Source organism: Kocuria nitroreducens (assembly GCF_042879195.1).
Lineage (GTDB): Bacteria > Actinomycetota > Actinomycetes > Actinomycetales > Micrococcaceae > Kocuria > Kocuria nitroreducens.
The window spans coordinates 1-53,987 of sequence record NZ_JBHZTC010000023.1; the positions used below are offsets into that span (position 1 = coordinate 1).

At 74.1% G+C, this 53,987-nt stretch carries 44 protein-coding genes and 1 tRNA gene; 23 read left to right on the forward strand and 22 right to left on the reverse strand.

The annotated features are described in order from the left end of the window. Nucleotides 1-252: 252 nt before the first annotated feature. Complete coding sequence (locus tag ACFYE1_RS14735; RefSeq protein WP_387744364.1) at nt 253-2,277, forward strand: DUF6807 family protein; 2,025 nt, start codon at nt 253-255, stop codon at nt 2,275-2,277. Then, a complete protein-coding gene (locus ACFYE1_RS14740; RefSeq protein ID WP_387744367.1) occupies nt 2,274-3,338 on the forward strand; it encodes a M24 family metallopeptidase in 1,065 nt (354 codons plus the stop codon). The genes ACFYE1_RS14735 and ACFYE1_RS14740 overlap by 4 nt, the downstream gene beginning before the upstream one ends. Before the next feature lie 96 nt (nt 3,339-3,434). Here the strand turns inward: ACFYE1_RS14740 and ACFYE1_RS14745 are convergent, their stop codons facing one another. The 10 genes from ACFYE1_RS14745 to ACFYE1_RS14790 all read right to left on the reverse strand — a co-directional run bounded on the left by ACFYE1_RS14745 (nt 3,435) and on the right by ACFYE1_RS14790 (nt 13,229). Next, a complete protein-coding gene (locus tag ACFYE1_RS14745; protein ID WP_387744370.1) occupies nt 3,435-4,526 on the reverse strand; it encodes a mandelate racemase/muconate lactonizing enzyme family protein in 1,092 nt (363 codons plus the stop codon). Continuing rightward, nucleotides 4,523-5,494 carry an NAD-dependent epimerase/dehydratase family protein gene (locus ACFYE1_RS14750; RefSeq protein ID WP_387744372.1) on the reverse strand — a complete coding sequence of 324 codons (972 nt, stop codon included), beginning with the start codon at nt 5,492-5,494 and terminating at the stop codon, nt 4,523-4,525. Before ACFYE1_RS14750 ends, ACFYE1_RS14745 begins: the two co-directional genes overlap by 4 nt. Beyond that, nucleotides 5,491-6,870, reverse strand: a complete 1,380-nt coding sequence (locus ACFYE1_RS14755; RefSeq protein ID WP_387744375.1) for a Gfo/Idh/MocA family oxidoreductase — start codon at nt 6,868-6,870, stop codon at nt 5,491-5,493. Before ACFYE1_RS14755 ends, ACFYE1_RS14750 begins: the two co-directional genes overlap by 4 nt. A 58-nt stretch (nt 6,871-6,928) precedes the next feature. After that, the gene (locus ACFYE1_RS14760) at nt 6,929-7,864 is read right to left on the reverse strand and encodes a carbohydrate ABC transporter permease (RefSeq protein ID WP_387744378.1); all 936 of its coding nucleotides are present in this window, start codon (nt 7,862-7,864) and stop codon (nt 6,929-6,931) included. Then, nucleotides 7,857-8,813, reverse strand: a complete 957-nt coding sequence (locus ACFYE1_RS14765) for a carbohydrate ABC transporter permease (RefSeq protein ID WP_387744381.1) — start codon at nt 8,811-8,813, stop codon at nt 7,857-7,859. Before ACFYE1_RS14765 ends, ACFYE1_RS14760 begins: the two co-directional genes overlap by 8 nt. A 164-nt stretch (nt 8,814-8,977) precedes the next feature. After that, nucleotides 8,978-9,640, reverse strand: coding sequence for a glycerate kinase (locus tag ACFYE1_RS14770; protein WP_387744383.1), 663 nt, complete (start codon nt 9,638-9,640; stop codon nt 8,978-8,980). Then, nucleotides 9,586-9,879, reverse strand: a complete 294-nt coding sequence (locus tag ACFYE1_RS14775; RefSeq protein WP_387744386.1) for a glycerate kinase — start codon at nt 9,877-9,879, stop codon at nt 9,586-9,588. Before ACFYE1_RS14775 ends, ACFYE1_RS14770 begins: the two co-directional genes overlap by 55 nt. 1 nt (nt 9,880) lies before the next feature. Beyond that, complete coding sequence (locus ACFYE1_RS14780) at nt 9,881-10,780, reverse strand: sugar phosphate isomerase/epimerase family protein (RefSeq protein ID WP_387744389.1); 900 nt, start codon at nt 10,778-10,780, stop codon at nt 9,881-9,883. Continuing rightward, nucleotides 10,777-12,030 carry a dihydrodipicolinate synthase family protein gene (locus ACFYE1_RS14785; RefSeq protein ID WP_387744392.1) on the reverse strand — a complete coding sequence of 418 codons (1,254 nt, stop codon included), beginning with the start codon at nt 12,028-12,030 and terminating at the stop codon, nt 10,777-10,779. Before ACFYE1_RS14785 ends, ACFYE1_RS14780 begins: the two co-directional genes overlap by 4 nt. Beyond that, a complete protein-coding gene (locus ACFYE1_RS14790; protein ID WP_387744485.1) occupies nt 12,027-13,229 on the reverse strand; it encodes a Gfo/Idh/MocA family protein in 1,203 nt (400 codons plus the stop codon). Before ACFYE1_RS14790 ends, ACFYE1_RS14785 begins: the two co-directional genes overlap by 4 nt. Before the next feature lie 153 nt (nt 13,230-13,382). Between ACFYE1_RS14790 and ACFYE1_RS14795 the strand changes: the two genes are divergently transcribed. The 5 genes from ACFYE1_RS14795 (at nt 13,383) to ACFYE1_RS14815 (ending at nt 19,575) form a co-directional block, all read left to right on the forward strand. Next, nucleotides 13,383-14,381 carry a LacI family DNA-binding transcriptional regulator gene (locus ACFYE1_RS14795; protein WP_387744394.1) on the forward strand — a complete coding sequence of 333 codons (999 nt, stop codon included), beginning with the start codon at nt 13,383-13,385 and terminating at the stop codon, nt 14,379-14,381. A gap of 69 nt (nt 14,382-14,450) precedes the next feature. Then, a complete protein-coding gene (locus ACFYE1_RS14800; RefSeq protein ID WP_387744397.1) occupies nt 14,451-15,386 on the forward strand; it encodes a LysR family transcriptional regulator in 936 nt (311 codons plus the stop codon). A gap of 94 nt (nt 15,387-15,480) precedes the next feature. Further along, the gene (gene kdgD, locus ACFYE1_RS14805; RefSeq protein ID WP_387744400.1) at nt 15,481-16,431 is read left to right on the forward strand and encodes a 5-dehydro-4-deoxyglucarate dehydratase; all 951 of its coding nucleotides are present in this window, start codon (nt 15,481-15,483) and stop codon (nt 16,429-16,431) included. 57 nt (nt 16,432-16,488) lie between these two features. Then, the gene (locus tag ACFYE1_RS14810) at nt 16,489-18,120 is read left to right on the forward strand and encodes an aldehyde dehydrogenase (NADP(+)) (RefSeq protein ID WP_387744403.1); all 1,632 of its coding nucleotides are present in this window, start codon (nt 16,489-16,491) and stop codon (nt 18,118-18,120) included. A 237-nt stretch (nt 18,121-18,357) separates the two neighbouring features. After that, a complete protein-coding gene (locus ACFYE1_RS14815; protein ID WP_387744406.1) occupies nt 18,358-19,575 on the forward strand; it encodes an MFS transporter in 1,218 nt (405 codons plus the stop codon). Nucleotides 19,576-19,585: 10 nt separating this feature from the next. Here ACFYE1_RS14815 and ACFYE1_RS14820 read toward each other — a convergent pair whose 3' ends face one another. After that, the gene (locus tag ACFYE1_RS14820) at nt 19,586-20,092 is read right to left on the reverse strand and encodes a PTS sugar transporter subunit IIA (RefSeq protein ID WP_387744409.1); all 507 of its coding nucleotides are present in this window, start codon (nt 20,090-20,092) and stop codon (nt 19,586-19,588) included. 206 nt (nt 20,093-20,298) lie between these two features. Here ACFYE1_RS14820 and ACFYE1_RS14825 point away from each other — a divergent pair, with 206 nt between their 5' ends. Genes ACFYE1_RS14825 through ACFYE1_RS14835 form a run of 3 tightly spaced genes read left to right on the forward strand, consistent with a single transcriptional unit; the run spans nt 20,299 to nt 24,438 of the window. Next, nucleotides 20,299-21,063 (forward strand): LamB/YcsF family protein, encoded by a 765-nt coding sequence (locus ACFYE1_RS14825; protein WP_387744412.1) that lies wholly within the window; start codon nt 20,299-20,301, stop codon nt 21,061-21,063. Beyond that, nucleotides 21,060-22,706 (forward strand): 5-oxoprolinase subunit B/C family protein, encoded by a 1,647-nt coding sequence (locus ACFYE1_RS14830; protein ID WP_387744414.1) that lies wholly within the window; start codon nt 21,060-21,062, stop codon nt 22,704-22,706. The genes ACFYE1_RS14825 and ACFYE1_RS14830 overlap by 4 nt, the downstream gene beginning before the upstream one ends. A gap of 4 nt (nt 22,707-22,710) precedes the next feature. Further along, nucleotides 22,711-24,438: an acetyl/propionyl/methylcrotonyl-CoA carboxylase subunit alpha gene (locus ACFYE1_RS14835; RefSeq protein ID WP_387744417.1), complete on the forward strand. Its 1,728-nt coding sequence runs from the start codon at nt 22,711-22,713 to the stop codon at nt 24,436-24,438. 33 nt (nt 24,439-24,471) lie between these two features. On the opposite strand, the gene ACFYE1_RS14840 is transcribed toward ACFYE1_RS14835, so the two are convergent. After that, complete coding sequence (locus ACFYE1_RS14840; protein WP_387744420.1) at nt 24,472-25,434, reverse strand: ABC transporter substrate-binding protein; 963 nt, start codon at nt 25,432-25,434, stop codon at nt 24,472-24,474. 114 nt (nt 25,435-25,548) lie between these two features. Here ACFYE1_RS14840 and ACFYE1_RS14845 point away from each other — a divergent pair, with 114 nt between their 5' ends. Beyond that, entirely contained in the window at nt 25,549-26,283 is a 735-nt protein-coding gene (locus tag ACFYE1_RS14845) for a GntR family transcriptional regulator (RefSeq protein WP_387744422.1), read from the forward strand. Here the strand turns inward: ACFYE1_RS14845 and ACFYE1_RS14850 are convergent. After that, on the reverse strand, nt 26,246-26,401 hold the full coding sequence (locus ACFYE1_RS14850) for a D-glutamate cyclase family protein (RefSeq protein WP_387744424.1): 156 nt from the start codon (nt 26,399-26,401) through the stop codon (nt 26,246-26,248). The two genes, ACFYE1_RS14845 and ACFYE1_RS14850, sit on opposite strands and share 38 nt — an antisense overlap. A 251-nt stretch (nt 26,402-26,652) precedes the next feature. Between ACFYE1_RS14850 and ACFYE1_RS14855 the strand changes: the two genes are divergently transcribed. After that, on the forward strand, nt 26,653-27,606 hold the full coding sequence (locus ACFYE1_RS14855; RefSeq protein ID WP_387744427.1) for a DNA-3-methyladenine glycosylase family protein: 954 nt from the start codon (nt 26,653-26,655) through the stop codon (nt 27,604-27,606). Nucleotides 27,607-27,840: 234 nt separating this feature from the next. Here ACFYE1_RS14855 and ACFYE1_RS14860 read toward each other — a convergent pair whose 3' ends face one another. Then, nucleotides 27,841-28,338, reverse strand: a complete 498-nt coding sequence (locus ACFYE1_RS14860; protein WP_387744430.1) for a hypothetical protein — start codon at nt 28,336-28,338, stop codon at nt 27,841-27,843. 418 nt (nt 28,339-28,756) lie between these two features. Between ACFYE1_RS14860 and fdh the strand changes: the two genes are divergently transcribed. From fdh to nrfD, 3 genes are read left to right on the forward strand one after another with little or no spacing between them, the layout of a single operon-like run. Next, nucleotides 28,757-32,146 carry a formate dehydrogenase gene (fdh, locus tag ACFYE1_RS14865; RefSeq protein WP_387744433.1) on the forward strand — a complete coding sequence of 1,130 codons (3,390 nt, stop codon included), beginning with the start codon at nt 28,757-28,759 and terminating at the stop codon, nt 32,144-32,146. Further along, entirely contained in the window at nt 32,146-33,141 is a 996-nt protein-coding gene (locus ACFYE1_RS14870) for a 4Fe-4S dicluster domain-containing protein (RefSeq protein ID WP_387744436.1), read from the forward strand. Before fdh ends, ACFYE1_RS14870 begins: the two co-directional genes overlap by 1 nt. Beyond that, on the forward strand, nt 33,138-34,232 hold the full coding sequence (nrfD, locus tag ACFYE1_RS14875) for an NrfD/PsrC family molybdoenzyme membrane anchor subunit (RefSeq protein WP_387744439.1): 1,095 nt from the start codon (nt 33,138-33,140) through the stop codon (nt 34,230-34,232). The genes ACFYE1_RS14870 and nrfD overlap by 4 nt, the downstream gene beginning before the upstream one ends. Before the next feature lie 27 nt (nt 34,233-34,259). On the opposite strand, the gene selD is transcribed toward nrfD, so the two are convergent. Then, nucleotides 34,260-35,279: a selenide, water dikinase SelD gene (selD, locus tag ACFYE1_RS14880; protein ID WP_387744442.1), complete on the reverse strand. Its 1,020-nt coding sequence runs from the start codon at nt 35,277-35,279 to the stop codon at nt 34,260-34,262. A 41-nt stretch (nt 35,280-35,320) separates the two neighbouring features. On the opposite strand from selD, the gene ACFYE1_RS14885 reads away from it, so the two are divergent. The 3 genes from ACFYE1_RS14885 to selB all read left to right on the forward strand — a co-directional run bounded on the left by ACFYE1_RS14885 (nt 35,321) and on the right by selB (nt 38,608). Next, nucleotides 35,321-35,415: transfer RNA gene (locus ACFYE1_RS14885), tRNA-Sec, on the forward strand. Between the two features lie 62 nt (nt 35,416-35,477). Further along, a complete protein-coding gene (selA, locus tag ACFYE1_RS14890) occupies nt 35,478-36,815 on the forward strand; it encodes an L-seryl-tRNA(Sec) selenium transferase (RefSeq protein ID WP_387744445.1) in 1,338 nt (445 codons plus the stop codon). A 2-nt stretch (nt 36,816-36,817) separates the two neighbouring features. Then, nucleotides 36,818-38,608 carry a selenocysteine-specific translation elongation factor gene (gene selB / locus ACFYE1_RS14895; protein WP_387744488.1) on the forward strand — a complete coding sequence of 597 codons (1,791 nt, stop codon included), beginning with the start codon at nt 36,818-36,820 and terminating at the stop codon, nt 38,606-38,608. 49 nt (nt 38,609-38,657) lie between these two features. On the opposite strand, the gene ACFYE1_RS14900 is transcribed toward selB, so the two are convergent. From ACFYE1_RS14900 to ACFYE1_RS14930, 7 genes are all read right to left on the reverse strand, one after another. Then, nucleotides 38,658-39,659: an electron transfer flavoprotein subunit alpha/FixB family protein gene (locus tag ACFYE1_RS14900; RefSeq protein WP_387744448.1), complete on the reverse strand. Its 1,002-nt coding sequence runs from the start codon at nt 39,657-39,659 to the stop codon at nt 38,658-38,660. A gap of 67 nt (nt 39,660-39,726) precedes the next feature. Next, nucleotides 39,727-40,551 carry an electron transfer flavoprotein subunit beta/FixA family protein gene (locus ACFYE1_RS14905; RefSeq protein WP_387744451.1) on the reverse strand — a complete coding sequence of 275 codons (825 nt, stop codon included), beginning with the start codon at nt 40,549-40,551 and terminating at the stop codon, nt 39,727-39,729. Nucleotides 40,552-40,627: 76 nt separating this feature from the next. Further along, complete coding sequence (locus tag ACFYE1_RS14910; protein WP_387744454.1) at nt 40,628-41,449, reverse strand: HpcH/HpaI aldolase/citrate lyase family protein; 822 nt, start codon at nt 41,447-41,449, stop codon at nt 40,628-40,630. Nucleotides 41,450-41,522: 73 nt separating this feature from the next. Continuing rightward, nucleotides 41,523-42,011 carry a MaoC family dehydratase gene (locus ACFYE1_RS14915; protein ID WP_387744457.1) on the reverse strand — a complete coding sequence of 163 codons (489 nt, stop codon included), beginning with the start codon at nt 42,009-42,011 and terminating at the stop codon, nt 41,523-41,525. 10 nt (nt 42,012-42,021) lie between these two features. Then, nucleotides 42,022-43,182: an acyl-CoA dehydrogenase family protein gene (locus ACFYE1_RS14920; RefSeq protein ID WP_387744460.1), complete on the reverse strand. Its 1,161-nt coding sequence runs from the start codon at nt 43,180-43,182 to the stop codon at nt 42,022-42,024. Beyond that, entirely contained in the window at nt 43,179-45,326 is a 2,148-nt protein-coding gene (locus ACFYE1_RS14925) for an ATP-binding protein (RefSeq protein WP_387744463.1), read from the reverse strand. The genes ACFYE1_RS14920 and ACFYE1_RS14925 overlap by 4 nt, the downstream gene beginning before the upstream one ends. After that, complete coding sequence (locus ACFYE1_RS14930; protein WP_387744466.1) at nt 45,323-46,930, reverse strand: carboxyl transferase domain-containing protein; 1,608 nt, start codon at nt 46,928-46,930, stop codon at nt 45,323-45,325. Before ACFYE1_RS14930 ends, ACFYE1_RS14925 begins: the two co-directional genes overlap by 4 nt. Nucleotides 46,931-47,054: 124 nt before the next feature. On the opposite strand from ACFYE1_RS14930, the gene ACFYE1_RS14935 reads away from it, so the two are divergent. From ACFYE1_RS14935 to ACFYE1_RS14955, 5 genes are all read left to right on the forward strand, one after another. After that, nucleotides 47,055-47,729 carry a TetR/AcrR family transcriptional regulator gene (locus ACFYE1_RS14935; protein ID WP_387744469.1) on the forward strand — a complete coding sequence of 225 codons (675 nt, stop codon included), beginning with the start codon at nt 47,055-47,057 and terminating at the stop codon, nt 47,727-47,729. After that, a complete protein-coding gene (locus tag ACFYE1_RS14940; protein ID WP_387744472.1) occupies nt 47,726-48,919 on the forward strand; it encodes an acyl-CoA dehydrogenase family protein in 1,194 nt (397 codons plus the stop codon). The genes ACFYE1_RS14935 and ACFYE1_RS14940 overlap by 4 nt, the downstream gene beginning before the upstream one ends. Nucleotides 48,920-49,244: 325 nt before the next feature. After that, nucleotides 49,245-51,644, forward strand: a complete 2,400-nt coding sequence (ppsA, locus tag ACFYE1_RS14945; RefSeq protein ID WP_387744476.1) for a phosphoenolpyruvate synthase — start codon at nt 49,245-49,247, stop codon at nt 51,642-51,644. A gap of 77 nt (nt 51,645-51,721) precedes the next feature. After that, nucleotides 51,722-52,567, forward strand: a complete 846-nt coding sequence (locus tag ACFYE1_RS14950) for a pyruvate, water dikinase regulatory protein (RefSeq protein WP_387744479.1) — start codon at nt 51,722-51,724, stop codon at nt 52,565-52,567. A 584-nt stretch (nt 52,568-53,151) separates the two neighbouring features. Continuing rightward, nucleotides 53,152-53,766 carry an MBL fold metallo-hydrolase gene (locus ACFYE1_RS14955; protein ID WP_387744482.1) on the forward strand — a complete coding sequence of 205 codons (615 nt, stop codon included), beginning with the start codon at nt 53,152-53,154 and terminating at the stop codon, nt 53,764-53,766. The last annotated feature ends 221 nt before the right edge of the window (nt 53,767-53,987 follow it).

Sequence of the window (53,987 nt, forward strand, 5' to 3'; positions counted from 1 at the left end):
GACCACCTCCACCTCTTCGACACCACCACCGGCACCCGCCTGCCCGACTGACCCCCCGGCGGGACCGGCAACACCACCCCCACCACCACGGCGCCCTCCCCGGGGCACCGCTGCCCCGCAGGCTCCGATCCCCGGATCGGGGCCTGCGGCGTGTCGGCGGACGAGGCGACATCCCGGTGTGACCGTTGACACACCGAGCGCCCAGTCGATACGTTGGAAAGCGCATTCCTACAGCCTTCGAGGAGACCTCCCGTGCATGCCCAGACCGCTCCCGCCCCACCCGCCGGCGTCCCTCGTGAGACCCCCGTCCGCGTCTGCCTGGTGGGGATCGGCGGCTTCGGCGAGCGGCACCTGGAGAACATCCGTCGGCTCGAGAAGGAGGGCGGCGTCCGCCTCGTGGCGGCCGTCGACCGGCGCGTCGACGACGACGGAGCGATCGGGCCCGAGGTGCCGATGTTCGGCGTTCTGGAGCAGCTGGGAGCAGCCGGCCTCGACGTCGACGTGGTGGTGGTCTCCACCCCGATCGACACCCACTTCGATCTCGCCCTGGCGGCGCTGGATCTGGGGGCCGACGTCCTGCTCGAGAAGCCGCCGGTGGCGAACCTCGAGCAGTTCGGCCGCCTGCTCACGGCCGCCGAGGACGCGGACCGCCTGGTCCAGGTGGGGTTCCAGAGTCTGGGCTCCCACGCGCTGGAGTTCATCGACCGGCTGCTCGAGAGCGGGGAGATCGGGCGGCTGCGCGCGGTGGGCGCCACGGGGCTGTGGTCCCGCGACACGGACTACTTCACCCGCTCCCCCTGGGCCGGCCGGCGCCGCATCGGCGGCGTGGACGTGGTGGACGGAGTGGTCACGAACCCGCTGGCCCACGCGGTCATGACCGCGCTGCGCATCGCCGGGGCCCGGTCCGCCGAGGACGTCGCGCAGCTGCGCACCGAGCTGTACCGCGCCAACGCGATCGAGTCCGACGACACCTCTCTCGTGCAGATCCGGACAGCGGCCGGCGTCCCCGTCACCTGCGCCCTGACGCTGTGCGCCGACCAGCAGCAGGACCCCTTCATCACGATCGACGGCACGGAAGGACAGGCCGTGCTCCACTACACCCGGGACGAGCTGACCGTCTCGGGGCCCGGGGGCACGCGGACCATCTCCGCCGGGCGCACGAACCTGCTGGAGAACCTCGTCGACGCCCGCCGCCACGGCACCGCGCTGCTGTGCCCCCTGGCCGCCACGGGGGCGTTCATGCGCGTGCTCGACGCCGTGCGCACCGCCCAGGACCCCGTGCCGATCGCCCCGGAGCACGTGCGGTGGCACGGGGAGGGCGGCGCACGGCGGGCCGTCCTCCCCGAGGTGGAGGACTGGGCGGCCCGCGCCGTCAAGGCCCAGTCGGGCTTCGGCGGGCTCGGTGCGCCGTGGGCGGATCCCGCCCCGGCCGGTGAGCGCCTCGTCGTGGCCGGCCACGAGGTCGCGCAGGTCCGCACGGGCGAGGACGTCGCCCCGACCGCGTCCCCCCGCCCGTTCCTGCACCCCGTCCGGACCCTCGGCGGCGTCACCGTCACGGACCAGCAGCCCCTGGACCACGTCTGGCACCTGGGCGTCTCCACGGCGCTCCAGGACGTGGACGGCGTCAACTTCTGGGGCGGGCGCACCTACACCCGGGAGGCGCAGCGCTACGTGTGGCGGGACGACCACGGCCACGTGGTCCGCGTCGCAGCCCACCACGCCGGCGACCGCCTGGACGAGGAGCTCGCCTGGACGGGCCCGGACGGCACCGCGGTGCTCACCGAGGAGCGCCGCTGGACGTTCCGCCCCGTGCACGAGCACGCCTGGGAGCTCGGCCTGCGCTTCCGGCTCTCCCCCGCCGGCGACCACCCGGTGCGGCTCGGCAGCCCCGGCTCCAACGGGCGGGTCGGCGGCGGCTACGGAGGGTTCTTCTGGCGGCTTCCCGCCTGCACGGACGCGGACGTCTTCACCGCAGACGCGGCGGGCGAGGAGGCCGTGCACGGCAGCACGTCCCCGTGGCTGGCCTTCTCCGCCGACTTCGCGGGGCACCCCGCGACCCTCGTCCTCCGGCGCGGCGACGACTCGGCCGACCCCTGGTTCGTCCGGCACGCCGGGTACCCGGGGGTGGGGCTCGCCCTGGCCTGGGACGCGGCCGTCACGACGACGACGGACCGGCCGGTCGAGCGGGAGGTGCGCGTGCTCGTCGCCGACGGCCGTCTCGACGCCGCCCGGGCGGAGGCCCTGCTCGGGGACGCGGCCCGGGGCCGGAACGCGTGAGCGCCCCGGAGCGGGCGGAGAAGCGCCGCCGGGTGCTGCGCGTGCTCGACGCGCACGGGGTCGACGCCGTGCTGCTGCAGAGCCACTCCGCCGTGGCCTGGTACCTCGACGGGGCGCGCGTGCACGTCTCGCTCGCCGGCCCGCCGGTGGCCGCCGTCCTGGTGCACCCGGACGGCGACGCGGTCGTGACCTCCGCCAACGAGGCCGCCCGCCTGGTGGCCGAGGAGCTGCCCGCGGGCGTCCGGCTGCACGAGGTGCCCTGGCACGGCTCCCTGGCAGCACCGGAGGACTGGTTCCCCGGGGCGCGCTCGATGGCCGTCGCCTCCGAGGACTGCGTCGCCGCACCCCTGCGGGCGGCGCGGGCCTCCCTGCTCCCCGGCGAGGCGCAGCGCTACGCGCAGCTGTGCCAGGACGCGGCGGCAGTGCTCACGACCGTCCTGAGCCGGGCGAGCCCGCGCACCACCGAGCGGGAGCTCGCCGCCGAGCTGACCGCGGACCTGGTGCGCGCGGGCGCGGAACCCCTCGTGGTGCTCTGCGGCGGCGCGGACCGTCTGCCCCACCGCCATCCCCTGCCGACCACCGGGCCCGTCGGCCGGCGCGCGATGGCGGTCGTCTGCGCCCGCCGCGGCGGGCTGATCGCCAACGTGACCCGGTGGGTGCGGTTCGGCCCGGCGGACCCCGTCGAGGCGGACGCGGAGGCGAGGATCGCGGAGGTCGAGGCGGACGTCCTCGACGCACTGCGCCCCGGCCTGCCCCTCGCGGACCTGCTGCCGGTGCTCCGGCACTCCTATCCGCGCCACGGCTTCGACGCCGAGGAGTGGACCCGGCACCACCAGGGCGGGCCCGCCGGGTACGCCGGACGGGATCCCCGGCTCGCCCCCGGGGTGCCGGACCTCGTGCACGAGCACCAGGCCTTCACCTGGAACCCGTCCGCGCCGGGCACGAAGATCGAGGACACGGTGCTGCTCGGTCCCGACGGGGTCAGGCCCCTGTCCGTGGACCCGCGCTGGCCCGTGGTCCGGGTCCGGGGCCGGGACCGTCCGGCCGTGCTGGAGCGCTGAGGGCCGCCCGCCCGGACGGCCGGAGCCCGCACAGCCGGAAGGCCCGCACCTCCGGGGGTGCGGGCCTTCCGGCTGTGCGGGCTCCGGCGGCGGCGCTCAGAGGCGCGCCCCGTCCAGGGCGGGCAGCACCTGCTGCCGCAGCGGCAGGCCGAGACCGGGCAGGTCCCGGGTCTCCAGCCGCGAGCCCGTCACCACGACCGGGGACGGTCCGGCCAGGATGCCGAGGTCCGCGAACCCGGCGTCCTCCACGACCTCCACCAGGGTGGGCTCGGCGAGGGTCAGGGCCAGCTGCCCGGAGAGGTCCGGCAGCAGGTGCGGGGCGATCCCCACGTTGTGCGCGCGCGCCAGCTCCACGATCCGCCGGAACGGCGTGATGCCGCCCACCCGGACGATGTTGGGCTGGACGACGTCCACGGCGCCGGCCGTGATGAAGTCCCGGAAGCGGTAGATGTTGTGCAGGTTCTCCCCCAGGGCGATGGGGACCCGGCTGAACCGGCGCAGCTGCCGGTAGCCCTCGAGGTCGTCCGCGCGCAGCGGCTCCTCGAGCCACGAGGGCCCGAACTCGGCCAGGGCGTCCAGGGCCCGGCGTGCCGTCGGCAGGTCCCACCGCTGGTTGGCGTCGATCATGAGCCCGCGGTCCGGTCCGAGCAGCTCCCGGACGGCGGCCACGCGCGCCACGTCCTCGCGCAGCTCGGCCCGGCCCACCTTGATCTTCACCGCGCCGAAGCCGGCGGCGACCCACCGGCGCACCTGGTCCTGCAGCTCGTCCAGTGCGTAGTGCAGGTTCACGCCCGAGCCGTAGACAGCCACGCTCGCCTGCCGCCGGCCCAGCAGGGAGGTGATCGAGACCCCGGCCCGCCGGGCCCGGAGGTCCCACAGCGCCAGGTCCACGCCCGCGAGCGCGACTCCGGTCAGCCCGGCCCCTCCCTCGTGCAGGTGCTTCCAGGCGTCGTCCCAGAGGGCTTCGGGGTTCTCGGACCGCCCGAGCACGAAGGCCGCGAGGTCGTCGTCGAGGAGGGCCTTCACGGCCGTCGCCCCGATGGTCGGGGTCCAGGAGAAGCCGGTGCCGGTGGCGCCGTCGTCGGCCACGACCGTGACGGCGACGAGGTGGTTCCGCGGTGCCTCCGGCCCCCAGCTGCGCAGCAGCCGGGCCGTGATGAGCTCCGTGTGCAGGGCGGCGATGCTCATGCGGTGTCCTTCCCGTGCCGGCCGGCGCCCGCGGGCTCCCCGGACCCGGCGGCCACGGGGTCCTCCCGGAGCTCGGTGCGCCAGCTGCGCGCCGGCTCCCAGTCCAGGACCCGGCGGGCCTTGTCGATGCTGAAGGCGGGGGCCGTCCCGGTCAGACCGGCCGCGAGCTGCTCGCTCCCCGGGACGAACTCGGGGATCAGCTCGGCGAGCGGGCGCCGGGCCAGGGCGTCGGCGGCGCCCACGAGGAAGGTGTCGCCGTTGCGGATCGCGCCCATCCGCTCGAGCAGCGCCTCCAGGAAGGACGTGACGTCGCGGGCGTCCACGTAGTTGAACAGCGCCGGCGCCGCGAGCGCGGGGTCGTCGAGCCGCTCCCGCACGGTGTGGCCCTGCTGGGTCGGGGCGCCCGCCCACTCCTCGGGCGCGATCACGTAGCAGGGGCGGAAGGACGCGTAGCGCACGGCCTCGCCCCGGGCCGCGGCGAACATCTGCGCGACCTGCTCCGCCACGTGCTTGGACAGCCCGTAGGCGTGCCAGGGCCGGGGCGGGGTCTCCTCGGTCAGCGGGAGCGCGGGCGGCAGCCAGCCCGCCGGGGAGCCGTAGCCCAGCACCGTGGGGCTGCTGGCCATGACGATCCGCCGCACCCCGGCCTCGGTCGCCGCGCCGGCCACGTTGTGCGCGATCACCGCGTTGGTCCGCAGGATGACGTGCTCGGGGGCGCTGAACGGGACGGCGATGGCCGCGAGGTTGACTACGGCGTCCGGGCGGGTGCTGCGCATCAGCGCGTGCGTGGCGTCCGGGTCGGTGAGCTCCGCGCCGCGGTGCTCCACGGCGGGGTGCTGGTCGGCGGAGCGGGGGTCCGGGGGCAGGGACCGGTCGACGCTGACGACGTCGTAGCCGGCCTCCGCGAGCCCGGCGACCACGCTGCGGCCGAGCCGGCCCGCACCGCCGGTGACGAGGACGCGGCTCATGCCGGGACCCCGCTCCGGTGCGCCCCGGCAGCCGCCCCCAGGTCCAGCTCGGCGATCCGGACGGGCAGCCCGGACTCCAGGGACCGGTTGCCGGCGATGCCGACGGCCACCGCCGCCACGCCGTCCCGGTAGCCGGAGGGCCGGCCGTACGGGTCCTCGCCGGGGCCCCGGAAGACGTCCGCCAGCAGCAGGCGGTCCCCGCCCCCGTGGCTGCCCGCCCCGTTGCTGATGGTGACCTCCTCCGCGGCGTCCCAGTGGCGCTGGACGGTCAGGCGCTCGCCGCGGCTGCGAGCCCCGCCCCGGTGGGGGCCCGCCGTGACCGAGGGATCCACCGGGGAGCCGCCGCTCGCGGGCAGCACGGCCGCCCGTTCCACGACCTCCAGCTCGGCCCGGCCCTCGGTGCCGTTGACGGCCACCCGGTACCCCTCCCACGGGGAGTGCGCGTTCAGGGAGTAGGACAGGGTGGCGCCCCGCGCGTAGTCGACCACGAGCGCCAGGTTGTCCTCGATGCTGATCCCGTCGGAGAACACGTCCTGGTCCCGGCGGTACCCGTCGTGGTGCTGGTGGTCGAGGTAGAGCCTGCTGAGGCGCTCGTCGGTGCGCAGGTCCAGGGCGAAGGGGTCGCCGCCCTCGACGTCACGTCCCGGGGCGCCCGCGCGAGCCCGGGCCTCGGCGTTGTCCCGGCCGTAGAACCGCAGCCCGCCCGAGGCGAAGACCCGTTCCGGGGTGTCGGCCAGCCACCAGTTGACCAGGTCGAAGTGGTGCGAGGACTTGTGCACCAGCAGCCCGCCGGAGTTCTCCTTCTGCCGGTGCCAGCGGCGGAAGTAGTCGGCGCCGTGCACGGTGTCGAGCATCCAGCTGAAGTCCACGGAGGTGACCGTGCCGATCCGCCCGGACCGGACCACGTCCTTGAGCGCGGTGTTGCGCGGGGAGTACCGGTAGTTGAAGGTCACCACCACGTGGCGGCCGGTCTCCTCGACGGCCGCCCCGATGCGCCGGCAGCCCTCCGCGTCCACGGTCAGGGGCTTCTCGACGACGGCGTCGGCCCCGGCGCGCAGCGTCTCGCAGATGTAGTCGGCGTGGGTGAGGTCGGGGGTGGTGATGATGACCCGGTCGATCCCCTGCTCCCGGACCGTCCGGGAGAGCTCCGCGGGGTCCAGGACGCCGATCCGGGCGCCCGACGTCTCCTCGGCCAGCCGGCGGTAGTGCTCGGCCCGCCCGGGGTTGGTGTCGCCCACCGCCACCAGCTCGGCGACGTCGGCGTGGTCGTCCAGCAAGGAACGGATGTACATCTCGCACCGGTTGCCGGTGCCGACCAGGACGTACCGGGTCCGCCTCCCCGGCCGTGCCGTGCCGGTGTGCTCTGCGCTGTCCATCGATGGCTCCTGGTTCTGGGGGTGGATGTGCGGTGGATGGGGCCGGGCCCGCCGGCCGTTACTTGATGCCCGTGGTGGCGATGCCCTTGACGAGGAACTTCTGTCCCACGAGGAAGGCGATGAACACCGGCAGCAGGGACACGATCGACATCGCGAACAGGGACCCCCACGAGGACTCCCCGGAGGCGTCCACGAAGGCCCGCAGGGCCACGGGGACGGTGAACATGTTCGGGTCGGTCAGGTAGATGAGGGCGCTGAAGAAGTCGTTCCAGGTCCAGATGAACGTGAAGATCGTGGTGGTGGCCAGGGCCGGGACCATCATCGGCAGGATGATCTGCCCGAAGATCCGGGCGTGCCCGGCGCCGTCGATCCGCGCCGCCTCGTCCATGTCCTTGGGGATGCCCCGGATGAACTGCACCATGAGGAACACGAAGAACGCGTCGGTGGCGAGAAGCTTCGGCACGATCAGGGGCCAGAAGGTGTTCACCCACCCGATCTGGGAGAACATGATGTACTGCGGCACGATCACCACGTGGAACGGCAGCATGATCGTGAGGAGCATGAGGGCGAAGGCCGGCTTCTTGAAGCGGAACTCCAGCCGGGCGAACGCGTAGGCCGCCATGGAGCAGGAGACCAGGTTTCCGACGATGCACCCGAGCACCACCACGGCGGAGTTGAACAGGTACACGCTGAACGGGCTGGACAGGGCGCCCCACCCGTCCGAGTAGTTCGCGGTCTCGAGCGTCTGCAGCAGGATCCCGGGCTCGCGGAAGATGATGTCGTCGGGGCGCAGGGAGCTCGCCACCATCCACAGCAGCGGATAGATCATCACGCCGCCGGTGAGGATCAGCGCCAGGTGCTTGAGCATGGAGCGGATCCGCGCCCGCGGGCCGGGCCCCCTCTTCTTTCCGTGCTCCGAGGCCGCGGAGGGCGCCGGATCGGAACCCTGCTCGAGGGTCGGGGCGGGGTCGTAGGCGATTGTCGAATTAGTCATCGTAGAACACCCAATACTTAGACGCGATGAAGTTGAGAGCGGTGAACGCCCCGATGATGACGAGCAGCAGCCAGGCCATGGCCGCGGCGTAGCCCATGTCGAACCGGCCGAAGCCCGTCTGGTACAGGTAGAGCGTGAAGAACATCGTCGAGTCGGACGGACCTCCTCGTCCGCCGGAGACGATGAACGCCTGCGTGAAGGACTGGAACGCCTGGATGATCTGCAGCACCAGGTTGAAGAAGATGATGGGGCTCAGCAGCGGCAGCGTGATCCGGAAGAACTGCGTGATCCTGCCGGCGCCGTCGATCGAGGCCGCCTCGTAGTACATGGTGGGGATCTGGCGCAGGCCCGCGAGGAAGATGATCATCGGCGCCCCGAAGGTCCACACGTGCAGCAGGATGATGCTGCCGAGCGCGGTCCGGGGATCCGCGATCCAGCCGATGCCCTCGATGCCCACGAGGGCCAGGACCTGGTTGACCAGTCCGGTGGTGCCGAAGAGCTGCTTCCAGAGGATGGCGATGGCCACCGAGGAGCCGAGCAGCGAGGGCAGGTAGAAGACGGAGCGGTAGAACGCGAGGCCGCGCAGGCCCCGGTCGAGGACCATGGCGATCGCCAGGGCCAGCACGAGCTGCAGCGGCACCCCGACGAACACGTACGTGAAGGTCACCTGCAGCGAGTTGTGCAGCCGCTCGTCCGCCAGCATCCGGGAGAAGTTCTCCGTCCCGATCCAGTCGGGCGCCCGCATGAGGTTGTAGTCGGTGAACGAGAGGTAGAGGGACATCACCATGGGGCCCAGGGTGATGACCACGAGTCCCACGATCCAGGGCGCCAGGAAGATCGCCGCCGCCTTGTTGTCCCGCCGCTCGGCCCGGGCCCCGCCCCGGGACCGCTTGCCCTTGGTCTGCCCCTCCGGCAGGCCCTTCCGGGTGATCTCCTCCACGACGCTCATTCCGGGACCACCTTTCGGACCGTCCGCGCCCGGGGCTCCCGGTGCGGTCCAGCGTGGATGTGACTCGATGTCATCGGTATCTCCTCGGAACGAATGGGAAAGCGTTTTCCAGAGCTGCGTTGCGTCCAGGCTAGTGGCCGACCACTGTGACGTCAACCACAAATCTACGGTGGTTCAGGCCCCGGACACGGGGGCGGCGCGCCCTCGGGGAACGGACGGCGCGCCGGCCAGGAGGCGCAGCGCCTCCACTGTCGCCGGCGGGCCGTAGCGCGCCGCCTCGTCCTGGGCGGCCCGGGCGGAGGGCGCGACGCCCACGAGCGAGGTGGCCGCCAGGACCCCGCGCCGAGCAGCTGCTCCTCGGACAGGGCCAGCCGCCCGGCCACGGCCACGACGGGCACGCCCCGGGCCGCGGCGAGCGCGGCCGCGGCGAGCGGCGCCTTGCCCTGCAGCGACTGGAGGTCCAACGACCCCTCGCCGACGACGAGCAGGTCCGCGTCCTGGAGCTGCTCCTCGAGCCCCACGAGGGAGGACACGAGGTCGAAGCCGCGCTCGAGCGTCGCCGGGGTCGGGGCCGGGAAGCCGCCGGCGGCGCCGGCCCCCGGGAGGAGGAAGGGACGAGCGCCCTCGATTCCGGCCAACAGCCCGGCCCAGCGCCGGAGCGCGGCGTCCAGCGCCGCCCGGATCAGCTGGCCGCAGCCGTAGCTGTGCGCCGCGCGGGCCGTGACGGGACTCGGGCGCACCTGGTCCAGACCGCTGGCCCGGGCGGACTCGATCACCGCGGTGGTGGCGCCGGAGGGTGCCGTGAGCACCGCCCAGCGGGCCCGCACCCGGCCCTCCACGGCGCCCGGGCGAGGGTGCAGCGCGACCGCGCCCCGGCCGCCACCGCGGCGTCGACCGTGCCCTCGCCCCCGTCGGCCAGGGGCAGGGCAGGGATCCGGGCCCCGGGCCGGTGCCGGCGCACCCCGGCCGCGAGCGCGGCGGCGGCCTGGGCCGCCGTCAGCGAGCCCTTGAACTTGTCGGGGGCCACGACCACCCGGGGCCGGTCGCCGAGCTCGTGCGGGCCCACGTCAGGCGGTCGCGCGAGCGGGCACGCCGGTCAGGGACGGCAGCACGAGGGACTCCCAGCGCTCCTTCATGACGGCCAGCGTGGTGTCCGGGTCCTGGTCGAAGATCTCCTGGTTGAAGATCTCGACCTCGACGGGGCCCGTGTAGCCGGCGGCGGCGACCCAGCGCCCGATCGTGCCGAAGTCGATCACCCCGTCCCCCATCATCCCGCGGGAGAGCAGGGCGTCGGAGGCGATCGGCAGGTTGAAGTCGCAGACCTGGTAGGACGCCAGCCGGCCCTCCGTCCCGGCCCGGGCGATCTGGGCCTCCAGCGCGGGGTCCCACCAGACGTGGAAGGTGTCCACGACGACGCCCACGGCGTCCACCGGGTGCGGTGCCGCGAGGTCCAGGGCCTGCTCGAGCGTGGAGAGCACGGCCCGGTCGGCCGCGTACATGGGGTGGAGCGCCTCGAGCACGAGGCGCACGCCGTGCTCCTGGGCGAAGGGCACGAGCTCGGCGATCCGGTCGGCCACGCGCTCGCGGGCCGCCACGACGTCCTTGTCGCCCCGATCGCCCTCGCCGCCCAGGACGTGGGCGGCGGCGGGCAGACCGCCGACGACCATGATCAGCTCGCTCGTGCCCAGGGTTCGGGCCTCCCGGATCGCGGCCCGGTTGCTCTCGAGCGCGGACCGCCGGCCGGCCTCGTCCGCCGCCGTGAGGAAGCCGCCGCGGCACAGGCTGGAGACCTGCAGACCGGACTCGGCGATGATCCGCGCCGCGTTCTCGAGCCCGGCCTCGGCGACGCGGTCGCGCCACACGCCGATGTGGCCCAGCCCCGCCCGGACGGCGGCGTCCACGGCCTGCTGCAGGGTCAGGTTGCGGGTGGTGCCCGTGTTCAGCGACAGCTGGAAGTCCGCGCTCATGCCGCACCTCCGGTGCCGCCGGCCGGGGCGAGGACCGGCGCGCCGAGGCCCGCACCGTCCAGGAAGGTGGTCATCCGCCGCGCGGCGAGCTCCGGGTCGAGCAGCAGCCCGGCCCGGTCGGCCAGCCGGAACACCTCGACCAGGTGCGGCACGGAACGGCCCGAGTGCAGCCCGCCGACCATCTGGAAGCCGGGCTGGCTGCCGTTGAGCCACGACAGGAACGCGATGCCGCACTTGTAGTAGAAGGTCGGGGCGCTGAAGACGTGGCGTCCGAGGTCCTCGGTGGAGTCGAGGATGGCCCGCGCTCGGCCGGGCTCCCCGGCGTCGTAGGCCTGCAGCGCGGTGGACGCCGCCGGGTAGATGCCCGCGAAGATGCCCAGCAGCGCGTCGGAGTGCTGGGTGCCGTCGCCGTCGATGAGCTCGGGGTAGTTGAAGTCGTCGCCGGTGTAGAGGCGGACCCCTTCCGGCAGCGCCGCCCGCAGCCGGGTCTCGTGCGCGGCGTCCAGGAGGGACACCTTGACGCCGTCGACCTTGCCCGGGTGGGACCGGATGAGCTCGAGAAAGGTCTCCGTGGCCGTGTCCACGGCGTCGCCGCCCCAGTAGCCGGCCAGCGCCGGGTCGAACATCGTCCCGAGCCAGTGCAGGACCACCGGGTGCCGGGCCTCGCCCAGCAGCTGGGAATAGATCCGCAGGTAGTCGTCGGCGTCCCGGGCGGCCCGCACCAGCGCGCGGGACGCCATCAGGATGACCTTCGCCCCGGCGCCCTCGACCACCTCGACCTGCTCCCGGTAGGCCTCGACCACGGCGCGCAGCCCGGTCTCGCCGGGCGCGACGCCCGCCGGGTCCAGCTGGTCCGTGCCCGCCCCGCACGCGATGAGGTCGCGGACGGTCCTGCCCTCCAGGGCCGGGTTCCCGGTGGCCAGCGCCGCCGAGGCCTCGGCGGTCGAGCGCCGGATCAGCTGCTGGGTGGCCGGCCAGTCCAGGCCCATCCCGCGCTGGGCGGTGTCCATGGCGTCGGCGACTCCCAGCCCGTAGGACCAGATGTCGTGGCGGAAGCCCAGGGTCGCCTCCCAGTCGAGCTGCGCCGGCGCCCCGGGGGTGTTGTCCCCGAGCACGAGCGGCACCACGTGCGCGGCGGCGTAGGACTTGCGCGCGGTGAGGGGTGCCTGCGGCCGGGTCCAGTTCCCCGGCCCGGAGAGCACGTGCTCGGTCAGGGACCCGCAGCCGTCGGGCAGGAGCACGGCGCTCACCGGACGGCCTCAGCGGTGCGCCGCTCGGCCGGGGACAGCTCGATCACCGGGATGTCGATGGTGCGGCGCTCGGCGGAGGAGCGCAGGCCCAGCTCGGCCAGCTGCACCCCGCGCGCGGCGGAGAGCAGCCCGAAGCGGTGCTCGCGGCCCGCGACGACGTCGGCCAGGAACTCCTCCCACTGCGCCTTGAAGCCGTTGTCCAGCTGGGCGTTGGCGGGCACCTCCAGCCACTGGTCGCGGAAGGACTCGGTGACGGGCAGGTCCGGGTTCCAGACCGGCTTGGGCGTGTGGGCCCGCTGCTGGGCCACGCACTTGTTCAGCCCGGCGACCGCCGAGCCGTGGGTGCCGTCCACCTGGAACTCCACGAGCTCGTCGCGGTACACGCGCACGGCCCAGGAGGAGTTGATCTGGGCGACCACGGGGTCGCCCTCGGGGGTCTCGAGCTCGAAGACGCCGTAGGCGGCGTCGTCGGCGGTGGCCGGGTACTCGTGGCCCTGCTCGTCCCACCGCGCGGGGATGTGCGTCACGGCCGTCGAGGTGACGGACCGGACGGGCCCCACGATGCCCTCGAGGACGTAGTTCCAGTGGCAGTACATGTCCACGGTCATGGACCCCCCGTCCTCGCGACGGTAGTTCCAGGACGGGCGCTGGGCCTCCTGGTGCTCGCCCTCGAAGACCCAGTACCCGAACTCGCCGCGCAGGGACAGGATCCGGCCGAAGAAGCCCTCGTCCACGAGCCGGCGCAGCTTCACGAGACCCGGGAGGTAGAGCTTGTCGTGGACCACGCCGGCGGTGACACCGCGCTCCTGGGCGATCTGTGCCAGCTCGACCGCCTCCTCCAGGGTCTCGGCCGTCGGCTTCTCGGTGTAGACGTGCTTGCCGGCGCGCATCGCGTTCCGGAGCGTCTCCGCCCGGAGGCTGGTCATGGAGGCGTCGAAGACGATGTCCACGGAGGGGTCCTCGATGACCGCGTGGAGGTCGGTGGTCCAGTGCTCCACGCCGTGCCGGCGCGCCAGCTCGGCGACCTTGGCCTCGTTGCGGCCCACGAGGATCGGCTCCACGGTCACGCGGCTGCCGTCCGGCAGGGTCACGCCTCCCTGGTCCCGGATGGGCAGGATCGAGCGCAGCAGGTGCTGGCGGTAGCCCATGCGACCGGTGATGCCGTTCATGGCGATGCGGAGAACTCGGGGTTCGGACATCATCAACTCCAGATGGTTCGGGAAATTTGTAGGAAAGCGCTTTCCACTCTAGGGTTGGCTCAGTGTGACTGTCAACACGTTCCGCCACCGGACACCCCGGCACGGGGGACGAGACTCCCACCGGATGCGGTGGGGAGGAAGCAGGACCGGACGATGAGCGCAGTGACCCTCTCCCAGGTGGCCAGGCAGGCCGGGGTGTCCCTGGCCACGGCGTCCCGGGTGCTCAACGGATCGGATCGCCGGCCGGCCGAGCACATCGCGGAGCGCGTCCGGGACGCCGCGGAGGCCCTCGGCTACGTGGCCAACGCCCAGGCGCAGGCGCTGGCACGGTCCACCACCGGACTGGTCGGGCTCGTGGTCCACGACATCGCCGACCCCTACTTCTCCTCGATCGCCAAGGGCGTGCAGCGCCGGGCCCGCGCCGACCGGCACCAGCTGCTGCTGGCCGCCACCGACGGCACCGACCAGCTCGACGCCGTCGCGGCCTTCGCGGCCCACCGCACCGACGCGATCATCATGGCCGGTTCGCGCAGGCGGGAGATCGACCCCCGGCTGCTCGCCGAGCTCACCCGCTACCAGAAGAACGGGGGGCGGGTGGTGACCATCGGCCAGGCCTGGCTCGAGGGCGCCGGGGCCGTCACCATCGACAACCGCAGCGCCGGCGCCGACCTGACGGACATGCTGATCGGGGCGGGCCGGACCCGCTTCGCCTTCCTGGGCGGCCCGGCGGAGCTGGCCAGCGCGGCGGAGCGCCGGGCGGGCTTCTGCTCGGCCCTGGAGCGGGCCGGCCTGACGGTGGAGGCCGAGCTGACGGAGGGCTTCAACAGCCAGGGCGGCTACGAGGCCGCCAGAGGACTGCTGCACCGGCTTGGCCCCGGAGCCGTCCGCGGGCTCACGGTCGTCGTCGGCAACGACGTCATGGCGCTGGGCGCGATCGCGGGCTTCCGGCACGCCGGACTGCTCGTGCCGGACGATCTGTGGGTGGCCGGCTTCGACGACATCCCCAACCTGCGCGACTTCTCCCCCGGGCTGACCACCGTGCGCTTCCCCCTCGAGCAGATCGGAGAGAGCGCCGCCGACATCGCCCTGAGCCACGACGAGGCCCGGATCGAGCACGTGGTGGGCGAGATCGTGCGGCGCGAGAGCGCCTGATCCGCTCCGGTCGCGGATGGTCCGGGCGAGGCCGGGGCGACGCACGGGAGACACCGACGGAAAGGCGTCATGTTCACCTTGGACCAGGCCCGCAACTTCATCGTCGTGGCGGAGGAGCTGCACTTCGGCCGGGCCGCGCAGCGGCTCCGCATGACCCAGCCGCCGCTGAGCCGCCAGATCCAGAAGCTGGAGCGCACCTTGGGGGTCGAGCTCCTGGAGCGGGACAACCGGCACGTGGCCCTGACCGCGGCCGGCCGGGCCTTCCTCGTCGAGGCCCGCAAGCTGGTCGTCGCCGCGGACCGGGCGCCCCTGACGGCCCGGCGGATCGCGGCCGGCCGGGCGGGGACCCTGCGCATCGGCTTCACCGCGGCGTCCGGATTCAGCCTGCTCGGCCCCCTTCTCGCCGAGATCGGCGCAGCTCTGCCGGACGTGGACGTGGACCTGCAGGAGCTGGTGACGCACCAGCAGCTCCAGGCCCTGCAGGACGGGGACCTGGACCTCGGCCTGGTACGGCCGCTCTTCGACACCGCGGTCTTCGACTCCCGGCTGCTGCTCGCCGAGAACCTCTGCGTCGCGGCCCCATCCGGTCACGCGCTCACGGCTCTCGGGCGGCCCGTGACCTCGGCCGACCTCACCGACATCCCGCTGATCATGCACTCCCCCACCACGGCCCGGTACTTCTACGACCACGTGGTCCGTCTCGTGGAGGTCGAGCACCGCAACGTGGTCCACACCGTCAGCCAGGTCGTCACCATGGTGGCCCTGGTCGCGGCCGGGCACGGCGTGGCGTTCGTCCCCGGCTCCGCCCGCCGGCTCGGCCTCGAGGGAGTCCGCTACCTGCCGCTCGCCGGCAGCACCCCTGAGGCTGTGCAGCTGCACGCCGCCTGGAACCGAGAGGTCCAGAACCCGGTCCTGCACCGGCTGCTGGAGCTGGTCCGGAGCTTGGGGAACGACCTCCCACCCCACGCGCCAGTGATACCGACAGAGCATGATGCCATCCCTTAATAACCTTGGACAGGCATCATGGCGGCTTCCTACGGTGGAACGGACACCACACGCTGAAGGCCGTCCCGGCGGCCTCGACCGAAGGACGACACCCATGGCTCGGCACACCCCCCAGGAACTGGCGGACCAGCTCAAGGACGGCCTGCTGTCCTTCCCCGTCACCGCGTTCGACCAGGACCTGCTCTTCGACGAGACCGCCTACCGGCAGCACCTCGCGTGGCAGGCCAGCTACCCCGTGGCCGGGCTGTTCGCCGCCGGCGGCACCGGGGAGGGATTCTCCCTCACCCCGGAGGAGACTGCCACCGTGGTGCGGACCGCGGTCGAGGAGGTCGGGGACACCGTCCCCGTGCTCGCCCCGGCGACCGGCAACACTGCCCAGGCCGTGCGCAACGCCCACGACGCCCAGAGCGCCGGCGCCGAGGGCCTGCTGCTGCTGCCCCCCTACCTCACCGAGTGCGACCAGCTCGGCCTGGAGGCCCACGCCTCGGCGGTGTGCGCGGCCACCGATCTCGGGGTGATCGTCTACAACCGGGCCAACGCGATCTACTCGGCCGAGACGGTCGCCCGGCTGGCCGCCCGGCACGAGAACTTCATCGGGTTCAAGGACGGGGTCGGCGGCATCGAGCACCTCACCAAGGTCTACGCGACCAACGGGGACCGGCTGTTCTACCTCGGCGGGCTGCCCACCGCCGAGACCTTCGCCCTGCCCCTGCTCCAGCTGGGCATGAGCACGTACTCCTCGGCGATGTACAACTTCGTCCCCGAGTTCGCCCTGGAGTTCTACCGCGACGTCCGCGCCCAGGACCGGGCGGCTGTGACCGAGAAGCTCAACAGCTTCGTGCTGCCGTACCTGGAGATCCGGGACCGGGCCAAGGGGTACGGGGTCTCCATCATCAAGGGCGGACTGCGGGCCGTGGGACGCGACGCCGGCGGCGTGCGCCCGCCGCTGCAGGACCTCACCGAACAGGACCTCGCCGACCTCCAGGCCCTCGTCGAAACCGGCACCGGAACCCGGACGAGCGGCGAGGCCCTGCAGACGGCCTGAGGCCCACCACCCGGCATCCCACGCACAGACCGCAAACGCAGACAGCGAAGGAAACCCATGTCCGTGAGCACCCAGACCACCACCCTGACCGGCCACTCGATCGTCGCCGGCCGCCAGGTCGTCGGCAACGGCGGCACCACCCGCGGCATCGACCCGGCGACCAACGCCGAGCTCGAGCCCGCCTACACCCTGATCGACGAGGCCCAGCTCGCCGAGGCCACGGCCGCCGCCGAGGAGGCCTTCGAGTCCTTCAGCAGCCTCGACCCCGAGACCCACGCCACCTTCCTGGAGCGGGTCGCCGAGAACATCGAGGCCGTCGGCCCCGAGCTCGTCGACCGGGCCTCCACCGAGACCGGCCTGCCGGCCCCGCGCCTGAACGGCGAGCTCGCCCGCACCACCGGGCAGCTGCGGCTGTTCGCCCGTGCGGTGCGGCAGGGCGACCACCGGGGGGTGCGCCTCGAGCAGCCCCTGCCCGAGCGCACCCCGCTGCCCCGCCCGGACCTGCGCCAGCGCAAGGTCCCCCTCGGCCCGGTGGCCGTCTTCGGCGCCAGCAACTTCCCGTTCGCGTTCTCCACCGCCGGCGGCGACACCGCCTCCGCGCTGGCCGCCGGCTGCCCGGTGGTCTTCAAGGCGCACAACGCCCACCCCGGCACCGGGGAGATCGTCGGCCACGCGGTCGCGGACGCGGTGCGCGAGAGCGGCCTGCACCCCGGGGTGTTCTCGCTGATCTACGGACCGGGCGCGAGCATCGGCCAGGCCCTGGTCAGGGACCCCGCCATCAAGGCCGTCGGGTTCACGGGGTCCCGCGGCGCCGGCACGGCGCTGATGGCCACGGCCGCCGCCCGGCCGGAGCCCATCCCGGTGTACGCCGAGATGAGCTCCATCAACCCCGTCTTCGTCTTCGACGGCGCCCTGCGCGGTGACGTCGACGAGTTCGCCCGCGCCTACGCCACGTCCCTGACCGGCTCCTCCGGGCAGCTGTGCACCAATCCCGGGCTGATCTTCGTCCCCGCCGGGCAGGCCGGCGACGCGTTCCTCGCCGCCGTGGAGCGCGCGCTCGCGGACGCCGAGGGCGCGACCATGCTCACCCCGGGCATCGCGGCCTCGTGCCGGGCCGGCATCGACACCCTCCGGGACCAGGCCGGCGTCGAGGTGGTGGCCCAGGGCAGGGAGGGCTCCACGGAGAACGCCCCGGCACCCGTGGTGTTCGCCTCCGACGTCCCGACGTTCGGCACCAACCCGGTGCTGCAGGAGGAGATCTTCGGCGCGGCCTCCCTGGCGATCCGCTACGGTACCGCCGCGGAGCTCGCCGACGCGGCCCGCCGCATGGAGGGCCAGCTGACCGCCGCCCTGTTCCTCACCGAGGCGGACCAGGCCACCGCGGCCCCGCTGCTGCCGGTGCTGGAGCGCAAGGTCGGGCGGATCCTCGCCAACGGCTGGCCGACCGGCGTGGACGTGGGCGACGCCATGGTCCACGGCGGCCCGTTCCCGGCGACCTCCGACTCGCGGACCACCTCCGTGGGCACGCTGGCGATCGAGCGGTTCCTGCGCCCCGTGGCCTACCAGAACATCCCGGGCGCCCTGCTGCCCGCACCGGTGCAGGACGACAACCCGTGGCGCCTCAACCGCCGGGTCGACGGCAACCTCCAGCTCACCCCCGTCTCCCCGGCGGCACGTCCCAGCTCCTGAGCGATCACCGGCCAGCGCTCCGAGCACCCGGTGCCCGCCGCCCCAGTCACCGCACCGGTGGCGGGGGCGGTCTGTGTCCGGCCAGGACGAGGCCCCAGGGGCACGGCCCTCGTCGTGACGAAGGCCACGACGAGGGCCGTGCCGACGGCCTCCGGAGTACTGTGGACCCGCGCAGCTCGAAGGCGATCGGCGTCGCCGGTCCCCGGACCTCGGGCTGACCCGGAAGGAGACCTCCCCGTGCCGAGCCCGCGCGCCGATCCGCCGACGGACCCTACGTCCCGCAGGGCACTGGTCTACCTCGGCGTGTGCGTGGTCCTGGTGGGCCTGAACCTGCGCACGGTCTTCTCCAGCTTCTCGGCGATCCTCCCGGAGATCACCGCGGCCGCCGGTCTCCCCGGGTGGGCGGTCACCGTGCTGACCACGGCCCCCGTGACGCTGCTCGGCGTCTTCGCGCCGTTCGCACCGCGCCTGGCCCGCCGGTTCGGGACCGAGAACGTGCTGCTCGGCGCCATGGTGGTCCTGGCCCTGGGCCTGGTGGCCCGCGGTCTTCCCCTGCCGGGTGCGGGCACCCTGCCGCTGCTGCTCGCGGGAACGCTCGCGTGCGGCGCCGCGATCGCCCTGGGCAACGTCCTGCTGCCGTCCATCGTGAAACGGGACTTCACCCACCGCATCGGCCTGATGAGCGGGCTCTACACCACCGCGATCTGCGCCTCCGCCGCCCTCGGCGCGGGCCTGACCTACCCGGTGTTCCAGGCGACGGACTCCTGGCGGGGCTCCCTGGCGGTGTGGGCGGCGCCCGCGGCCGTGGTGGTGGCCCTGCTCGTCCCGGTGGCGATCCACCAACGGGTCCCCGGTCCTCCGCCGCCCGGCACCGGCGGGCCCGGCCCGTGGCGCTCGCCGGTGGCCTGGCAGATCACCCTGTTCATGGTGTTCCAGGCGATGATGTCCTTCAGCGTCTTCGCGTGGCTCGCCCCCATCCTGCGGGACCGCGGGATCGACGGGGCCACCGCCGGCCTGATCGTGGCCGTGTCCATCCTGCTCCAGATGACGGGCTCGCTCGTCGCCCCGGTCCTGGCCGCACGGCTGGCCGACCAGCGGGTGCTCAACGCCGCGGTGGCCCTCATGGCCGGCGGCGGCTTCGTGCTCTCCGTCTTCGGGCCCACCTCGCTGATCTGGGTCTGGACCGGGCTGCTGGGACTGGGCCAGGGCAGCCTCACCGCCGTGGCCCTGACGATGATCGCGCTGCGCACCCGCAGCAGCCACATGGCGGTGCGGCTCTCGGGCATGATGCAGGGCGTCGGCTACGGCGTGGGCTCCTCCGGCACCTTCCTGGTGGGGCAGCTGCTGCACTGGACCGGGGGCTTCGCCGCCGCGGGCGTCATGTTCGCGGCGGTCGGCGCGCTCGCGGCGGTCTTCGGCTGGCAGGCCGGCCGGGCCCGCTTCATCCGGGAGTGATCGTGGCCGGTCAGCCGAGGGCGTCCCCCAGCACGGCCAGCACCTCGGACGCGCTCCCGGCGTCGAGGAGGGCCTGCCGGCAGGACTCCTCGGCCAGGGCCTCCGAGAGCTCGGCCAGCAGCTCCAGGTGCTCGTCCCCGGAGCTCTCCCCGGGGAGGGAGATCAGGAAGACGAGGTGGACGGGCTCGCCGTCCAGCGCGTTCCACTCCACGCCGTCCGGGCTGCGGGCGAACGCGATCATCGGCCGCTCGGCGCCGGCGGACTTGGCGTGCGGCAGGGCCACACCGTTGCCCACCCCGGTGGAGCCCTCCTCCTCCCGGGCCAGGGCCGCGGCGACGGTGCTGTCGGCGTCGTACGCCCGCCCCGAGTGCGCGCCGAGCTCGGCGAGCTGCCGGATGACGCCGTCCCGGTCCGCCCCGTGGACGTCCAGGAGCACGGTCGCCTCGCTCAGGTGCTCCAGGACGGAGCCGGGACGTCCCGGGGAGTCGTCCGCGGTGCGGGAGGTCCTGTCGCTCATCTGCTGTCCCATCGGTGGAGGCGGGCGGGCTGCACGGCCCCGCCGCGCTGAACGCGGCACCGCTGCACCCTCGTGCGGGCCAACATACGGCGACCGGGACGGGGCGTCCACCGGTCCGGACGGATTCCACTCCCGAGGGCACATATTGTTGAACAATCCGGGCCGACAGGGCATGCTGGAGGGACCGACGTGACAAGGAGCACAGCATGCCCTCCTCCGACATCGACCTCAACGCGGACTGCGGCGAGTCGCTCAGCGCCTGGGCCATGGACGGCGACGAGGCCGTCCTGTACGTGGTCAGCAGCGCCAACGTGGCCTGCGGCTTCCACGCGGGGGACCCGACGGTCGCCCGCCGGACCTGCACCGTGGCCGCCGGGCAGGGCGTGGCCGTGGGCGCCCAGGTCTCCTACGACGACCTCAAGGGCTTCGGCCGCCGTTTCATCGCTGTACCCCGAACCGAGCTGACCGACCAGCTGGTGTACCAGACGGGTGCCCTGCAGGCCCTGGCCCGCGCCTCGGGCACCGAGGTGAGCTACGTCAAGCCGCACGGCGCCCTGTACAACGCGATCGTCCACCACGAGGAGCACGCAGGAGCCGTCGTCGACGCCGTGCGCGACGTGGACGACACCCTGCCCCTGCTGGTGCTGCCCGGTTCCGAGATCGAGCGGCAGGCGCGGGCGGCCGGACTGCGCACGGTCCGCGAGGCCTTCGCCGACCGCGGCTACACGCCGCAGGCGACCCTCCTGCCGCGCACCGAGGCCGGTGCCGTCCTGCACGACGCCGAGCAGATCGCCGCCCGCGTGGTGCGGATGGTCGTCGAGGGCGTCGTCGAGGCCGTCGACGGCTCCCTCGTGGCCGTGGACGCCGAAAGCATCTGCGTCCACGGGGACACCCCGGGGGCGCTGGCCATCGCCGAGCGCGTGCGACACGCCCTCGAGGAGGCCGGCCTGCGGGTCGGCAGCTTCCTGTGAGCGGGCCGGTCCCAGCCGGACCCCGCCGGGTCCGGCCGCTCGGTCCGCGCGCGGCGCTGGTCCAGTGCGCCGACCTGCACGACGCCGTGGCGGTGCACGCCCGGCTCGCCGCAGCGGACCTGCCCGGGCTCGTGGACTGCGTGGCCGGAGCGGAGACCGTGGTCGTGCGCGCGAGCAGCACCGCGGCACTGCGGGACGTCGTGCGCGCCGCCCGCGCCGCCCCCCGCGGGAGCGCCGGGTCGGGCGAGGCCCGCACCGTGACCATCGACGTCCTCTACGACGGCCAGGACCTCGCGGCGGTCGGCGAGATCACCGGTCTGGGCGCGGACGGGGTGGTCCACGCCCACTCCGAGCAGGCGTGGACCGCCGCCTTCGCCGGCTTCGCGCCCGGCTTCTTCTACTGCGTGGGCGAGGTCGGCCTCGACGTCCCGCGCCGGGACACGCCGCGCACCGCCGTCCCCGCAGGGTCGGTGGCCCTGGCCGGCCGGTTCTCCGCCGTCTACCCCCGCAGCTCCCCCGGCGGCTGGCAGCTGATCGGGCGTTCCACGGCCCGGATGTTCGACCTCGACCGCGAGGATCCCGCCCTGCTGCGCCCCGGGGACCGGGTGCGGTACCGGCCCGTCCGCGAGCTCGTGGAGGTCGCCCCGGCCGCCGCCGGTCCCGCCCCGGTGCGGGGACCGCACCTGACGGTCGGGGTCGCCGGGCTGCAGACCCTCGTCCAGGACGGCGGCCGAGTCGGCTCCGCGGCACTGGGCGTCTCGCCCTCGGGCGCACTCGACGCCGCCGCCGCCGGATCGGCCAACCGGCTCGTGGGCAACGACCCCGGGGCGGCGGTGCTGGAGCACCTGCTCGGCGGGCTCGAGCTGACCGCCCACGGGGACCACGTCCTGACGGTCACCGGCGCGCGGGCGGCGCTGGCGGTCACGGGCCCGGCCCCGTGGCGGCCCCCGCTCGGCACCCCCTTCGCCCTGCGCGACGGCGAACGGCTGGCCGTCGGCACCGTGACGGCCGGGGCACGGGTCTACGTGGGCGTCCGCGGCGGCGTCGCGGTCCCGCCGGTGCTGGGCAGCCGCTCCGCGGACACCCTCGCGGGGCTGGGCCCCGCCCCGTTGACCGTCGGCGACGCCCTGCCGGTCGGACCGGCCCCGGGCACGGCCGTCCGGCTCCCGGAGCCGGTGCCCGGCCCGCCCGCGGTGTCCACGGTCCGCGTCGTCCCGGGCCCCCGTGACGACTGGTTCGCGCCCGCCGCCGTGGCGTCCTTCTTCGCGCAGGAGTGGGTACTTGCCACCTCGTCCGACCGCGTGGGTGCCCGGCTGACCGGCGAGCCGCTGGAGCGGGTGCGCACGGACGAGCTGCCCAGCGAGGGGACCGTGCCCGGCTGCGTCCAGGTCCCGCCCTCGGGGCTGCCGGTCGTCCTGCTGCAGGACGCGCCCACCACCGGTGGCTACCCCGTGCTCGGCGTGGTGCACCCGGAGGACCTCGCCGTGCTCGCCCAACTGCGCCCCGGCGAGCGCCTGCGCTTCGCGCGGCTGCCGGCGCCGGCTCTCGGCGCGCCGCCCCCGGCGCACCCCGCCGGGGGCGGCGAGCAGCCCGACCCCGTCAGCACCGATCACCAGTCCTCCACCGAGACCTCCCAGGAGTAGCACCGTGCGCAAGATCCTGATCGCCAATCGCGGGGAGATCGCCGTCCGCGTCGCCCACGCCTGCGCCGAGGCCGGCCTCGAGTCGGTGGCGGTCTACGCCGACCCCGACGCCGACGCCCCGCACGTCCTGCTGGCCGACGAGGCGTACGCCCTGGAGGGCACCTCCGCCGCCGAGACCTACCTGGACGGGGACGAGGTCCTTGCGATCGCCCTCCGGTGCGGCGCCGACGCCGTGCACCCCGGCTACGGGTTCCTCTCCGAGAACGCCGGCTTCGCGCGGGCCGTGATCGAGGCCGGCCTCACCTGGATCGGCCCCTCCCCGGAGACGATCGTGCTGCTGGGGGACAAGGTCGCCGCCCGTGAGATCGCCCGGCGCGCCGGCGCGCCCCTCGTGCCCGGCAGCGACGGCCCGGTCGAGTCGCCGGAGGACGCCCGCGCCTTCGCGCAGGAGCACGGCCTGCCGGTGATCGTGAAGGCCGCCCACGGCGGCGGGGGCCGCGGCATGCGCGTGGTCCGGGAGCTCGACCAGGTCGAGGACGCCTTCCTCTCCGCCGCCCGCGAGGCGCAGGGCGCATTCGGCCGCGGCGAGTGCTTCGTGGAGCGCTTCCTGGACCGCCCACGGCACGTGGAGGCGCAGGTCGTGGCCGACGCCCACGGCCACGTCGTCGTGCTCGGGACCCGGGACTGCTCCCTGCAGCGCCGCCACCAGAAGCTCGTCGAGGAGGCCCCCGCGCCGTTCCTCACGGACGAGCAGCGCGAGCAGATCGCCGCCGCCGCCGAGGGCATCTTCCGGGAGGCCGGGTACGTGGGGGTGGGCACCGCCGAGTTCCTCGTGGCCCAGGACGGGCTGATCTCCTTCCTGGAGGTCAACACCCGGCTGCAGGTGGAGCACCCGATCACCGAGGAGGTCTACGGAGTGGACCTGGTCCGCGCCCAGCTGACCGTGGCCGCCGGGGACCCGCTGCCGGTGCTCGAGGCCCCGGCCCCGCGCGGGCACGCGTTCGAGTTCCGGATCAACGCCGAGGACCCCGGCCGCGGCTTCCTGCCCGCCGGGGGCACGGTCGAGGCCGTCGACACCCCGACCGGCCCGGGCGTGCGCCTGGACTCCGGGGTGCACCGCGGAACCCGGGTGGCCACGACCTTCGACTCGCTGCTGCTCAAGCTCGTCGTCAGCGCGCCCACCCGCGCGCAGGCGCTCGTGCGGGCCCGCACCGCCCTGCGCGAGCTGCGGGTGCACGGCGTGGCCACCACGATCCCGTTCCACCGTGCCGTGCTGGACACCCCCGCCTTCGCCGGGGACGAGGAGCTCGGCGTGTGGACCACGTGGATCGAGGACGAGTTCGCCGACCGGCTCGCCCCCGACGCCGGCTACGCCCGCGCGGACGAGCCCGGCCGCACCCGCTTCACCGTGGACGTGGACGGGCGGCGCGTGCGCATCGGGGTCCCCGACGCCCTCGCCGCGGCCCTGAACTCCGCGGCCGCGGGGGAGACCTCCCCCGCGGCCGCGGAGCCCGCCGACGACGGCGCCGTCACCGCGCCCTTCGCCGGCACGCTCGTCTCGTGGCTGGTGTCCGAGCAGGACACCGTGGAGGCGGGCCAGGACGTCGCCGTGCTCGAGGCCATGAAGACCGAGACCCGGGTGTCCGCGCCCCGGGCCGGGACGGTCCGGGAGCTCGCGGTGAGCCCCGGGGACGCGGTGGCCGCCGACCAGGTGCTCGCCCGCCTCTCCTGAGGGGGCTCCTCCACAGGCCCGTCCGGCCGCCGGTCACCCGGGGAGCAGCTCGTCCAGGTCGGGAGCCTCCTCGATGAGTCCGTGCTGGACGGCGAGGTCCGCGAGCTCCTGCACGGACTGCCGGTTGACCTCGGTGGGGTACGCGGGCAGGACGAGCTGGTCGATCAGCTCCTCGTCGAGCTGCGTGTAGCTGGGCAGGACGGCACGGACCTCGTCGGGGTTGTCCTGCGCGAACTGCAGCGACTTCTCGATGGCCGCCTGGAACGCCTCGACGGTCTCGGGCTCCTGGGCCAGCACGTCCTCGCTGGTGAAGTACACGGCCACCGTCAGGTTCTCGATCGGGAACGCGTAGTTGGAGACCGCGGAGCGCGCGCCGTCCTGCATGGCGATGGTCCGGAACGGCTCGATCGAGCCGATCGCGTCCACCTCGCCCCGGTCCAGGGCCGCCGGCATGTCGGGCAGCGGGATCTCGACGAAGTCGACGGCGCCGGGGTCACCGCCCTGCGCCTCGATGGCCGCGCGGATGGTGGTGTCGCTGATGTTGTTCAGGGTGTTCACGCCGACGGTCCTGCCCTCCAGGTCCGCGGCGTCCTGGATGTCGCTGTCCTCGCGCACCAGGACGTCGGCGAAGTCCTCGCCCTCGACCCCGGTGGAGTTGTTGGCGTTGGCGATGATCTGCAGCGGCAGTCCCTGGGACCGGGCGACGATCAGCGACGTCACGTTGCTGAAGCCGAAGTCCATCTCCCCGCTGACCACGGACGGCACGATGGCCGCCCCGCCCTGGGCCTGGGTGATCTCGAGCTGGAGGCCCTCCTCCTCGAAGAAGCCCTGCTCGATCCCCAGGTAGAGGGGCGCCACGTCGGTGCTCGCAATGACGCCCACGCTGACCGTGGTCAGCTCGCCGTCCTCGGCCGCGCCTCCACCGGACCCCCCTCCTCCGCACGCGGTCACTGTCAGGACGGCCGCCGTGGCGAGTGCTGCACGGACCTTCTGCATCGAAGCCTCCAGGGAGTGGGACGGAAGTCCTGAAAGCCTAGAGGACGGCCCGGACCTGCCACCAGGGTGCCGCCGCACGATCCCGCGGCACCGGGATGCCAGGATGGTGGATTGATGAACACCGTGGAGAACGAGTTCCTGATGACGGCCGTCGCGCAGGCCGGGCCCGCCCCGCAGGGCGAGGCCATCCCGTGGGCCGTGGACGTGCTGCGCCAGGGCGTCGTCGCCGGCCGGCTGCCGCCCGGGACCCGGCTCTCGGAGGCCCGGGTCAGCGAGGCGCTGCGGGTCTCCCGCAACACCCTGCGCGAGGCGTTCACGATCCTGGTCGGGGAGAATCTGCTGGTCCGGGTCCCCAACCGCGGCGTCTCGGTGGCCCGGCCCGGCGCGGACGACGTGCGGGAGATCCACCGGGTGCGGCTCGCGCTGGAGACCTCGGCGCTGCGCTGGTCCACCCCGGCCCCGCAGCCGGGCCTGCACGCCGCCGTCGAGGACGGCCGGGCGGCCCACCGCCGCCAGGACGTCCCCGGCATGGCCGACGCGAACCAGCGGTTCCACCGCGGCGTCGTGGAGCTGGCCGGCTCGGCGCGGCAGAACCAGCTGATGTCCCGGACCCTCGCGGAGATGCGGCTCGTGTTCTACTCCATGCGGCAGGACCTGTCCTTCCACGGGCCCTACATCGAGCGCAACGCCCGGATCCTCGAGCTCTTCGAGCAGGGCCGGCGCGAGGAGGCCGCCGTGCAGATGCACCACTACCTGGAGGCCTCCCGGCAGCAGCTGCTCGGCGTCCTGGAGGGCCCCGCGCCGGCCGCGGTCAGGGCACCGGGTACTGCCGGTCGGGCAGGTCCGTGACCAGGATGTGGCCCGGCGCGTGCCCGAGGACGAACGGCACCCCGGACTCGAGCACCGCCGCCTGAGGCGTCACCCCGCAGGCCCAGAACACGGGGACGTGACCGTCCGGGATCCGCACCGCGTCCCCGTGGTGTGGGGCACCGAGATCCCGGACGCCCGCCCCTCGCGCCACGCGTCCAGCAGGTCGGGCCGCGGTGCCCAGCGCGGTCCCCGGCGACGGAGACGACGATGTCGACGACGGCGAACACCAGGCACTCATTGTTGAACACTCTGGACGGGGCCTCGGCGCCATTTCCGCCTGGACAGGCGGCGGCTCCCGGGGACAGGCTGGGTCCGAGACCTCCGCCCCTCGACGACCGGGAGCCGCGCATGCACGACGACGGGTCCGCTGGTGCCGTGGACGTCCTGCTCCCGCCACCGGCGTCCCCCGGGTTCCTCCGGGACTTCCTGGCGTCCCAGGCCGTGCCCGGGTGCGACGACCTCGCGGGCGGCGACCACCGGCGCCCCGTCGTCGTGGACGGCGCGGTCCGGACCGTGACCGTCGGGTGGAACCGCCTGACGCCGGCCGGTCTCCCGGTGCACGTGGACCCCGGGGCGGCGGACGCCCTGGAGCCCGTGCTGGACCGCGTGCGCCGCTGGCTCGGCGAGGGCACGGAGTCCCCCGCCGCCGACCGCGCCCTGGCGGCCGACCCCACGCTCGCCGCCGACGTGCTCGCCTGGCCCCTGATCCGGCTGCCCGGCTCACCGGACGGCTTCGAGACGGCGGTCCTGACCGTGCTCGGGCAGCAGGTCTCCCTCGCCGCGGCCCGCACCTTCGCCGGGCGCCTGGTCCGTCACCACGGCACCCCCGTGGCCGGCGGCGCCATCGCCTTTCCGACGGCCCACCGGATCGCCGGGACGGACCCCGCCGAGCTGCAGCGGGACGTGGGCGTGACCACCCGCAGGGCCGCGACCGTCCACGCGCTCGCCGTGGCCGTCCGCGACGGGCTCGGCCTCGACGCTCGGCCCGGACGTGCCGGCGCGCCGGCCGGGGAGGACGCCGCACTGCTGCGCGAGCGACTGCTCGCCCTGCCGGGGATCGGCCCCTGGACGGCGGGGTCGATCTCGCTGCGCGTCCTGGGCGACCCCGACGTCTTCCTGCCCCAGGACCTGGTCCTGCGCCGCGCGCTGGGGGCGGCCGGGGCGGCCGCCGCCGCGGCGACGGCCGCGGCCTGGAGCCCGTGGCGCAGCTACGCCGTGATGCGGCTGTGGGCCCGCGCGGCGTTCCCGGGCTCGGCCGGGCCGCTCACCGGGGGAGTCCCCGGAATTCCCGAGACACGCTGAGTGCCGAGTACGACCTCGCCACTGGACGGCGTGCCCTGCGTCCTCCAACGGCTCGTCCTCGATCAGCACGTCGGAGAGCGGCGGGGCTTCGCACCCGCCGATGTACGCGGTCAACGGCTCGGCCCTGAAAGGGTCGGGCTCGTTGCTCCCGTGCTCGACATCGCGGGCGGAGCGATGCTCGCACCCGATCCGCCCTCCCCGAGAACTTCTCCGGGGCAACCCGGTGGCTTCGGCTCAGACTGCGGCGGCCAGTCCCTCGGGTCCGGGGCCGGGTCCGGGTCCGGGTCCGGGTCCGGCGGGAGCGTCGGCGGAGTGCAGCAGGGCACGCAGCTCTCCGGCGTCCGTCGCGGACGCCTCGGCGAGGAGGACGAGCGGGACGCCGTGCCGTGCCGCGCAGCGGAGCTCGGCATGCAGAGCGCCCACGGCCCGGTCCAGCGCCCAGCGCGCCGACTCCAGGGCTCCGTCAAGGGGTGCGACGTCGAAGCCGATCCCCACCTCCTCGCCGGAGGCCGCGGCCTCGAGGACCTGGTCGAGCGCCCACTCCGCGGCCTCGACCTCCCCCGCGGCGGTGAAGACCCGCTGGAGGAGCCCGGCAGGATGGAAGCAGAGGTCACCGACAGGGTTGCCGGGGCCGGCCTCGGCCGGGCGCGCCGGGGACCCTGGGGACAGCGGGACGTGGACGAGGTCGACCGACCGGGCCGTCGACCGGGGGGACAGTGCCTTGCTCATCATCGAACCCTCCTCGAGATCTGCTGTCGCAACCCCGGGCCTGCACTCGGCGCAGGCCGGCGGGACCCGCTCCCATCGAACCAGCCACCCCGGCGGACTTCCAGAGGGGCGCTGGTGAACGCTTCACAATCCCATTGTGACGTGCGGCAACGCTCCGGTTCGCCGTGCACGTGGCCGTCGCGGCCGTTGTGGCCGTGCTGCGGCAGACGACGTTCGCTCGGAGACCCCTCGAACGGGCGATCGCGGCCGCCGTGCGGGACACCCGCGGTGTGGGGCACCCGCGGTCGGCTGATGGGTACGCCCTCCCGGACGGCGGAGTTCCCGGGCGTCCAGCGGGTCGTGCCCACCGGCGGGCGGCGGCGCCCGCGCCCCGCCGGTGTGGCCCCTGCCACTCTGCGGCCCAGCGGGCTATGCTCCTGGCATGTCACGATTCAGTCCCCTGGAGTGGCCGGTCCTCCGGCAGATCCGTTCGGGCGACCTGCTCGGTCGCGGCCCGGCGGTGACCTCGGAGCGCACCCGGTCCACGACCCCGCGCACGAGCACCGCGGACCGGGTCGTGCAGAGCGTGTGCCCGTACTGCGCGGTCGGCTGCGGCCAGCGGGTGTACGTCAAGGACGAGAAGGTCGTCCAGATCGAGGGCGACCCGGACTCGCCGATCTCGCGCGGCCGGCTGTGCCCCAAGGGCTCGGCCAGCGAGCAGCTCGTCAACGCGCCCGGCCGGCAGACCGAGGTGCTCTACCGTGCACCCCGGGCCACCGAGTGGCAGCGCCTGGACCTGGACACCGCCGTGGAGATGGTCGCCGACCGCGTCCTCGAGGCGCGCCGCAACGGCTGGCAGGACGCCGACGAGCAGGGCCGTCCGCTGCGCCGCACGATGGGCTTCGCCGCCCTGGGCGGCGCCACGCTGGACAACGAAGAGAACTACCTGATCAAGAAGCTCTTCACCGCCGCGGGAGCGATCCAGATCGAGAACCAGGCCCGCATTTGACACTCCGCCACGGTTCCCGGTCTGGGAGCCTCGTTCGGACGTGGCGGCGCCACGCAGTCCCTGCAGGACATGGCCAACGCCGACTGCATCGTCATCCAGGGCTCCAACATGGCCGAGTGCCACCCCGTGGGCTACCAGTGGGTAACGGAGGCCAAGGCCCGCGGCGCCCGGGTCATCCACGTCGACCCGCGCTTCACCCGCACCTCGGCCGTCGCTGACAAGCACGTCCCGATCCGGGCCGGCTCGGACATCGTGCTGCTCGGCGCGCTGATCAACCACGTGCTCACCCATGACCTGTGGTTCGAGGAGTACGTCCGCGCCTACACCAACGCGGCCACGATCGTGAACGAGGACTTCCGCGACGCCGAGGACCTCGACGGGCTGTTCTCCGGGTTCGACCCGGAGACCGGTCAGTACGACCTGTCGTCGTGGGCCTACGACGAGGACGAGGACGGCTCCGGGGACGACGACGGCACGGTGGACGCGCCGGCGGGCGACCCCGAGGACGGGGCCGAGGCGGTGGACGAGGCCGCCGGCCAGCAGCTCGGCAGCGGCGGCGCCCCGATGGAGCACGCCCGCATGCAGCGCGACGACACCCTGCAGGACCCCCGGACGGTGTTCCAGATCCTCAAACGGCACTTCGTGCGCTACACCCCGGAGATGGTGCAGGAGGTGTGCGGCATCGGCCCCGAGGACTTCGCGTACCTGGCCCGCTCCATCACCGAGAACTCCGGGCGCGAGCGGACCACCTGCTTCGCCTACGCCGTGGGCTGGACCCAGCACAGCCTGGGCGCGCAGTTCATCCGCACCGCCTCGATCCTGCAGCTCCTACTGGGCAACATGGGGCGGCCCGGCGGAGGGATCATGGCCCTGCGCGGGCACGCCAGCATCCAGGGCTCGACCGACATCCCGACGCTGTTCAACCTGCTGCCCGGCTACCTGCCGATGCCGGTGGCCGGCACCCACGACACGTTCGAGGACTACCTGGCCGCGATCGCGTCGAAGAAGCAGAAGGGCTACTGGGCCGAGGCCGACGCCTACACGACGAGCCTGCTCAAGGCCTGGTGGGGGGACGCCGCCAGCGCGGACAACGACTGGGCCTACGACTACCTGCCGCGCCTCACCGGGGCCCACGGCACCTTCCAGACGCTGACGAAGATGCTCGCGGACGAGGTGGAGGGCTACTTCCTGCTCGGCCAGAACCCCGCGGTGGGGTCCTCCAACGGCCGGATGCAGCGGATGGCCATGTCCCACCTCAAGTGGCTGGTGGTGCGGGACCTCAACCTCATCGAGTCGGCGACCTGGTGGAAGGACGGCCCGGAGATCGCCTCGGGCGAGCTGCGCACCGAGGACATCGAGACCGAGGTGTTCTTCCTGCCCGCCGCCACGCACGTGGAGAAGTCGGGCACGTTCACCCAGACCCAGCGGCTGCTGCAGTGGCGTCACCAGGCCGTGGCGCCGCCGGGTGAGTGCCAGAGCGAGCTGCAGTTCTTTTTCGAGCTGGGCCGGCGGATCCGGGAGCGTCTGGCCGGGTCCGAGGACGAGCGCGACCGCCCGCTGCTCGACCTCACCTGGGACTACCCCGTCGACGAGCACGGTGAGCCGGACCCCGAGGCGGTGCTCGCCGAGATCAACGGCCGCCACCTCACCGGCCCGGACGCCGGGAGGCCGCTGTCCTCGTACACCGAGATGCGCGCGGACGGTTCCACCGCCGGCGGCTGCTGGATCTACACCGGTGTCTACGCCGACGGCGTCAACCGCGCCGCCCTGCGCAGACCCGGCCAGGAGCAGGACTGCGCCGCGCTGGAGTGGGGCTGGGCGTGGCCGGCCAACCGCCGTCTGCTCTACAACCGCGCCTCGGCCGACCCCGAGGGCCGGCCCTGGAGCGAGCGCAAGAAGCTCGTGTGGTGGGACGAGGAGCAGGACGAGTGGGTCGGGGACGACGTGCCCGACTTCCCGCTGCACCTCGCCCCGGGCACCCGCCCCGACCCCGATTCCGGGGGCGCGGCCGCACTGGCCGGCGACGACCCGTTCATCATGCAGGCCGACGGCAAGGGCTGGCTGTACGCGCCCAAGGGCGTGCTGGACGGGCCGCTGCCCACGCACTACGAGCCGCAGGAGTCGCCGGTCGCCAACGCCCTGTACACCCAGCAGCGCAACCCCTCCCGGGTGCTGTTCGCCCGCCAGGACAACCTCAGCGCCCCGAGCGCCGGGGAGCCGGGGGCGGACGTGTACCCCTACGTGTTCACCACGTACCGGCTCACGGAGCACCACACCGCCGGCGGCATGAGCCGGTGGCTGCCGTACCTCTCGGAGCTGCAGCCGGAGATGTTCTGCGAGGTCTCCCCCGAGCTCGCCGCCGAGTGCGGGCTGGAGCCGTACGGCTGGGCCACGATCGTCTCGCCCCGGGCGGCGATCGAGGCCCGGGTGCTCGTCACCGAGCGGATGACGCCGCTCGTGGTGGGCGGGCACACCGTGCACCAGATCGGGCTCCCGTACCACTGGGGCGTGGGCGACGACGCCGTGGTCAGCGGCGACTCCGCCAACGACCTGCTGGGCCTGACGCTGGAGCCCAACGTGCAGATCCAGGACTCCAAGGTCGGCTCCTGCCACATCCGCCCGGGCCGCCGGCCGCGGGGTCCCGAACTGCTCGACCTGGTCGTGGAGTACCAGCAGCGCGCAGGCGTCACCGTGGCGACCGGCAACACCCAGGCCGACGCCTCCGACGCCGCGCCCGGTGACGTCCGGGCCACGGGCCGGAGCGCCGACGGGCGCACCGACCCGACCACCGACCCGACCACCGACCCGACGAGGGAGCACTGATGGGCCAGCTGGCCGGACCGACCGATCCCACGGCCGACGCGCACTGGGAGCACCGGCACGCGCGGAAGGGCTTTTTCACGGACACCTCGATCTGCATCGGCTGCAAGGCCTGCGAGGTGGCCTGCAAGGAGTGGAACCAGAACCCGCAGGACGGGGACCTCGAGCTGCTGGAGTCCTCCTACGACAACACCGGCTCGCTGGGCGCCAGCACCTGGCGGCACGTGGCGTTCGTGGAGCAGGACAGCGAGCGCATCGAGGAGGCCCGCGAGTCCGGGCGCAAACTCGTGAGCCTGGGCATGCCGCGCGTCGGCCCCCCCGAGGCGCGCCCGCAGACGGCATCGGAGGACACCACCCCGCCGGACACCCCGGAGTTCCGCTGGCTGATGTCCTCCGACGTCTGCAAGCACTGCACGCACGCCGGGTGCCTCGACGTCTGCCCCACCGGGGCTCTGTTCCGCACCGAGCACGGCACCGTGGTCGTGCAGGACGACGTGTGCAACGGGTGCGGCACCTGCGTGGCCGGCTGCCCGTTCGGCGTGATCGAACGGCGCACCGACGGCACGGCCGCGCCGAGGACGGAGCGGGACGGGCAGCCGGGCAAGCCCGAGGTGAAGAACGTGGGCGTCGCCCAGAAGTGCACCCTGTGCTACGACCGCATGGTGGACGACCAGACGCCCGCGTGCGCGCAGACGTGCCCGACGACGTCCATCAAGTACGGCGAGCACGACGACATGGTCGACCAGGCCCGGCACCGGGTCGCCGAGCTGCACGCCCAGGGACGCACCGAGGCCAGGCTCTACGGCGCCAACGAGCTGGACGGCGTCGGCGGCACCGGCTCGGTGTTCCTGCTGCTCGACGAGCCGGAGGTCTACGGGCTTCCCCCCGACCCGCGGGTGCCGACCGCCGACCTGCCCCGGATGTACCAGCGGGCCGGCCTGGCCGCGGCGGGCATGCTCGCCGCCGCCGCCCTGGCCTTCGCGGGAGGGCGCTCGTGAGCCTGTCCGAGTTCGACAGCTACCGCCCGCCCGAGCCGCCGCGCCGCCGGCGGCGGGACGGCCCGCGACGCCGGGGCGCCGGGCAGGGCGGCGGTGGCGACGGCTCCCGGGAGATGCCGATGGTCCCGGAGCCGGAGTTCGGCTCCTACTACGGCCGTCCGGTGGTCAAGCCGGCGCCCTGGGGCCACGAGGTCGCCGCGTACCTGTTCCTCGGCGGCGTGGCCGGCGGCTCGGCGCTGCTGGCGCTCGGCGGTCAGCTCACTGGCCGGGACGAGCTGCGCCGCAACGCCCGGCTGGGCTCGGTGACCGCGCTCGGCCTCGGCGGGGCCGCCCTGGTCGCCGACCTCGGCCGCCCGGAGCGCTTCCTGCACATGCTGCGCACGTTCAAGCCGACCTCCCCGATGAGCATGGGCACGTGGATCCTCAGCGCGTTCGGGGCCGGCATGGGGACCGCGGTCGCGGCCGAGGTCGACCGGATGACCGGCTCCCGCCTGCCGCTGGGTCCCCTGCGCCCGGTGCTGCGCGCCGTCGAGGGGCCGGCCGGTGTCGAGGCCGCGGTCTTCGCCGCTCCGCTCGCCGCCTACACCGCGGCCCTGCTCTCGGACACGGCGACGCCCACGTGGAACGCCGCCCGCGAGGACCTGGCGTTCGTCTTCGTGAGCTCGGCGAGCCTCGCCTCGGGCGGTCTGGCGATGGTCACGACGTCGGTCGGCGAGGCCGGCCCCGCCCGGCGGCTCGCCGTGCTGGGGGTGGTGGGCGAGCTGATCGCCACGAAGCTGATGGAGCGCCGGATGGACCCGGTGGCGGCCGAGCCGCTGCACCACGGCCAGGCCGGGACCATGCTCGCGTGGAGCGAGCGGCTCGCGGTCGCCGGCGGCCTCGGCGCGCTGCTGGGCGGACGCCACCGGGCCGTCGCCGCGGCGTCGGGACTGGCGCTGCTGGCTTCCTCGGCGCTGACCAGGTTCGGCGTGATGGAGGCCGGTCTCCACTCGGCCGTGGACCCCCGCTACACGATCGAGCCGCAGAAGGCGCGGCTGGCCGCTCGTCGCGCCGCAGGGGTCACCGACGACGCCATCACGACCGCCGGCTGAGCACCCGGCGCCGTCCGGGGACGGGGCTCACCGCACGGCGATGCCGGAGCCGGCGACCGTGTGACCGACCACGGGGTAGCCGGGCACCTCGCCGACGACCAGCAGGCCGCCCGAGGTCTGGGCGTCGGCCAGCAGCAGCAGGTCCTCCTCGGCGACACCGGGCGCGGCCTGCAGGTGTGGGCGCACCCAGTCGAGGTTGCGGCGGGTCCCGCCGGAGACGTAGCCGTCCCGCAGCGCCTGTTCCGCCCCCTCGACGAGGGGCACGGCGCTGCGGTCGAGGACCGCCCCGACCTCGGATGCACGGCACAGCTTGTGCAGGTGCCCGAGCAGTCCGAAGCCGGTGACGTCCGTGGCGGCCCGGGCACCGGCCGCCAGCGCCGCCTCGGCCGCGTCCCGGTTGAGCCGGGTCATCGTGGCGATCGCCTCGGCGAACACCTCGCCGGTCGCCTTGTGCCGGTTGTTGAGCAGGCCCACGCCGATCGGCTTGGTGAGGGTGAGGGGCAGCCCCGGCGCGGCGGCGTCGTTGCGCAGCAGCCGGTCCGGGTCGGCCACGCCGGTCACCGCCATGCCGTACTTCGGCTCCGGGTCGTCGATGGAGTGTCCCCCGATCACCGGGCACCCCGCCTCGGATGCGACTGCCAGGCCGCCGCGGAGCACCTCGGTCAGCAGCTCCATCGGGAGCTTCTCCCGCGGCCAGCCGACCAGGTTGATCGCCATGACCGGGCGCCCGCCCATGGCGTAGACGTCCGACAGCGCGTTCGCGGCGGCGATCCGGCCCCAGTCGTAGGCGTCGTCGACGACCGGGGTGAAGAAGTCGGCGGTGGACAGCACCGCGAGGTCCTCGCGCACCAGGACGGCCGCGGCGTCGTCGCCGTCGTCGAGACCGACCAGCACGCCGGCACCCGCCTGGCCGGTGAGGCCCCGGACCGCGTCCTCGAGCTCGCCGGGAGGGATCTTGCACGCGCACCCGCCGCCGTGGGCGAAGCCGGTCAGCCGGACCGCTCCGGTCGCGGACGGGGACGGGGTCGACGTCCGGGTCTGTTCCATGCCGTCAGCCTACTGGTGGCGGCGGTGCTAGGTTGGGTGGCGGAGGCGTCCGGGTCCTGGTGGGCCCCCCGGTCTTCAAAACCGGTGAGGCCGAGCACCTCGGCCTGGCGGGTTCGATTCCCGTCCGCCTCCGCCAACCTCTGCGCTGCCCATCCGCGCTGCCCATCCGCACCGCGTGCCGCCCGACGAGGAGTGACTGTGGCCCTGGACGACCCACGCCGTCTGATCCCGCGCACCGACCAGCTCATGGCCCTGCCGCCCGTCCGCCGGGCCCGCGGCCGGCTGAGCGAGGACGTCCTCCGCGCGCTGGTGCGCGACGCCCAGGACCGGGCGCGGCGCGGTGAGATCGCCCCCGGCGAGGTCGCACCGGCGGTGCTCGCCGCGCTCGAGACCCGCTCCGCCTCGAGCCTGACTCCGGTGCTCAATGCCACCGGCGTGGTCGTGCACACCAATCTCGGCCGCGCCCCGCTGTCCGCGGCCGCCCTCGACGCGCTGGTCACGGCCGGCGGGTACGTCGACGTGGAGCTCGACCTGGTGACCGGCGCCCGCTCCCGCCGCGGCGCCGCCGCCCGGGCGGCCCTGCTCGCCGCCTGCCCCCCGGCCCAGGACGCACTGGTCGTCAACAACGGCGCGGCCGCCCTGGTGCTGGCCACCACGGCCCTGGCCGCCGGCCGTGACGTGGTGATCAGCCGCGGCGAGCTCGTCGAGATCGGGGCCGGCTTCCGGCTGCCGGAGCTGATCGAGTCGACCGGCGCCCGGCTGCGCGAGGTGGGCACGACCAACCGGACCCACCTGCACGACTACGCGGAGGCGATCGGCCCGGAGACCGGGTGCCTCCTCAAGGTGCACCCGAGCAACTTCCGGCTGGAGGGATTCACCTCGGCCGTCGAGGTCGGCGAGCTGCGGCCGCTGGCCCGGGCCCACGGCGTGCCCCTGGTGGCCGACCTCGGCAGCGGGCTGCTGACCCCCGACCCGCACCTGCCGTCCGAGCCCGACGCCGCCGCCGCTCTCGAGGACGGCGCCGACATCGTCATCGCCAGCGGCGACAAGCTGCTCGGCGGCCCGCAGGCCGGACTGGTGCTCGGCAGCTCGGACGTCGTCGCCCGCCTGGCCGCCCACCCCCTCGCCCGGGCGGTGCGCGCCGACAAGCTCGCGCTCGCCGCGCTGGAGGCCACGCTCACCGGTGGGCTCGCCCCGGTCGAGAGGGCGCTGCACGCGGACCCGCAGCGGCTCCGCGAGCGGGCCGAGCGGCTCGCGCAGGCCGTCGGCGCGCCGGTGGTCGCCCACGACGGCCGGGTCGGCGGCGGCGGTGCGCCCGGCGTGCCCCTGCCGGGGTGGGCGGTGCGGCTGCCCGAGGCGGCGGCCCCGCTGCTGCGCGCCGGCCGCCCCGCCGTGCTCCCCCGGGTCCACGACCGCGCGTGCCTGCTCGACCTGCGCTGCGTGCCCGAGTCCGACGACGAGCGCCTGCGCGCGGCGGTGCAGGCGGCCCTGACCGCCCTCGCCGAGGCGGACCGCGTCACCGGCGGGGCCCGGTGAGCGTGCACGTCGTCGCCACGGCCGGGCACGTCGACCACGGCAAGAGCACCCTGGTGCGGGCCCTCACCGGCATGGAGCCCGACCGGTGGGAGGAGGAGCGCCGCCGCGGGCTGACCATCGACCTGGGCTACGCCTGGACCACGCTGCCGTCCGGGCGCGACGTGGCCTTCGTGGACGTCCCGGGCCACGAGCGCTTCCTCGGCAACATGCTCGCCGGCCTCGGGCCGGCTCCCGTCGTCTGCTTCGTCGTCGCGGTCGACGAGGGGTGGCAGGCCCAGTCCGGCGACCACCGCGACGCCGTCGCGGCCCTCGGCATCGAGCACGGCGTGGTGGTGCTCACCCGCGCCGACCGGGCGCCCGCGCGCACCGGCGAGGTGCTCGCCCAGGTCCGCGCCGAGCTGGCCGGGACCGGACTGCGCGACGCGCCCGTCGTCACCGTCTCCGCCCTCGAGGGCACGGGCCTCGCCGAGCTGCGCGCCGTCCTCGACGACGTCCTGGCGCGGACGCCCGCGCCCGCCGAGGGGTGGCTGCGGCTGTGGGTGGACCGGTCCTTCACGATCACCGGTTCCGGCACGGTGGTGACCGGCACGCTGACCGCGGGAACGCTCCGGCAGGGCGACCGGCTGCACCTGCTCGGCCACGGCGAGGCCGTGCCGGTCGCTGTCCGTGGCATGCACAGCCGGAACGTGCCGCGCACCGCGCTGGAGCCGTGCACCCGCGTGGCGCTCAACCTGCGGGGGGTGTCCGCCGCCGACGTGCACCGCGGCGACGCCCTGGTCACCCCGGGCACGTGGCCGCTCACCGGCGTCCTCGACATCCGCCGCAGCACCGGTCCTGCCTTCACCGGGACGGCCGAGCAGCTCGTGGTCCACGCGGGCACCGCGGCGGTGCCCGCCCGGCTGAGCCCGTTCGACGACGACCACGCCCGGCTGGTCCTCGACCGGCCCCTGCCCCTGGTCCTCGGGGACCGGCTGGTGCTCCGCGACCCCGGCAGCCGCTCGGTGCTCGGAGGAGCCCAGGTCCTCGACGCCGATCCGCCCGCGCTGCGACGGCGCGGTGACCGGGCGCGCCGCGCCGCCCGGCTCGTCGGCATGGACGTGCACGGGGACGTCGGCGTGGAGGTGGCCCGCCGCGGCGCGGTGCAGGCGCAGCACCTGCACCGCCTCGGGCTGCTGCCCGCCGCGGGCGCCACCCCGCCCGTCGACGTGCGCGTGCTCGGCGACTGGTGGGTGCACGCCCCCGTGCTCGAGTCCTGGACGCAGCGGCTGCGCACGGCGGTGGAGGAGCTGCACGCCCGCGACCCCCTGGCCGCTGGCCTCTCGCGGGGCGCCGCCCGTGACCTGCTCGCGCTGCCGGACGCCGTGCTGGTCGACGCCGTGGTCCACGGCGCCGGCCTGGAGCGGGACGGCGGGCACATCCGCTCCCCGCACCACCGCGGCGGCCTCGGCGCCCACGAGACCGCGGTGCTCGAGCTGGAACGACGGCTCGGGGCCGAGCCCTTCCGGAGCCCCGAGGCCGACGACCTGACGAAGCTGCGGCTCGGCGCCCGCGAGCTCGCCGCCGCCGAGAGGACCGGCCGGCTGCTCCGGCTGGGGGACGGTGTCGTGCTGCTGCCCACCGCCCCTGCCCTGGCGATGCGCGAGCTCGCCCGGTTGCCGCAGCCCTTCACCACGAGCCAGGCGCGCCAGGCGCTCGGCACCTCCCGGCGCGTCGCGATCCCGCTGCTCGAGCACCTCGACGCCCGCGGCTGGACCCGGCGGCTTGACGCCGGCCACCGGACCGTGGTGCGCTGAGCGGCCGTCCCGGGGTGAGCGTCCACCGGCCGGACCGGGTGCCCGGAGCCTAGCCGCGCAGCGCCCTGAGGTGCTCGACCGCCTGGGGCAGCACCTTCTGCAGGTCGCCCACGATGCCGAGGTCGGCGATCTCGAAGACCGGCGCCTGCTCGTCCTTGTTCACGGCCACGATCGTTCCCGCCGTCTGCATCCCCGCGCGCTGCTGGATGGCCCCGGAGATCCCGCACGAGACGTAGAGCTGCGGGGAGACGGTGTGGCCGGTCTGGCCCACCTGGGCCTCGGGGCCGATCCACCCGGCGTCCACCGCCGCACGGGAGGCCCCGATCGCCCCGCCCAGGACGTCCGCGAGCTCCTCGAGCGGGCCGAAGTCCCCGCCCGTGCCGCGGCCGCCGGCCACGACCACGCGCGCCTCGCCCAGCGCCGGGCGCCCGGAGGCCGGCAGCTCCGCCCGGCCCACCACCCGGGCCGCGGGCACGGTGTCCTCGAGGGCGTGCGTGCGCACCCGCGGGCGCTGCGTCCTGGCCTGCCCCTCCGTGGTGGCGTCGGCGAGGTCGGCGGGGACGTCGACCGAGTTGGGGCGGACGGTCGCGATCAGCACCCGGCTCGTGGCCCGGCACCGGGTGGTCCATCCCCCGGCGAGGACGGACTTGGTGGCGACGAGGTCGTCGTCGAGGGCCACCACGTCGGTGACCACACCGGCATCGAGCCGCACACCGAGGCGCGCGGCGACGTCCCTGGCCTCGGGGGTGCCGGCGAGCAGCAGCACGGTGGCACCGGACTCCCGGGCGGCCGCCTCCGCGAGCGCGACCACCGGCGTGGTGAGCCGGTCCCCCGGGCCGCCCTCCGGGGCGTGCACGGTGTCCACCGCGTGGGCGGCGAGCTCGCCGAGCAGGGCGTCGCCCGGCACGTCCGGCACGACGACGTGCGTCGCGCCCACGGTGCCCGCGAGCACGAGCAGCTCCCGGTCGGCCCGGCGGAGCCGGTCCGCGGTGCCCAGCACCACCAGGGCGGCGGTCGTGCTCGTGCTCGTCGTGGTTGCGGTCGTGGTCATGGTCGTCCTCCTCCTGCCCGGTGGGCGGGCGCGTGCGATGGGGGTCCTGCGGGGTGCGGCCGGGCGCTCAGACGAGCTTCCGGGCCAGGAGGAACTCGGCGAGACGGATGCCGCCCTCGCCCTCGTCGAGCACGACCTCCCCGGCGGTCCGGGGCGGGCGCGGCACGGCGTCGAGCACCTCGGTGAGCGAGCCGACGAGGCCCACGGCGCCGGCGTCCAGGCCGAGGTCGGCGACCGACCACGTCCGCACGGGCTTCTTCTTGGCCGCCATGATCGCCTTGAAGTTGGGGTAGCGGGGGGTGTTGGCCTGGTCCGTCACGGCCACGAGCGCCGGAAGGTCCGCGACGACCAGGAGGGCCTCGGTCTCTGTGTGCCGGGTGGCCGTGAGCGAGGCGCCGTCCTCGGCCAGGGCCAGGGAGCTCGCGAAGCCGACGTGGGCGAGACCGAGCCGCTCGGCCAGCTGACCGGGAACCAGGGACGTCTCGCCGTCGGTGGAGGCCATGCCGGTGAGCACGAGATCCACGGCCTTGTCCTCCTCGGCGGCGATCCGCTCGACCGCGGCGGCCAGCACGCGGGCGGTGGCCCAGGCGTCGGAGCCGGCGAGGGCGTCGTCGAGCACGTGGAACCCGGCGTCGGCGCCCAGCTGGAGGGCGCGCTTGAGCGCGTCCGTCGCGCCCGCGGGCCCCAGGGTGAGGGCGAGCACGCGGTGTCCGGCCGCTGCGCCGCCGTGCGTTTCGACGGTCTGCACCGCGGCCTCGAGGGCGTACTCGTCGAGCTCGGAGAGGATCCCGGACGAGCGCTCGAGCAGCGGTGGGCTCCCGGCGAGGACGCGGCCTCCCGCGGCGTCGGGGACGTGCTTGACGGGGACGACGATCGTCAGGGGCTGGCTCATGGTCTCCTCCGGACGGGACGGGCAGAACGGGACAGGACGGGGCTGGACGGAGCGGTTCGTGCGGCGGACGGGGTGCTCAGGCGTCCGCGCGGCGCACGAGGCGCTCGGCGTGGCGGATCAGGGGCTCGTCGACCATCCGCCCGCGGAACGTGAAGACGCCGGGGGCGCGGCGGGCGGCGTCGAGCAGATCGCGGGCGGCCTCGACCTCCTCGGCGTCGGGCCGGTAGGCGGCGCGGATGGTCTCGACCTGCCCGGGGTGGATGCAGGCGGTGGCCGCGAAGCCGGAGGCCACCGCGTCCAGGGCCTCCTCGCGCAGCCCGTCGTGGTCCCCGATGTCGACGTGCACCGCGTCGATGGCGGGCCGGCCGGCGGCGCCCGCCGCGAGCAGGACGGCGGAGCGGGCGTGGCGGGCCACGTCCCGGTAGGAGCCGTCCCGGCGCCGGGACGAGCTGCCGCCGAGCGAGGCCACGAGGTCCTCGGCGCCCCACATCAGCGCGACCACGCTGGGGGCCCGAGCGATCTCGGCCGCGTTGACCACGCCCTCCGCGGTCTCGCACAGCGCCACGACGCGGTGCAGACCCAGCTCCGCGGCGACGGCGAGCCGTTCGGCGGAGGCGGTCTTGGGCAGCATCACGGTGGTGTACTCGGTGTGCCGCAGCGCGACGAGGTCGTGGGCGAAGTCCTCGGTGTCCTCGGCGTTGATCCGCACGACGGTGCGGGCGGGGTCCAGGGGCGTGGCCACGAGGGCGTCCCGGGCGGCCGGCTTGGCGGACGGCGCCACGGCGTCCTCCAGGTCGAGGATCACGGCGTCGGCGCGCTCGGCCGCCTTGGCGTAGCGCTCGGGGCGGTCGGCCGGGCAGAACAGCAGGGCCGGGCCGAGGGGGAACGGGTCGGTCATCGGGGCTCCTTCGCCGGGGTGCCGCTCCGGGGTGCCGGTGCGGGTCGTCGCGGTGCGCTGTCGCTGCGGGAGGTCACTGCGGGGCGACGTCGCGGGACCACATGAGCACCGAGCGGGTGCACTCGGCGACGACAGCCCCGTCCTGGTTGCGGCCCACGTGCTTGACGCGGACGATCCCCTGCCCGGGCCGGGAGGACGAGGGTCGCGTGCCGAGGATCTCGGAGGACGAGTACAGGGTGTCCCCGTGGAAGAGCGGGTGCGGGAACGCGACCTCCTCGAAGCCGAGGTTCGCCACGATGGTGCCCTGGGTCAGCTGGGCCACGGACGCCCCCACGAGGGTCGAGAGGGTGAACATGGAGTTCACGAGCCGCCGGCCGAAGGGCTGGCGCGCCGACCACGCGGCGTCCAGGTGCAAGGACTGGGTGTTCATGGTGAGGGTCGTGAACAGCACGTTGTCCGCCTCGGTGACGGTCCGGCCCGGGGCGTGCTCGTAGACCGTGCCGACCTCGAACTCCTCGAACCACAGCCCGCGCTGGCGGACCACCTTGCGCTCCTCGGTCACGGGCGCCTCCTCACAGTCCGAGCTCGCGGGCGATGAGCATGAGCTGCACTTCGGTGGTGCCCTCGCCGACCTCGAGGATCTTGGCGTCCCGGTAGTGGCGGGCCACCCGGAACTCGTTGATGAACCCGTAGCCGCCGAAGACCTGGGTGGCGTCCCGGGCGTTGTCCATCGCGGCCTCCCCGGCCACGAGCTTGGCGATCGCGGCCTGCGTCTTGAACGGCCGGCCGGCGAGCATCCGGGAGGCGGCGTCGTAGTAGGCCAGCCGGGCGGTGTGAGCGCGGGCCTCCATGCGGGCGATCTTGAAGGAGACGGCCTGGTTCTCCCCGATGGGGCGGCCGAAGGACTGCCGCTCCTGCGCGTAGCGCACGGACTCCTCGACGCAGCCCTGGGCGGCGCCCGTGGCCAGGGCCGCGATGGCGATGCGGCCCTCGTCGAGGATGGACAGGAAGTTCGCGTAGCCGCGGCCCTCCTCCCCCAGCAGGTTCTCCTCGGGGACCCGCACGTCCTGGAGGGACAGCGGGTGGGTGTCCGAGGCGTTCCAGCCGACCTTGTCGTAGGCCTTCTCCGCGCGGAAGCCGGGGGTGTCCGTGGGGACGATGATCGTGGAGATGTCCTTCCGGACCCGCCCGTCCGGCAGCTCCGTGGTGCCCGTGACCGCGGTGACGTTCACCAGGCGGGTGATGTCGGTGCCGGAGTTGGTGATGAACTCCTTGGTGCCGTTGACCACCCACTGCCCGTCCTCCCGCTGCGCGGTGGTGCGGGTGCCGCCGGCGTCGGAGCCGGCCTCCGGCTCGGTGAGGCCGAATCCGGCGAGCGCCCGGCCCGCGGCGAGCTCGGGGAGCCACCGCTGCTTCTGCTCCTCGGTGCCGAAGCGGAAGATGGGCATGGCGCCGAGGGAGACGCCGGCCTCGAGGGTGATGGCCACGGACTGGTCGACCCGGGCGATCTGCTCGAGCGCCAGGCACAGGGCGAAGCAGTCCCCGCCCATCCCCCCGTACTCCTCGGGGAAGGGCAGGCCGAACAGGCCCATCTCGCCCATCTGCGCCACGATGTCGTAGGGGAACGCGTGGGCCGCGTCGTACTGCGCGGAAACCGGGGCGATCACCTCGTCGGCGAAGTCGCGGACGGTGTCGGAGAGATCCTGGTACTCCTCGTCGAGCTCGAAGTTCACGGGGTGTGCTCCTGGTCGGTCGGGCGGGGATCGGTCGGCGGTCGGGTGCCGGGTGCCTCGGGGGCGTCGCCGGGCGTCCCGTCAGGGCTGCCGGCGGGCCCGTGGTCACGGGCGTCCCCGGAGAGGGCCCCGGGCACGACGTCGGGGACCACGCGGGCGAGCAGCTGGTGCAGCCGCACCTGCTCGCCGGTCCGCACGGAGAGCTCGACGGTGCCCGCGGTGGGCGCGGTCAGGCGGTGCTCCATCTTCATGGCCTCGACCACCACCACGGTCCGGCCCTCGGCGACCCGGTCCCCGGTGCGCACCGGAACGGCGACGACGGTGCCGGGCATGGGCGAGTGCAGCTCCGGGGCGGCGGGCCCGGCCGTGCGCTCCAGGGCGGCCAGCACCCGCTCGAGCCTGGCCTCGCGGGTCAGGACCTGGAGCTCCACGGCGAACCCGTCCTCGCCCACCCACACGCTGTCCCCACCCGCGGCGGCGGCGACGTGGACCACCCGCGACGTCCCGCCGATCTCGAGCAGGTGCGCGGCCGGACGGCCCGGCAGCGGGGTCAGCCGCACGGCGGGGTCCACGACGGTCCGGCGGGGCTCCTCGAGCCCGTGGGCCAGCACCACCGCGGGCCGGGCGCGGCCGGCGGCCCGCCAGCCGTCCGGGCGGGACCAGGGGCTCGTGTCCCCGGCGGGGCGCGGGTCGGCGGGGTGGTGCTGGGCGAGGTGGGCGGCCGCGGCGGCGAAATGGCTCTCGTCGGGGGCCGTGAACTCCAGCTCCGGCAGGCGCCGCTCGATGAGGGTGGTGTCCATGTCCCCGGCGCGCACCTCCGGGTCGGCCAGCAGGGCGCGCAGGTACTCGGTGTTGGTGCCCACCCCGAGCACCACGGTCCGTGCCAGAGCCAGGTCGAGCCGGTCGAGGGCCTGGGCCCGGTCCGCGCCCCAGGCGACGACCTTGGCGAGCATCGGGTCGTAGTCCGAGCCCACCGTCAGCCCCGGCGCCAGCGAGGAGTCCACCCGGATCCCCGGACCGGAGGCCTCCTCCAGCGCCAGCACGGTGCCGGCGGTGGGCAGGAAGCCGCGGGCGGGGTCCTCGGCGTAGAGCCGGGCCTCGACCGCGTGGCCGCTGAGCACCACGTCCTCCTGCGCCAGGCCCAGCGGCTCTCCCGCGGCGACGCGGATCTGCTGCGCCACGAGGTCCACGCCGGTGACCAGTTCCGTGACGGGGTGCTCCACCTGCAGACGGGTGTTCATCTCCATGAAGAAGAAGGTGTCCGGCTGGGCGGCGGGCACCAGGAACTCCACGGTGCCCGCACCGGTGTAGCCCACGGAGCGGGCCACCCGGCAGGCGGCCTCCCCGATCCTCTCCCGGGTGGCGGGGTCCAGCAGCGGCGAGGGCGCCTCCTCGATGACCTTCTGGTGCCGCCGCTGCAACGAGCACTCGCGCTCCCCCAGGTGCACCACGGCACCGTGGGCGTCGGCGAGGACCTGCACCTCGATGTGCCGGGGGGACTCGATGAGCTGCTCGAGGAGCAGGGTGTCGTCCCCGAACGCGGCCGCGGCCACCCGGCGGGCCGTGGCCAGGCTCTCCGGCAGCTCCTCGGGGGTGCGCGCCACGTGCATGCCCTTGCCGCCGCCCCCGGCCGAGGGCTTGATCAGGACGGGAAAGTCCATCCCGGCGGCCGCGGCGACCAGGGCGTCGTCGTCGAGCCCGGGCTCCGAGACCCCGGCGACCGTGGGCACCCCGGCGGCGGACACGTGCTGTTTGGCACGGATCTTGTCGCCCATCGTCTCGAGCGCCTCCACGCCCGGGCCGATGAACACGATCCCCGCGTCCGCGCACGCCCGGGCGAAGGCGGCGTTCTCGGACAGGAACCCGTAGCCGGGGTGGATCGCCTGTGCGCCGGTGGCCCGCGCCGCCTCGAGCACGGCGTCGATGCGCAGATAGCTCTGCGCCGGGGCCGCCGGGCCCACGCACACGGCCACGTCGGCCTCGCGCACGTGCACGGCGCCGCGGTCGGCTTCGCTGTGGACCGCGACCGAGCGGATCCCCAGCTCCTTGAGCGTGCGCAGGATACGGCGGGCGATCTCCCCGCGGTTGGCGACGAGGACGACGTCGAAGCGGCGCGGGGGCGTGCTGGTGGTCACAGGGATCACATCCGGAAGAGGCCGAAGGCAGGCTCGGGCAGCGGGGTCCGGGAGCAGACCTCGAGGGCCAGCCCGAGCACCTCCCGGGTGTCGGCCGGGGCGATCACGCCGTCGTCCCACAGCCGGGCGGTGGAGTACCAGGGACTGCCCTGCTCCTCGTACTGCCGGCGGATCGGCGCCATGAACGCCTCGCGCTCGGCCGGGTCCCACTCCTGTCCGCGGGCGGCCAGCCGGTCGGCCCTCACGGTGGCCAGCACCGAGGCGGCCTGGGTCCCACCCATCACCGAGGTCCTCGCCTGGGGCCACAGGAACAGGAAGCGCGGGGAGTAGGCCCGCCCGCACATCGAGTAGTTGCCGGCGCCGAAGGAGCCGCCGATCACCACGGTCAGCTTGGGCACCCGGGTGGTGGCCACGGCCGTGACCATCTTGGCGCCGTGCTTGGCGATGCCGCCGGCCTCGTAGTCGCGGCCCACCATGAAGCCGGTGATGTTCTGCAGGAACAGCAGCGGGATCCCCCGCTGGTCGCACAGCTCGACGAAGTGCGCGCCCTTCAGCGCCGACTCCGCGAAGAGCACCCCGTTGTTGGCCACGATCCCCACGGGGTGGCCGTGGACGTGGGCGAAGCCGGTGACCAGAGTGGTGCCGTACGCGGCCTTGAACTCGGAGAAGCGGCTGCCGTCCACGAGCCGGGCGATGACCTCGTGCACGTCGTAGCCGGAGTTGGGGTCCACCGGCACCGCCCCCGGGATCTCGTCCTCGGCCACGGCCGGGGCCGCGACCTCCGCCACCGGCCACGCCCGGGGACCCGGCGGCGGCAGGGTCGCCACGATGTCCCGGACGATCTGCAGGGCGTGCACGTCGTTCTCGGCGAGGTGGTCGACCACCCCGGACGTCCGGGCGTGCAGGTCGCCGCCGCCGAGCTCCTCGGCGGTGACCTGCTCCCCGGTCGCGGCCTTCACCAGCGGCGGGCCGCCCAGGAAGACGGTGCCCTGCGCACGCACGATCACGGTCTCGTCGCTCATCGCGGGGACGTAGGCCCCGCCCGCCGTGCAGGAGCCGAGCACGGCCGCGATCTGCGGGATCCTCGCCGCCGAGAGGTTGGCCTGGTGGTAGAAGATCCGCCCGAAGTGCTCCCGGTCCGGGAAGACCTCGTCCTGCAGCGGCAGGTACGCCCCGCCCGAGTCGACGAGGTAGACGCAGGGCAGCCGGTTCTCAAGGGCGATCTCCTGGGCGCGCAGGTGCTTCTTGACCGTCATGGGGTAGTAGGTGCCGCCCTTGACCGTGGCGTCGTTGCACACGACCATCAGCTGCCGGCCGTGGACCAGGCCGATCCCGGCGATCACGCCGGCCCCCGGGCACTCGTCGTCGTACATCCCCCCGGCGGCCAGGGCGCCGATCTCCAGGAACGCGCTGCCCTCGTCCAGGAGGTGCTCCACCCGCTCGCGCGGCAGCAGCTTGCCGCGGGCCATGTGCCGTTGCCGGGAGGCCTCCGGCCCGCCCTGCGCCGCCCGCTCCAGGCGCCGGGCCAGCTCCTCGGCGAGCTCCTGCTGGTCGGCCGCGTTAGTGGCGAACTCCGCGCTGCCCGGATCGACCTGGGTGCTCAGCACGCCCATCCGTCTCCTCCGTTCCAGGCCGGCAGTCCGAGGATGCCGTTTCGGTTAATCTGGACTAACTTGAGGTTCAGGTTAGTGGCGCCTCACTAGAATGTCCAGGAAACCGATCCCGAGAGCAGGAACCGTGACCCAGACCGAGCCCGGCCCCGGCCCGCCCACCACCGTGCGCGGGCAGGCGAAGGCCCGGCGGCGCCAGGACCTCCTGGCCGCCTCCGCGACGCTCTTCGCCGAGCGCGGCTTCGCCGGCGTCTCGATCGACGACATCGGCGCCGCCGCGGGAGTCAGCGGGCCCGCCGTCTACCGGCACTTCCCGAGCAAGCAGGCGGTCCTGGGCGCGATCCTCCTCGAGGTCAGCGCCGACCTGCTCGACCGGGGCCGCGAGGTGGTGGACCGCTCCCCCGACCCGGCCCGGCGGCTGCGGGCGCTGATCTCCTTCCAGGTGGAGTTCGCGCTGCGCCACCCCGCCGTGATCGTGGTGCAGGACAGGGAGCTGCAGAACCTCACCGAGGAGGACCGCCGTGCGGTCCGCGTCCTGCAGCGGGGCTACGTGACGCTGTGGGTGGACGCTCTGCGCGAGCTGGCCCCCGCGCGCGACGTCGCGGAGCTCACCCTGCGCGCGCAGGCCGCCTTCGGGCTCATCAACTCGACCCCCCACACCCTGCGGACGGCGCACCGGCTGCGCGCCCCGCAGGAAGCGGGGCGGCTCGACGACGCCCGAGCCGCCCTCGAGGAGATGACCTGGGCCGCGCTGCGCACCGCGTTCGGCCCGATCCCCACCAGCACAGGAGGAACCCCGTGACCGAGACCCCGGCCGGCCGGCCCTTCGACCGATCCTTCTACGAGGAGGAGCACGAGGAGTTCCGCGAGGCCGCCCGCGAGTTCACCGCCCGCGAGGTGGCGCCGCACTATGCCGAGTGGGACGCCCAGCACCTGATGCCCCGCAGCATGTGGACGGCCGCCGGCGGGGCGGGGCTGCTCGGCCTCGCCGTGCCCGAGGAGTTCGGGGGCATGGGCCTGACGGACTACCGGTTCCGCGCCGTGCTCGACGAGGAGCTGGTCCGGCAGGGCGCCCTCGGCGTGGCCCTCGCCCTGCACCTGCACGACGACTGGGTGCTGCCCCACCTGCTCGCCCACGGCACCGACGAGCAGAAGCGGCGGTGGCTGCCGCGCATGCTCGGCGGAGAGCTCGTCACCTCCGTGGCCTGGACCGAGCCGGACGCGGGCTCCGACCTGCGCGGGGTGCGCACCCGGGCCGTGCGCGACGGCGAGGAGTGGGTGCTCACCGGTCAGAAGACGTTCATCGGCAACGGGATCAGCGGGGACGCCGCCCTGGTTCTGGCGCGCACGGACGGAGGGACCGGGCGCGCCGGGGAGGACGGCTTCAGCCTGTTCCTGGTGCACAAGGCGGACTCCCCCGGCTACGAGACCGGCAGGCAGCTCGACAAGATGGGGGTCAAGGCCTCGGACACCGTCGAGCTGTTCTTCGAGGACGTCCGTGTCCCCGCCGCGAACCTCGTCGGCACCGAGGGCGGTGGGCTGCGGCAGATCCAGCAGGTGCTGCCGCAGGGGCGGCTGGCGGTCGCCGTGGCCGCGAGCGCCGTCGCGCGCTCGACCCTGGAGAGCACCCTCCGGTACACCGGCGAGCGCACGGCCTTCGGCTCCCGCGTGCTCGACTTCCAGCACACCCGGTTCGAGCTCGCGGAGCTGACGGTCGAGGTGGAGGTCGTCGAGGCCTACGTGCAGCGGGCGGTGCACGCGTTCAATGCGGGAGCCCTCGACGTGGTCGGGGCGTCCAAGGCCAAGTACTGGGCGAGCGAGCGGGCGAGGTCCGTCGCCGACCGGTGCCTGCAGCTGCACGGCGGGTACGGCTACATCCTCGACTACCCGGTGGCGCAGGCCTACCTCGCGTCCCGGCTGCTGACGATCTTCGGGGGCACCAGCGAGATCCTGCGGGAGACGATCGGGCGGGCCGTGGCCGAGGAGGCGTGAGGAGCGCCCCCGGTCAGCGCACCCCCAGGGACACACGCCCGGGCCCGAACAGTCGACCTCCCCATGGGTCCATGCCACGGTCGACAGGGCGGTCAGCACGAGCACCGTCGACGGCCGACCCAGCCCTCTGTCGCGTGAGGACATCTTCTTCCTTCCTCGATATATGAGTGATATATCTGTTGGCGACAGGTGCTGTCGGCTCCGTCATGGACGGTGAACGCCACCGGGCAGCACACCGCACTGTGGCGGCGACCGGCTCGGTACCGGCCTTCCCCCACGACACGACCGTTGCCCGCTCGAACGCACCTCTAGGAGCACCATTCTGATGACCCATGTCCTTCCGTTCACCGAGATCGATCTGTCCGACCTCGAGGAGGTCGGGGGCAAGAACGCCTCCCTGGGGGAGCTGATCCGCAACCTGGACACGGCCGGGGTGGTGGTTCCCGGCGGCTTTGCCACGACGGCCACCGCCTTCCGGGAGTTCCTCCGGTCAGATGGCCTGGACAGGCGGATCGCCGAGATCCTCCAGGGCCTGGACACTGCCGACGTGAGCGCCCTGAGCCGGGCGGGCGCACAGATCCGGTCCCTGATCCAGCAGTCTCCGTTGCCGAGCGCCCTCGAGGACGCGGTCCGCACCGGCTACGACGAGCTGGCCGGCTCCCAGGCCGACGGTGCTGAGGTCTCCTGGGCGGTGCGCTCCAGTGCGACCGCGGAGGACCTGCCCGACGCCTCCTTCGCCGGCCAGCAGGAGACGCTGTTGAACGTGCGCGGGGTGGAGAACGTGCTGGCGGCGGTCAAGGAGGTCTTCGCGTCGCTGTACAACGACCGGGCGATCGCCTACCGGGTCCACCACGGGTTCGCCCACGCCGAGGTGGCGCTCTCGGTCGGGGTGCAGCGCATGGTGCGCTCCGACGTCGGGGCCTCGGGGGTGATGTTCACCATGGACACCGAGTCCGGCTTCACCGACGCGGTCTTCATCACCTCGTCCTACGGACTGGGCGAGGCCGTGGTGCAGGGTGCGGTGAACCCGGACGAGTTCTACGTCTACAAGCCGGCCCTGGCCGCCGGCCGACCCGCGGTGCTCAAGCGGGGGCTCGGGGAGAAGGCCCTGCAGATGACCTACGCCGAGGCCCAGGAGGACGGACGGACGGTGGAGTTCGCGCCGGTCCCGGCGGAGCGGCGGACCCGCTTCAGCCTCACCGATGCGCAGGTGGAGCAGCTGGCCCGGTACGGCGTGGCGATCGAGGCCCACTACGGGCGCCCGATGGACATCGAGTGGGGCCTGGACGGGACCGACGGGCGCCTCTACATCCTGCAGGCCCGCCCCGAGACGGTCGTCTCCCGCCGGGCCGCCGGGGCCGTGTCCCGCTACCGGCTCCACGAGCGGGCCAGAGTGCTGGCCGAGGGACGGGCCATCGGCCAGCGCATCGGCGCCGGGCAGGTCCGGGTGCTGAGCTCGATCGAGCAGATGGCCTCCTTCCAGGCAGGTGACGTGCTCGTGGCCTCGATGACCGACCCGGACTGGGAGCCGATCATGAAGAAGGCCGCCGCGATCGTCACCGACCGTGGCGGACGCACCTGCCACGCCGCGATCATCGCCCGGGAGCTGGGCATCCCCGCGGTCGTCGGCGCGGGGAACGCCACCGCGGTCCTGGCCGAGGGTGCCGCGGTGACGGTCTCCTGCGCCGAGGGCGAGGCGGGCCTGGTCTACGAGGGGCTGCTGGACTACACGGTGGAGGAGACCTCTCTGGGGTCCATGCCGGAGGCACCGCTGAAGGTGATGATGAACGTGGGCACCCCGGAACAGGCGTTCAGCTTCGCCCAGCTGCCGCACCACGGGGTGGGGCTGGCCCGGCTGGAGTTCATCATCAACCGTCAGATCGGCATCCACCCCCTGGCACTGCTGGCCCTGGAGAACGGCACGCCGGGCCTGCCGACCGACGTCGTCCGGCAGATCCAGGAGCGGATCGCCGCCTACGCCGGCCCGCGCGACTTCTACGTCAAGCGCCTGGCGGAGGGGATCTCCACGATCGCGGCGGCCTTCGCCCCGGAACCGGTGATCATCCGGCTGTCGGACTTCAAGTCCAACGAGTACGCCAATCTGCTCGGCGGGCCGGCGTTCGAGCCGGCCGAGGAGAACCCCATGCTCGGCTTCCGGGGCGCCTCCCGATACCTGTCCCCGTCCTTCCGTGAGGCCTTCGAGCTGGAGTGCGAGGCCGTCCGCCAGGTGCGCACCACCATGGGCCTGACCAACGTCGAGCTCATGGTCCCGTTCGTGCGCACCCTCGCCGAGGCCGAGGGGGTGGTGGAGCTGCTGGCCGCCAACGGCCTGGCCCGCGGGGAGGACGGCCTGGAGATCGTCATGATGTGCGAGCTCCCCGCCAACGCCCTGCTGGCCGACGAGTTCCTGGACCACTTCGACGGCTTCTCCATCGGATCCAACGACCTCACTCAGCTCACCCTGGGCCTGGACCGGGACTCCGCACTGGTCGCCGGATCCTTCGACGAGCGCGATCCGGCCGTGAAGAAGCTCCTGGCCCTGGCCATCTCCGCCTGCCGTGCCCGCGGCAAGTACGTCGGAATCTGCGGGCAGGGTCCCAGCGACCACCCCGACCTGGCCCAGTGGCTGCTGGCACAGGGCATCGACTCGGTCTCGCTGAACCCCGACGCCGTCGTGGGCACCTGGCTGTCCCTGGCCCGCACCGCGCCGCAGCCCAGCGTGTGAGAGTCCACCCGTCGCGGCGCCCCGCGCCGGGACGGGCTCCTCGTGCGAGGCACACCACCAGAGAGGCACACCAGCCAGTGACCGACACCTGCCCGGTGGCGTTCTTCCTGTCGGACAGCACAGGAATCACCGCCGAGACCCTGGGCAACACCCTGATCACCCAGTTCCCGGAACAGCGCTTCGAGCGCCACACCGTGCCGTTCATCATCACCGCGGAGCGGGCACGGCAGGTGACGGCCCGGATCGACGCCGTGGCGGACACCGGGCGGATGCCGGTCGTGTTCTCCACGGTCGTCGACCCGGACATCCGCGGCATCCTCGCCGGCAGCCAGGGCTTCTTCGTGGACCTCTTCGGCACCCACCTCCCCCAGCTCGAGACCGCACTGCACGCCACGGCGAACCTGCAGCCGGGCCGGGCCCACGGGGTCGGGGACGCCATCCGCTACCAGACGCGGATGGCGGCGGTGGAGTACTCCATGGAGCACGACGACGGCCAGTCCATCCGGGCGCTGGAGCGGGCCGACCTGATCCTCATCGCCCCCTCACGCTGCGGCAAGACCCCCACCAGCATGTACCTGGCCCTGCAGCACGGCATCCGTGTCGCCAACTTCCCGCTGGTGGACGAGGACTTCGAACGCCGGTCCATGCCGGCACCCGTCGCGCCCCACACCGGCAAGTGCTTCGGACTCACCTCACAGCCCCTCAGGCTGAGCCAGGTCCGCCAGGAACGGCGACCGTCGACCGTCTACTCCTCCCTCGCCCAGTGCTCCTGGGAACTGCGCAACGCCGAGGAGATGTACGCCCTCAACAGCATTCCCCACGTCAACTCCGCCTCCATGTCCGTCGAGGAGATCTCCGCCACGATCCTCGACCGGATGGAGCTCGCCGAGGTCGACCACGAACAGACCGGCCGCCTTCGGTGACCGGGCACCACGCGCGCCTGCGGCTGGACGTCCCGTCCGGCCGCAGGCGGCACGCGTCCCGGGGTGCGGTTGTCGCCGCTCGTGCGCCGCTGGACGAAGCACCTGAGGCCGGCACGACAGCGGTACGCGTTTTCGAGGCCACTCCTGAGCCGAGGCGTCCTCCCCGGCGTCCCTTGACAGGGACGACGATCCCCCGGAGACTCTTCCCACGAGCGGCGTTGCACATTACGACACGCGTTGCACCAATTGAGCCGACCCTGATTCGTGGTGGCGAGCGGGGTCCACGATCGGCGTCCGCCCATCGGCCACTGCCGACAGCGGCCGGCCCCCCGGCACGGAGAGGAAGACCTGATGCACCGAGCTCACCGCACGGTGTCCAGGGGCAGGGTCCGGACCTTGCGCGTGGACACGGCACCCGCACCCGATCCCGGAGCCTGCGATGCCCTCGGGGAGGCGCGATGAGCTCGGGCTGCGTCTCTGGGCAGATGCCGGTGCCGGACGGAAGCCGCCCCGAGCGCACGCAGACCACGACCACCGGAAGCAGCGGAACCGGCTCCTCCCGAGGGGCGAGGGTGGAACGGCTGGTGACCGCGGGCACGTTCTCCCTGGACGGGGGCACCTGGGCGGTCGAGAACAACGTCTGGATCGTCGGTGACGACGAACAGTGCATCGTCATCGACCCGGCCCACGACGCCGCTGCCGTGGCGGCGGCGGTGGGGATCCGCGACACTCGAGCGATCCTCCTGACCCACGGCCACGACGACCACATCCGCGCCGTTCTGGAGGTGCGCGAGGCCCTCCGCGCGCCCGTGCACCTGCACCCGGCCGACGCGATGCTGTGGGAGCAGGTCCACCCGACGGCCGGCTTCGACATCGAGATCGCCGACGGCGACCGCTTCACGGTGGCCGGGGCGCAGCTGGTGGCCCTCCACACCCCCGGGCACTCCCCCGGCTCGGTGTGCTTCGCCGCTCCCGGTCTCGGAGCGGGCGGGGTGCTGCTCTCCGGGGACACCCTGTTCCAGGGCGGCCCCGGGGCCACCGGGCGGTCCTACTCCGACTTCGACGCCATCATCGAGTCCATCCGCACCCGTCTGCTGACCCTGCCGGTGGACACCGAGGTCCTCACCGGGCACGGGGAGCCCACCACGATCGGCGCCGAGAAGCCCCACCTGCAGGAGTGGATCGCCCGCGGCCACTGACGGATCACTGCCGTCCCGGTCCGGGGCCTCGCCCGCGCCGGGACACACCCTCACGTCCCCTCACGTCCCCTCACGTCCCCTCGCACCCCAGCCACCCCCGAGAGGCACGCCGCGCCGACCGCACGGTCGGTGCGGTCGGCCTCACGACGAAGGAGTCCCGTGTCCCACCATCCCATTCGCGTGGCCGTTGCCGGTGTCGGCAACTGCGCCTCGTCGCTGAT

Coding starts and splice junctions, on each gene's coding strand:
- ACFYE1_RS14760 (WP_387744378.1), bottom strand. CDS start 7,864: ATGACTAATTCGACAATCGCCTACGACCCCGCCCCGACCCTCGAGCAG.
- ACFYE1_RS14930 (WP_387744466.1), bottom strand. CDS start 46,930: ATGGGCGTGCTGAGCACCCAGGTCGATCCGGGCAGCGCGGAGTTCGCC.
- ACFYE1_RS14840 (WP_387744420.1), bottom strand. CDS start 25,434: ATGCAGAAGGTCCGTGCAGCACTCGCCACGGCGGCCGTCCTGACAGTG.
- ACFYE1_RS14745 (WP_387744370.1), bottom strand. CDS start 4,526: ATGAGCATCGCCGCCCTGCACACGGAGCTCATCACGGCCCGGCTGCTG.
- ACFYE1_RS14800 (WP_387744397.1), top strand. CDS start 14,451: ATGTTCACCTTGGACCAGGCCCGCAACTTCATCGTCGTGGCGGAGGAG.
- ACFYE1_RS14795 (WP_387744394.1), top strand. CDS start 13,383: ATGAGCGCAGTGACCCTCTCCCAGGTGGCCAGGCAGGCCGGGGTGTCC.
- ACFYE1_RS14870 (WP_387744436.1), top strand. CDS start 32,146: ATGGGCCAGCTGGCCGGACCGACCGATCCCACGGCCGACGCGCACTGG.
- ACFYE1_RS14845 (WP_387744422.1), top strand. CDS start 25,549: ATGAACACCGTGGAGAACGAGTTCCTGATGACGGCCGTCGCGCAGGCC.
- ACFYE1_RS14820 (WP_387744409.1), bottom strand. CDS start 20,092: ATGAGCGACAGGACCTCCCGCACCGCGGACGACTCCCCGGGACGTCCC.
- kdgD (WP_387744400.1), top strand. CDS start 15,481: ATGGCTCGGCACACCCCCCAGGAACTGGCGGACCAGCTCAAGGACGGC.
- ppsA (WP_387744476.1), top strand. CDS start 49,245: ATGACCCATGTCCTTCCGTTCACCGAGATCGATCTGTCCGACCTCGAG.
- ACFYE1_RS14780 (WP_387744389.1), bottom strand. CDS start 10,780: ATGAGCGCGGACTTCCAGCTGTCGCTGAACACGGGCACCACCCGCAAC.
- ACFYE1_RS14855 (WP_387744427.1), top strand. CDS start 26,653: ATGCACGACGACGGGTCCGCTGGTGCCGTGGACGTCCTGCTCCCGCCA.
- ACFYE1_RS14905 (WP_387744451.1), bottom strand. CDS start 40,551: ATGAGCCAGCCCCTGACGATCGTCGTCCCCGTCAAGCACGTCCCCGAC.
- selD (WP_387744442.1), bottom strand. CDS start 35,279: ATGGAACAGACCCGGACGTCGACCCCGTCCCCGTCCGCGACCGGAGCG.
- ACFYE1_RS14910 (WP_387744454.1), bottom strand. CDS start 41,449: ATGACCGACCCGTTCCCCCTCGGCCCGGCCCTGCTGTTCTGCCCGGCC.
- ACFYE1_RS14810 (WP_387744403.1), top strand. CDS start 16,489: ATGTCCGTGAGCACCCAGACCACCACCCTGACCGGCCACTCGATCGTC.
- ACFYE1_RS14825 (WP_387744412.1), top strand. CDS start 20,299: ATGCCCTCCTCCGACATCGACCTCAACGCGGACTGCGGCGAGTCGCTC.
- ACFYE1_RS14765 (WP_387744381.1), bottom strand. CDS start 8,813: ATGAGCGTCGTGGAGGAGATCACCCGGAAGGGCCTGCCGGAGGGGCAG.
- ACFYE1_RS14790 (WP_387744485.1), bottom strand. CDS start 13,229: ATGTCCGAACCCCGAGTTCTCCGCATCGCCATGAACGGCATCACCGGT.
- ACFYE1_RS14755 (WP_387744375.1), bottom strand. CDS start 6,870: ATGGACAGCGCAGAGCACACCGGCACGGCACGGCCGGGGAGGCGGACC.
- ACFYE1_RS14860 (WP_387744430.1), bottom strand. CDS start 28,338: ATGATGAGCAAGGCACTGTCCCCCCGGTCGACGGCCCGGTCGGTCGAC.
- ACFYE1_RS14750 (WP_387744372.1), bottom strand. CDS start 5,494: ATGAGCCGCGTCCTCGTCACCGGCGGTGCGGGCCGGCTCGGCCGCAGC.
- ACFYE1_RS14900 (WP_387744448.1), bottom strand. CDS start 39,659: ATGACCACGACCGCAACCACGACGAGCACGAGCACGACCGCCGCCCTG.